Consider the following 57,671-nt stretch of genomic DNA (forward strand, 5'->3'; position numbering starts at 1 on the left):
CCTTTCGCAAACTTGACACCAGCGTCGGGGTGTCAGGACCACACGACTTCGCCGTCCGCCTCAGGCGCATTCGTCAAAGCGCCATCCGCGTCCACCGCATCCCGCCCCGCGTCCGTGACGATCGCGAGCGCCCCTCAGAGAGGCGGAACAACAATGGATATGAACTGATTTGGCTATTCGGAAAATCGGAATATTTTTGCGGACCGCACTTGACAGTTCACTGATTTGCGCTTCGGCGATCAGCCGGCTTTTTGCAGAAAGTCATCCGCGCCCTGGAACACGACCGCGTCAACCGCCATTATCCCGGGGAACGCCATCAAGCCAGGGGTCCGTCCCATGATCCGCAAACTGCCATCCGGCGAATACCGGCTCTATTCCCGCAAGGTGAATCCGAAAACCGGCAAGCGCCGCAACCTCGGCACCTTCAAGTCGCGGGCTGCTGCCGAAAAGCACGAGCGCGACGTGCAGTATTTCAAGCGGCACTAGACGCGTTCAGTGCGTTGCGTTGTCGGTGCTGCCGGTCGCGGGCTTGTACTGCGTTTGCGGCTTTGACCCCAGCTCCTGGCATGGAACGGGCCGCCATTCGCCATCGAGCGTCTGTTCGTACGAGGTGCACGCCGGCGAAGCTGATTGGTCCCCGGTTTTTGGGGCATTGGAATCCTTCGCCAGCGCCGGCGCCGTCAGGACGGCGAGGGCGGCAATCGAACCCGCGAAGATCGCGCTTGCTATCCGCATCGGAGGCTCTCCTTCTCGAACGCAATAGTTTCGAGAAAAAGATTGTGGTAATTTTTTGCCGCGGCGATTCCGCGCGGCGCTCTTGCTTAATATTTGGAAAATCCGGCGTGGGGCTCAGGCTTCACAAGCGGCGCGAACATTGCGATCGTTGGCGGTACCGCAGCGGTGCTCCCGCTCGCCGTGTGAGGGAGGCGGCGCCATGTACACGCTGATCGGCATAGGCTTGCTTGTTGCCGTTGCGTTGCTTTCGAACAAGCAACAGAGCAGGGGGGCCTGGCTGCTCGTCGCCGTGGTGGTCGTGCTTGTCGCCATTGCCTACCTCATCCGCTAGGCTCGCATCCCCGCAAGGAGACTTTGGTCCAGATGAGTCTGTTCAACCATCCCTTCGATCCCGCGCGCGAAGCGGCACTGGTCACGGGCGCGGGAAACGGCATCGGCCGTGCGATCGCGCAGGCTCTGACCGGCGAGGGCGTGCGGACCGTGTTTGCCGATGTGAACCGGGACACGGTGACCGCGGCGGTGGCCGCCTCGCCACGGCCCAAGCTCGCCGTGCCCTGGGTCGGCGATCTCGCGAAGTCCGCCGCCTGCGATGCGTTGCTGGCGGATGCACAAGCAGCGGTCGGGCAGGTGACCCATTTCGTTCACAGCGCCTCGCCGCCGCGCCGCGAGGCCGATCACGCCCTGGCGGTCGACACCGAGACCTGGGCCAGGATGCATGCGGTCAATGTCGACGCCGGCTTTCACCTCGCGCGAGAACTGGCGCGAAAACTCATCGCGGCGCATGAACCCGGTTCGTTCCTGTTCCTGACCTCGCTGCATGCGGACACGCCGCGCAACCTGCCGCATTACTCGACCGCGAAAGCAGCGCTCGCCATGCTGGTCCGGGAATTGGCCAAAACCCTCGGCCGCCATGGAATCCGCGTCAATGCGCTGGTGCCCGGCGCCATCGCCGCCGGCGGGTTTGTCGCCGATCCTGCGCTCGCCCGACACATCCCGCTCGGCCGCCTCGGCCAGGCCCAGGACCTCGCGCCGATGGCGCTGGCGGTGCTGTCGAACCGGGTGTCGGCCTACGTCACGGGAGCGGCGATCGTGGTTGACGGCGGCCTGTCGCTGACCAACTGGTTCGAGCCGCCGGATCTTGGGGAACTGTGAGCTGGCGTGGGCACTTGCTTACCTCGCCCCGCTTTTGTCCGCCGAAGCCCGCCTTCGGGCGAAGGCGGATGCGGGGAGAGGTCGGCGCTTTCTTGAGCGCCGGGTGAGGGGGACTCTCCGCGCGTCGGATCGTTGACAGAGCCCCTCACCCCAACCCTCTAAGAGCGAGCTTCGCTCGTCTCGACCCCGCAAGAGCGGGGCGAGGGAGAAGTGATCAGTGCAGCGGCATTGGCGGGCGCACCACGGGTTCGCCATCCGGCTGAACCATGGTTTGCGGTGGCGGCGGCGCAGGCGCGGGTGGCGCCGGATAGGCCGGATAATAGGGCGGCGGTACCGTCGAAGCGGTCGCGGCCGGCGGGGGCGGAGGTACCGGTCTCGGCTTGCGCGGCGCTGCGGCCGGCCGCGGCGGAAGGGCTGTTACCTTCTCGGAACTGATGGTCTCGAGGCTTTTGGCGATGTCGCGGGACAGTTGGGCCTGGCCGTCCCTGAGCTCGGCGATGCTGGCCTTGAGCTGCTCGATCTGTTGTCCCATCGCGGCAAGATCGCGCGCCATCGACGTCAGCAATTGCGAATCCGCAGGCGAAGCGGCGACCGCCGGTGCAGCACCTTCCGGCTGGACCGCGACCGCCTGTTGCGTGGGCGCCTGATCTTCTTCGGCCGGCGCGAATGAAGCCAGCACGAACGGCGGCATCCAGCGCGAGGCCATCTGTCTCGCCACATCGCCATGGTGAGTCCAGACCGCGGCCGCGATCGCGCTGCACAGCGCAAACAGGAACGCCACGGACGCGTTCTTTACCCGGCGGCCGATCGCCGACCGCTTGGCTGCGGCCGCGACGCCGTCGACGGCCGCGGCGCGAAACGTCACATCGACCGTGGGAGTCACTTCCATCCGTTGCGACGGCTCGCTCTGCGAGGGGTCCGCCGCCGTCTGCGCGCGCCGCCGCGACAGCAGGCTCAGGACCTCATGCACCGGGTCGGGCGAGTCTTGATTCACGCGCGTGTCGAACACGACCTCGGGCGCGATCGGATAGGTGGCGCCGGAATCGATTTCCTGAAGCTTCGGTGTGGATTGCATGGGCGTCCCCTGCCTGCTGCAACGTCGAATTTACCTCGTTCCAGACGCCAGCAAGGTTTGACCAAAGCAAGGCGACGGGATGGAGAGGTTGCGGCCACCCACAGCGCGGGAACCCTGAAACCGAGGCGCTGCGTGGAGGGAACGCGACCGGGGTTCGGCGGTTTTCAAACCAGCCGCATCCTGCCGCAAAACGGCTGCTGCGGCCGAAATCGCAAGACAGCAAGGAGAGCAAGATGACGTCGCAAACGCAGATCCACACCATCGCGCGGCAGATGCTCGAACGGCATGGCGCAGAGGCGATCGCCCACGCCGCCCGCAACGCGCTGGCGTGTGAACGCAAGGGCGAGGCGGATGAAGCCAGCGAGTGGCGTCATATCGAGGACGCCATGAAGATGATGCGGGGACCGCATCAGAGCTGAGGATTTGAGCGAAGCGGCCGCTTGCGGTTCGCCAGGCGCTCTCAGTTTTGGCTTTCCCGGGCCATTGAAGCGGCCCGGAAGCGCCCAATTATGCCCTCAAACGACATCCCCAATACGACCACCAGCGCCAGGATCAATCGTCGACAGCCATCGTGTTGTTAGTCAGTAGCGTAGTGTGGAGTTAGTGAAATGAAACCTGGCAATATCGAGTCAATGCCCGCGGCCGAGCTTTTCTCATTCGACGACCGGGCTCCGCTCAATCCCGCAGAGCGCGCCGCGCTCGATGACGAGTTTGCCGCCCAGCAGCAGAAGATCGAGCGGCTCAACCAGTATTACGACGAGGTGGTCGCGGAGCTTCGCGTCTTGCTCGACCAGAGCGAAGACGAAGGCGGTGAAGCGGCCTGATCGCTTATCGCGGCATCAGAAACGGCAGGTAGTGCCGCATCCAGGCCACGGGATCGCCGATCATGGATGGCCGGGACAAGCCCGGCCATGACGACAGCAACAGCAACGGGTCGCGCAAATGCGCGCCCGGTGATAAACTCCGCGTATTGCGCCGCAAGTCTGGTGGCGTATTTCCGGAGACGACGCCATGAACAAGCCTGTGCCGGTCAACCCGCCCGAACTTCGCTCGACCCTCGTCGCAGCATCCTCGATGCCCTGGCAGCGAACCGACTTCGACGGCATCGAGATGAAGATCCTGTACCAGGACGACGAAGGGCGCTCGACCATCCTGTTCAGGATGGCGCCCGGCGCAGTGGTGCCGCTGCACGAGCACACCGCGCTCGAACAGACCTTCATGCTGGAGGGATCGCTGGAAGACGCGGAGGGAGCGTGCCACGCCGGCGACTTCGTGTGGCGTCCGGGCGGCAACATCCATGTCGCGCATGCGCCCAAAGGGGCGATGTTCCTCTCAATCTTCAACCGGCCGAATCGTTTCTTTGACGGGACGAAGTTTTTTACGGCGGCGAAGGAATGACGCGCTTCGCGTCCGGAATGGAGCAATCAGGATGACGCAGGTGTTGTTCGTCGGCCAGGAGCCGGAAACCGTCGACTTCTCCGATCCCGCACTGCCGCCTGGCTTCAACGCGGAAAAGATTCATGCGGGCATCAGGATCGCCATGGATCAAATGAAGGCGCGCGGCTGGGATGCCGATCTCTGTCTGGTGAAGCCCGACAAATCGGCTGTTGCCGCGCTCGAAAACCGGCTTGCGGCCGGGCACTATGATTGCGTCGTCATCGGCGGCGGCATTCGCATGCCGCCGAAAAGCCTGCCGCTGTTCGAGATGCTGATCAATGCCGTCCACAAGGCAGCACCCGGCACGGCCATCGCGTTCAACACGCGGCCGGAAGACACAGCCGAGGCGGCGGGGCGATGGGTGAAGGGTTGAGCCAGTCGCTCTATCGGCAATCAACTCCCCATGGCTGGGGCGCACCGTGAAATTCCAAATGATGTTGAGATTTTTTGCGGCGTCGCTCTCAATCCTGGTTACGACACTTATCTCTTTAGGCGGAGTCGGCGCCGTCAATGCGACGGGCGAAGGCAATTCTCCCGATATCGACTTGCCCCCGCCGTCCGGGCAAGGCCGTGTGGTGCTAATCCTGTCGGGTATGGACGGGACCGGCCCCTACAAAGAGTACGCCGAAAAGATCGCCGGGCTCGGTTATTATGCCGTCGTCATCGACGGCCGGGATATTTTTTCGGCGGACCAAAAAGGCGGCGATCGATTGCAAAAGGCAATCACCAGGGCGTTCGCTTCTTCCAATGCGCTTGCCGGCAAGGTCGCGGTCATCGGCTTTTCGGCCGGAGGCGGCGGCGCACTCGCCTATGCGGAGCGGCAACCCGACGCTGTTTCGGCCGTCATCGCTTATTATCCTGCGACCAGCTTCATCGCGGAGATGTCGGACATGAAGAGCTTTGTCGGAAAATTCCAGGTACCGGCTCTGGTGTTCGCAGGCGGCAAGGATACCTTCGACAATTGCTGCTTGCTAGCGACCGCAACGGAAATGGAAACCACCGCAAAGCACCCTTCTCTGGGCTCGGCGGCGCGGGCGGCTTGCGCCGCTTCCCGTTCAGCAGTTTTGCCCAATCCAGCTTGCGCTGCGGATTAGCCATCACAGCGCTCCCCGATTCGGACGCAACTCATCACAATAATCACCATAAACAGCACTACAGAACGCACCTGAGGTGTACCCAAAAGTGCAGTGGGTCAAGCCGTCGAAAGGCGAGAGCGGGCCTATCCCGGCGAACCGGATCGATCCGAAATCGGACCGACGGGACGGCGGTCTCCTTTAGACGACGCCGGCGGCCCTTAGGGCCACCGGCTAGAAAATCCTTCTAATCGACATCCTAGTGTTGACTAAATGGACACGGAAACACACGGGATGGACGACCTAGTCAGAACTCCACATTAAAAAACGAGGCTTACGAACACCCCGTCGTTGACCCACACGTCTCGCACTTCATGCAGGTGCCGTTGCGCACCAGCGTGAAGTTGCCGCATTCGCTGCACATCTCGCCTTCGTAGCCCTTGGCTTTGGCTTCGGCGCGGCGCTCGGCCTTTGACGGGGCCGCCTGGGCCGCCGCACCGGCGTTGCTCCATTGCAGGGCTTCGAGCTTTTCGGTCGGCGACAAATCGTGCTGGGCTTCCTGCTTCAGCGCGACCGCGCCTTCGATTGCGTCGGCCGCGCGCGCGGTCGGGCCGTGCGAGGCCATCGCGGTGATGTTGCCGCCCCCGCGGGCTTCGGTCGCCGGGTCGCTGCCGCCGCGCATCACCACGAGGTTGTCGGTACGCGAGCGGGTCAGGCCCTTGGAGACGTACCTGGTCGAGTGCGAGGGGTCCGGCACCTTGCCTTCCTCGACGCCCTTGCCCATGGCGTCGAAGTTGGACTCGCTGGGGTCGACATGGGCGAGATCGAACCGGCCCATGTAGCTGACCGCAAGCTCCCGGAACACATAGTCGAGGATCGAGGTCGCATACTTGATCGAGTCGTTGCCCTGCACGGGCCCGGCGGGCTCGAAGCGGGTAAACGTAAAGGCGTCGACGTATTCCTCCAGCGGCACGCCGTATTGCAGGCCGAGCGAGACCGCGATCGCGAAGTTGTTGATGAAGGAGCGCAGTGCCGCGCCTTCCTTGTGCATGTCGATGAAGATCTCGCCGATCCGGCCGTCGTCATATTCGCCGGTGCGCAAGTACACCTTGTGGCCGCCGACCACGGCCTTTTGGGTGTAGCCCTTGCGGCGATCCGGCATCTTCTCGCGCTCGCGCATCACCACGATGCGCTCGACCAGACGCTCCACGACTTTCTCCGACAATTGCGCGGTGCGCGCGGCCATCGGCTTGTCGTAGAACGCCTCGATGCCGTCCTCTTCCTCGTCGTCGTCGCTGATCAGTTGCGAGTTCAGCGGCTGCGACAGCTTCGAGCCGTCGCGGTAGAGCGCGTTGGCCTTCAGCGCGAGCTTCCAGGACAAGAGGTACGCGGACTTGCAATCCTCCACCGTGGCGTCGTTGGGCATGTTGATGGTCTTGGAGATCGCGCCCGAAATGAACGGCTGCGACGCCGCCATCATGCGGATGTGGCTTTCCACCGAAAGGTACCGCTTGCCGACCTTGCCGCAGGGATTGGCGCAATCGAACACGCTGTAGTGCTCGGCCTTCAGATGCGGCGCGCCTTCCACCGTCATGGCGCCGCAGATGTGGACGTTGGCGGCCTCGATCTCGCGTTTGCTAAAGCCGACCGCGGCGAGCAGGTCGAAATTAGGCGTAGCGATGTCTTCGGGCGCGATCTTGAGGGTGTCGCGCAGGAAATCCTCGCCAAACGTCCACTTGTTGAAGGCGAACTTGATGTCGAAGGCGGTCGGGAGCGCTGCCTCGACCTTTTTCAGCGCTTCGTCGGTGAAGCCCTTGGCTTTCAAGGTGGAAACATTGATCGCGGGCGCGTTCGACAGCGAGCCGTGGCCGACCGCATAGGCCTCGATCTCGGCGATGTCGGCCTCGGAGTAGCCGAGCGCGCGCAGCGCCTCGGGCACGGCGCGGTTGATGATCTTCCAGTGGCCGCCGCCGGCGAGCTTCTTGAACTTCACCAGCGCGAAATCAGGCTCGATGCCGGTGGTGTCGCAATCCATGACGAGGCCAATGGTGCCGGTCGGCGCCACCACTGTCGTTTGCGCGTTGCGGTAGCCATGGAGTTCGCCGAGCTCGAGCGCCCGGTCCCAGGCGGCCTTGGCATGCTCGACGATGTCGGCCTGCAGCACGCTGGCGTAATCCAGCGGCACCGGATTGACCGCGAGCGCCTCATAGCCGCGGGATTCGCCGTGCGCGGCGCGGCGGTGGTTGCGGATCACCCGCAGCATGTGGCTCGCGTTCTTCTTGTAGCCGGGGAACGGGCCGAGCTCCTTCGCCATCTCGGCCGAGGTGGCGTAGCTGGTGCCGGTCATGATCGCGGTCAGGGCGCCGCATAGCGCGCGGCCTTCCTTTGAGTCGTAGGACAGCCCCATGGTCATCAGGAGGCCGCCGATATTGGCAAAGCCGAGGCCGAGGGTACGGAATTCGTAGGAAAGCTCCGCGATCGCCTTGGACGGGAACTGCGCCATCATCACCGAGATTTCGAGCACGACGGTCCACAGCCGGCAGAGATGCTCGTAGGCAGCGACGTCGAAAGCCTTGGTCGTGGTGTTGTAGAAAGTAATGAGGTTGGCGGACGCCAGGTTGCAGGCGGTGTCGTCCAGGAACATGTATTCCGAGCACGGGTTGGAGGCGCGGATTTCGCCCGAGGCCTTGCAGGTGTGCCAGTCGTTCATGGTGGTGTTGAAGTGCAGGCCGGGGTCGGCCGAGGCCCAGGCGGCGTGGCCGATCTTTTCCCAGAGGTCGCGCGCCTTCAGCGTCTTGGTCACCTTCCTGTTGGTGCGGCCGATCAGGTTCCAGTTGCCGTCGGTTTCCACCGCGCGCAGGAAATCGTCCTTCAGCGACACCGAATTGTTGGAGTTCTGGCCGGAGACCGTCAGATAAGCTTCCGAATCCCAGTCGGTGTCGAGGATCGGAAAGTCGATCTCCTTGTAGCCTTGGCGTGCGAACTGGATGACGCGCTTGATCATGGCGTCGGTGACCATGGCGCGGCGGGCGAGCTTGATTTCGCGGCGCAGCGCCGGGTTCTTTTCCGGATCGAAGCAGTCGTCGCCACTTCCCTCGCAATTGACGCAGGCCTTCAGCACCGCCTTCAGATGCTTCTGGTTGATCCTGGAGCCGGTCACCAATGCGGCGACCTTCTGCTCCTCCTTCACCTTCCAGTCGATATAGGTCTCGATGTCGGGGTGATCGGCGTCGACCACCACCATCTTGGCGGCGCGGCGCGTGGTGCCGCCCGACTTGATGGCGCCGGCGGCGCGGTCGCCGATCTTGAGGAAGCTCATCAGGCCCGACGAGCGTCCGCCGCCCGAAAGCTTTTCGCCTTCGCCGCGCAGCCGCGAGAAATTGGAGCCGGTGCCGGAGCCGTATTTGAACAGGCGGGCTTCACGCACCCACAGGTCCATGATGCCGCCCTCGTTGACGAGGTCGTCCTCGATGCCCTGGATGAAGCAGGCGTGCGGCTGCGGATGCTCGTAGGAGGATTTCGACTTGGTGAGTTTGCCGGTCTTCCAGTCGACGTAATAGTGGCCCTGGCCGGGACCGTCGATGCCGTAGGCCCAGTGCAGGCCGGTGTTGAACCATTGCGGGGAATTCGGCGCCACCATCTGCTTGGCCAGCATGAAGCGCAGTTCGTCGCAGAACGCGCGGGCGTCTTCCTCGGACGAGAAATAGCCGCCCTTCCAGCCCCAATAGGTCCAGCAGCCACTGAGGCGGTCGAACACCCGTTTGGCCGACAGTTCGCTGACGTAGCGTTCGGCCTCTGGCAGGTCGGCCAGCGCCTCGGCGTCCGGCACCGAGCGCCACAGCCAGGACGGCACGGTTTCTTCCTCGACCTTCTTCAGGCGGGCGGCGACGCCGGCTTTGCGGAAATACTTCTGGGCCAGCACGTCGGAGGCGACCTGCGACCAGAATTCGGGCACCTCGACGTTTTCCAGGCGGAACACTACCGAGCCATCGGGATTGCGGATCTCCGATGTCGTCAATCTGAAATCAATCCCTGCATAGGGTGACTGGCCGTCAGTGGTGTTGCGCCGTTCGATTCGCATGGTCGTGCCCCGTTCTTTTTGACCGGACCGCTTGTCGCGGCGCCGGGCGGTTTTCCTTGAGCGAACCCAGGAGCCACGATTGTGACCCCGTCCATTCGCAAAGCTCGGCCGGTGGACCCGGCCCTGTTCATCGTTCAACGCCCCAACACATCAGTTGAGCCGCTTCCGGCCCATTTTAGCGCCCCAAAATCCCCCTTGAGTTCCGGGCAAACGACCCCGGCACCCGCTGCCTCAAACGGCGGACGGAGTGGTCATTCTGGAACCCTTAGGGAGCGACCGGCGGGACCCAAACACACTCGCGCCGAACAGATCGAAGGCTAGGACGACTCCATTGCGCACGTCAAGCACTAGTACGAGTTCCTGAATCAAATACTAAATATGGTGGAAACAGGGGAAAACCAAGGGGTCCGGCCGCGCCTTGGTTGGACCCAAGTATCAGTGAGTCCTCAGAGATTCCCAAGCGAAAAAATTGTTGCGGGGGACCGGGATTTTGAACAGCACCCGCTGTTCACAGGACAACTATTTATTGCGCCCGAGGGCTTGCACAGGAAAGACTCAGGTGACGCCGACATGACGGCCGGGCTGACATGCCCGCCGGCCGATAGCGTGGAGCCGGGATAACCGGCAAGGTGCCGCCGATTCCCTTCCCGGTTTCACAAAGCTCATCCGAAACAATGACCGTCCCCAATCAGCGCAGCGCCAAAGCGCGCATGGCGCCCTCCGGCCTTCTGTTCCTCGCCGTGACCTCGGTCGGCTGGGGACTGAACTGGCCGATCATCAAATACCTGCTGTCGGAATGGCCGCCGCTGTCGGCGCGCGGATTAACCGGCATCGCCGGCGGCCTGACGCTGGCGCTTTACGCGCTGCTGCGCGGCCAGAGCTTGCGGCTGCCGAACGACCAGCGCTGGCGCGTGCTGGTGTCGGCGTTCCTCAACGTCACGCTGTGGATGGCGGTGATGGGGCAGGCGCTGGTGTGGCTTCCGGCCAGCGAAGCCGCCGTGATCGCCTACACCATGCCGGTATGGACGGCGCTGTTGGCCTGGCCGCTGCTCGGCGAGCGGCTGACGCCGCTGCGGTTGCTGGCGCTGGCGATGGCGTTCGGCGGGATCGCGGCCCTGATGGGCGGCAACGGTTTTGCCGCAAGCCTCACCAAGCTGCCGGGCATCCTGCTGGCGCTGCTCGGTGCCTTCGGTTTTGCCGCCGGCACCATCTTCCTGAAGCGGTTTCCGATCTCGCTGCCCGGCGCGACCTCGGCGGCGTGGCAGATCGGATTGGGCTGCTTGCCGGTTTCGATCGTCGGGCTGGCGATCGAGCATCCGTCGTTGTCTGCGCTGTCGCCGGCCGGATGGGCCTGCATCGCCTACATGATCTTCGTCCAGTTCTGCGTCGCCTATGTCTGCTGGTTTGCGGCGCTCGAGCGTTTGCCGGCGTCGGTGGCCACGATCGGCACCATGGCGGTGCCGGTGATCGGGGTGACCGTGGCGGCGATCTGGCTGCAAGAGCCGCTCGGGGTCGGCCAGATCGCAGCCCTGGTGTTGACGCTCGCCGGCGTTGCGCTGGCGACGCGGTCGTGAAACGGCAAAGGCGGCGCAGAGGAATGCGCCGCTTTTTACTTTAGGATCTCAGGCCTCGATTACGGGCAGGGATGCCGAAAGCCGTCGTTGCCCAGATAGGTTCCCGACCCAGGATCGTAGGAACGATAGGTCTGCATGCAGTAAGCCACCGCATCGTCGCCGTCGCCGGCATCGGGAACCACGGCGACGGGCGCGTCTTCGTAATACTGGTCATCGTAATAGCCCGGGGGATAATAGCCCGGGTAGCCTACGATCACGCCGGCGGCCACCGCACCGGCAACGGCTCCGGGGATATACCCTCCGCCGCGACGATAACCGCCGCCGCTGTAACGCGGCCCGGGAGCGCCACCGCCATTGAAGCGCGGCCCGGGAGCGCCGCTATAACGCGGCCCCGGTGCTGCGCCGACACGAACGCCGCCACTCACTCCCGGATGTTGCTGCTGGGCGAAGCTTGCGGCCGGTACCATCGGCAACACCAGCGCCATGGCGGCTGCCGTACTCAAAACCTTAAGACTGATCATCATTGGCTCCATCTGCGGGACACAGCCCAACCTCGCTGAAGGGTGGACGTTCCCGAGGCCCGCACCTGATTGTGCCTGGGTTCAAGCTGTCAGACCGGAACTGTATGCGAAATGAACGGATTGGGCCTGTTGCGTGACCATCGGTCACCTTGAGGAGGCGAGGCTTGCCGCTTTCAATCAACTCGGCTTGATCGCTGCACGCAACTGGACAATTCGGGCTGCCGATGGCATCAGGGTCGGGAGCTTTCTCTCAACCGGCGCGGCCATGAAACTGTTTTTCCTCAAACTATTCACGTGGTGGAACGGCCAGACTTTCGGGACCCAATTGTGGACCTGGCGGTTCGGCGAGTTGGTCGGCGAGGACGAGCAGGGCAACCGCTATTTCCGCACCAAGGGCCGCAAGATCGATCCGTCGCTCGGCTTCGAGCGGCGCTGGGTGGTCTACAACGGTTACGCCGAGGCCACCCGCGTGCCGCCGTCATGGCATGGCTGGCTGCATCACACCGTCGATGTCGCGCCAACCGAAGAGAGCTACACGCCCCACGAATGGGAAAAGCCGCATCTTGCCAACATGACGGGCACGCCTTCGGCCTATCGCCCTCCCGGCTCGACGATGGCCAGCGGCCGGCGTCCCGCCGCCACCGGCGACTACCAGCCGTGGACGCCGGGTAGCTGATTCAACCGTGGCCGGACGGCGTTCGATGCGACCATCGACGCTGCCGCCTCGATCCGAAATTCAGAGAGCCGATCGATAGTTATTCGCGGGGGATGGCGCGCAACGAGGCCGGCCTACGCTGGAGCGCGCGGTCTTGCAGAAACGGTTTTCCCCTGTTGCCAATCGGTCACAGCAAATAGTAGGGCGTCTGATATCTTGATTTCCGAAATCTCGGCGCTCGCGTCGGGGCAAAAGGCTGATTGCGACGGAGGCGGTTTTGTTTTTCCCATTGCGCACGATTTCGTTTTTCGCATCCACCTGCGTCATGGCGGCGCTAATGCTGTCGGGCGGCCCGGCGGCTGCCGGAGGGAACGTTCCGGCATTTGGCGCCAACGCCGCCAGCGCGAGCAGCTGGGTGGCCGGCGGTCATGCCGGCTACAACTGGCAACAGGGCTCGATGCTCTACGGTTTTGAAACCGATTTTCAGGGCACCAACCTCAACAGCAGGATGACCGGCGGGCTGACGCCGAGCTCAGGTCCCGCCAGCGATTTTGCCAAGACTTCGGCGATGATCGACTACTACGGCACGTTCCGCGGGCGGATCGGGTTCACGACGGGCCGGTGGCTGTTTTACGGCACCGGCGGTGCGGCTTATGGCAACGTCAATCTGGCCAGCCAGTTCTCCACCCTGGCGCCGACGACGGCCTTCGACGTATCCCAGCCCAAGTTCGGCTGGGTGGTCGGCGCTGGCCTCGAATACCTGTGGCGGCCAAATTGGATGCTCACCCTGAACTATCAATATGTCGACCTCGGCAACGTCGGTATTTCTTCGTTTGCGACCGGCGGTGGCATCGTGATCGGCCAGATGGCGAGTGTCCATGCGCAGTTCCAGACGGCGACGATAGGCTTCAGCTACCGGTTTGCGCCGGATGGATCACCATCGCCGTGGGCGGGCGGATACGCCGGCGGCCAGGTCGGCGGTGACTGGGGCGACCACGCCCACGCCATCTATTCTTCGTCGCGGATTGGATTTTAGGCGCCGGCACAGGCGGTTCCGTATTCCGACGCGGCCGTTGGGGACGGCTCACCGGCTGTTGAAGCCAAACTCAACGCGGGCTGCGGGCCGGGTCGCGCGACAACTCAGCTTCGCCCCGAACAATTCTGCCGCGGTCTCGCACCAAGGTGCTGGCCTCGTTACATGAAGCTGGCGGCCATCAGTTCTCGCGCTCGATGGGATCGAAGGCTACGGCACTGGCCGCACCACTCGATTTGAGGAAGCTCGGCGGCGGGTGTAGACGAGAGCCGGTGTTGCTCTCGGGCGCACATCAGGGAGACAGGCACATGAAGCGGCGTCACTTACTCGCGCTGCTCGGCACTTTCTCGTTCGGCGGAGCGGCGGCGCCATGGCGCCTCGTCGCGACACCGCTCCGTGCTCCGGGCACGCGCGAGCATGTCACCCGTTCGATGGCTGCTGTTGCCGAAACCATGTTCCCCGGCGACGGACTCCCCGGCGCTGCCGCGCTGGGAGTTCACCAGCAGGTACTCGCGGTGCCGGATCTGCAGGCCCGGATCGCGCAGGGCATGGCATGGCTCGACAGGCACGCAGCGTCGCTAGGCGCTGCGGATTTTTTGGCGCTTGACCAGGCCGGCAGGTTGGCCGCGCTGGACGCCGCGTTCGCCTCCCGTGACGACGGCATTCAACTGTTCGTCCTGACCATGCGCGATCATCTGGGCACGGCCTATTATTCGACGCCCGCGATCAAATCGGCCTTTGCCTATACCGGTCCGCCGCAGCCGGACGGCTTCGCCGATTTCCAGCAACGCCCTTCATGAGCGGCGACGAAGGCTGGGACACAATCGTGGTGGGCGCAGGCGCGGGCGGGGGCGCCGCGGCCTATGGCCTGACCCGGCGCGGACGATCGGTGCTGCTGCTCGATGCCGGGCCGCGCTTCGATCCGTCGACCGACTATCCGCTGAGCGGCGCCGACTGGGAGCTGCGCGAATTTCCGCAAAAGCCGGGCAGTACCGGCCAAGTCACGTTCGCGCCGGGCCAGAAGCTCGGTCGTGAACCGTTGCTCGCATCGGGAAGCCGGGGATGGGGACCGCTGGCCAACGGCGCGACACGGCTGATGGACGGCTATCGGCACGTCCGCGGTATCGGCGGCACGACTCTGCACTTCACCGGCGAGGCGCATCGCATCCATCCCGCGGCGATGAAAATGAAGACGCGCTTCGGCGTCGCCGCGGACTGGCCGTTCGATTATGGCGCGCTCGAGCCGTATTATGTCGAGGCGGAGGAATTGATCGGGGTGGCAGGCCCGGCGACGCAAGGCGCGCGCTGGCGCTCGCGCGGATTTCCGCTGCCGCCGCATCCTCTGTCCTACGCGTCGCAAACGCTCGGCAAGGGAGCCAAGGCGCTGGGGTTGGACTGGCAGGCCAATAGCCGCGCGGCCCTGTCGCTGCCCTGGAACGGGCGACCGCCGTGCAATTATTGCGGCGCCTGCAACAAGGGCTGTCCGATCGGCGACAAGGGCAGCGCCGATGTCACGTTCATCGCGGCGGCGCTGCAAACCGGCCGTTGCACCGTGCGGGCGGAATCTCCGGTGATCAGGATCGAAGCGGGGCCAAACGACGGGATCGCGGCCGTTCTCGTCGGGCGGCCCGACGGCAGCATCGAACGCATTGCCGCCAAACAAGTCGTGCTGGCCTGTGGCGCCGTCGAAACTCCGCGACTGCTGCTTGCGTCCGAGGGTCTCGCCAATGAGAGCGGCGAGGTCGGGCAGAACTTCATGGACACCCTCTTCGTCAACGTCGGCGCGTTGCATCCCGAACCGCAGCACAGCCGCCGCGGCTTGCCAAGCGATGCTATCGCGTGGGATTTCAACGCGCCCGACGCTATTCCCGGCGTGATCGGTGGATGCCGTTTCTACAATGCTTCCGGTGAGGCCGAACTCGGCGGGCTGGCGGCATTCGCGCTGAGGGCCGTTCCGGGCTGGGGCCGCGACCATGCCAAGTCGGTGCGGGATCTCTGGGGCCATGCGCTGCACGTCGGGGCGATCGGCGAACAACTGCCAAATCGCGAGAGCCGGGTCGATCTCGATCCCGATGCGCGCGATCGCTTCGGCGTGCCGCTGGCGCGCATCGCTTCCGCACTTGCCGAAGCCGATATCGCTCGCCTTCGTTTCATGGTCGAAAAGTCACGCGAGCTACTCGCGGCCAGCGGTGCGCGACGGATCTACGAGAGCTATTCGAGCTGGGACTGGTTTGCGGCAACCCACGTGTTCGGCACCTGCCGGATGGGCGATGATCCCGCAAGCTCGGTCGTCGATGCTTTCGGACAAAGCCACCGCTGGCGCAACCTCTGGATCGCGGATGCCAGCGTGTTTCCTTCTTCAGGGGGCGGCGAGGCCCCTTCGCTCACCATCGAGGCGCTTGCGCTGCGCACCGCCGCGCGAATGGCAAGCATCTGAGGCATTCCGCTCGGCGCACGATGACGCAAGGCCACCGGCGATTACCGGCCGTGGACGCCGGGAAGTCAGGCTGCACACCGACTCAACAGTCGCCGGATCGGCTTTTTGGCTGCGAGGGCTGCAGCGGGCAGGCCTCGATATCGACGCCGTCGGCGCCCGGAATGATCGCGCACGACCGCGACGTGTCGAACCGCCAGCCATATTCGTCAAGCAGGCACTGCCGCGGCGCGCTGCCGCGAAGATGCAGCGCCCACACCCCGCCCGGCCTCGGATGGGCGAGACCATCGCGAACGCGCCGGTCCAGCAGACCGCCCGGCACAATCGGCATCACGATGTCGGAGAGTTGATAGGCCCGCGATTCCGGCCCCAGCAGCGGCACGACATAGCCGAGCGGCTTCTCGATCAGAAGATAGGTCGAGGGGCTCGCAAGCGCCGCCGGCAATCGGGGGTCGTAAGGATCGGACCAGGGACGGCGCAGCCAGTCGGCGGGTTGCGACCACAGCGCGATGGCGACGGCGAGGCCGACGGTTGCGAAGTGGCTCCAGGGCGGCCGGCCCGGCGTCAGCGCTGTCAGCTGCAACGCGCGCAGCAAACGCGAAAACAACAGCACGACCAGCGGCGCGGTCAGCAGTTCCAGCACCACCGCGTAGCGATGAATTGAAAATGTCAGCAGCCACATGGCGTAAGCGACCAGGAAAAACAGCAGGAATAGTTTGTCCCGCCGCGTGAACACCCGCATCCGGGTCAGCAAGGCCAGGCCCGCATTGGCGGCGAACAGCACCAAAGCGATCGCGAAGCGCGGGTCCCGAAACGGATATTCGGAGGAGCGGTAGTTGCCGACCGCCCAGTAAAACGGATAGGCGACCGCTTCCCATAGACTGTGCGGCATGAACCGCACGTCGGTGATTGCATCGAGCGGCGCTTCCGGCGAGTGAAACACGGTATTGTAAAATGGAAATACCGGGTTGCCGAATTCCTGCCACAGCGACCAGCCCCAGGCGCCGCCGGTGCCGAGCGTTCCCGCGACCGCGCCGACCGCAAAATACGCCATCGCCGCCAGCGGCCGCGGTGCGAGCAAAAGCGATGCACCGGCGCCGACCAGGAAAACCATGTTGGTCAGTTTCAATCCGACGGCGCCGCCGATCAGCATTGCCGCGACCAGATAGCGCGTTCGATGCGCAGCCTCCGCCGACAGGATCAGGCCGAGGCCCGCGATCACCGGCAGCGCGGTGAGGATATCGGCGAAACTGGTTCCAACCTCGGACAACGTCATCGGACCGAACGCGCCGATGATGACCGCCGCCGCCAGCATCCATCCGCTGGAGGCGCTGGCCAGAAGGATGCGCGTGAACCAATAGATCAGCGCAAGGTTGAGGCCATGGATTGCGCCGAGCAGCATTCCCCAATACGGCGCGCCGGCATGGTGGCGCAGCAGATAAGCGGGAAGATAGGCCAGCGGGTTGAAGAAGTTTTGAACGCCGGCGGGTGCTACGTCCTCATTCAATCGCCCATGGAGCCATGCGAAGGCGCTGTACTCGTGATAGTTCCGCCAATCCCAATTGATGTCTTCGCCGGCATAGAAGGCATAGGCTGCGCCGGCCGCGAGCGATCCCAGCATCACCGCCCAGATCTCGAAATTCTTGCGCGCGATCATGGATCGAGCGATTCCCGCAACCATCGATTTGACCTGACTAAAGAAAAACCCGCCGGCATGGGTTGGCGGGTTGTTCGCGGCATTCCATCAGCGGTATAAACGATTCAGGCATAGGCCCGAAGCGTAGCGTGGGCCGGGTTAAAAAACATTCCTGCAAAAGCGCCATCATCCGGATATTGCCTCGCACCCGCGCCTGTGAACAACGGGAACAACGGGGATACTTCTCGCAGCGTTCTTGCGCATTCACCGCCGTCGCGGCTTAATCAGGTCATCTTATGGAGGTGGGAAACCACCGCGTCGGATCGGGCCACAGTTCGCGACTGCCCCGATTTGCAGCGGCACCCGATCAGGATACGGCCGGGAGATTGGCCCCCGGTGCAGAGGTTCTGAGATCGCCCGACAATGTGGGGCTGCCATGAGACAGGAAAGGCCGTCTGGGAAACCAGGCGGCCTTTTTCTCGTGCGCGGGTGGCGGGATTATGCGAGCCGCGCCGCGGCGCGCTTGATCGCCTCGCCGCGGCGCTGCTGGTTGGGTGCGATCCGTTCGCGCATCAGCGCGAGGATTTCCTTCGGTGCGGTGTCGGGCGAGCCGGCATTGAACGGCGGCGCCGGATTGTATTCGAGCCTGAGCTGGATCGCCTCGGCGGTCGGCCGGTCGACCATGAGCGACACCAGCGTCAGCGCAAAGTCGATGCCCGCGGTGACGCCGCCGCCGGTAATCCGGTTGCGGTCGACACAGACCCGCGTCTTCGCCGGTGTTGCTCCGAACGCACTTAGAAAATCCACCGCGGCCCAGTGCGTCGCCGCCCGGTATCCCCGCAGCAATCCGGCCGCCCCCAGCACCAGCGATCCCGTGCAGACCGAGGTGATGTATTTGGCGCCCGCCGCCTGCTTGCGCAGGAAAGCCAGCATCTCCTCGTCGTTGACCATGTCGTCGGTGCCGGCCCCGCCGGGCACGCAGATCACATCGAGCTGCGGGCAATCCGCAAAGGTCGTGGTCGGCGTCAGCATCATCACCGAATCGCTGGCGACCGGTTCGATCCGTTTCCAAATCAGGTGCACCTTCGCGCCGGGCACGCTCGAGAACACCTGCAAGGGCCCGGTGAAATCGAGCTGGGTCACCTTCGGAAAAATGAGGAGACCGATCTGAAGCGGCGCGGGCATGATAGGGGCCTTTCCGGGTTTAGCTGCATTTGCTTGACCGGCGCATCATGCCGTGATGTCCTGATGTCTGAAATGCCATATTTCCCTCATTTTAAGACATAGGCGAAATCATGATCGGCGTTCTCGTATTTCCCAATTTCCAGTTGCTGGACGCCGCCGGGCCGATTTCGGTGTTCGACATCGCCACGCGCTATGCCGGCCAGGCGTCGTCGATCAAGGTTCTGGCGGTCAGGCCCGGTCCGGTGCGCAGTACATCCGGCGTCGAGATGCTCGCGCGCGGCGTAAAACCCTCCGGTGCGATCACCACCCTGATCGTGGCGGGAGGCGAGGGGGTGCGCGAGGCGGCGAAATGCGCAACCACGCTGGCGCTGGTGCGCGCGATGGTGAAGCGCGGCATCCGCGTCGCCAGTGTCTGCTCCGGCGCCTTTATCCTGGCCGAAGCCGGCGTGCTCGACGGCCGCCGCGCCACCACGCACTGGCAACGCACCAGCCAGTTTCTCGGCAGCTATCCAAAAGTGAAACTGGAGCCCGACCGTATTTTCGTGCGCGACGGCAACATCTGGAGTTCGGCCGGGATCACCGCCGGCATCGATCTGGCGCTGGCGATGGCAGCGGAGGATTTCGGCGACGAGGTCGCGCAGAAGACCGCGCGACAGCTCGTGCTGTACAATCGCCGCAGCGGCGGCCAGTCGCAATTCTCGTCGCTCTTGGAATTGAAGGCGCCGGCCGGCCGCTTTGCGCCATTGCTGGCCTGGGCGCGCGAACATCTCGATGCGCCGCTGACGGTGGAAGACATGGCCGAGCAGGCCGGCATGAGTTCGCGGCATTTCACCCGCGCCTTCATCGCGGAGACCGGCACCACGCCGTCGAAGGCGGTGGAGCGGTTACGGATCGAGGTGGCGCGGCTGCGCGTGCAATCCTCCAGCGAGGCGATCGAGCGCGTTGCGCAAACCACCGGCTTTCGCGATCCGGAGCGGATGCGCCGCGCCTTCATCCGCGCCTTCGGCCAGCCGCCGCAATCGCTGCGCCGCGCGGCGCGGGCGAGTTACGGCTGAGGGCGCGGCCGGCCCTGCCACCGGCTCGGTCCGGTAACCATCCCGGACACGCCATACAAAACAAGAGGGCCTGGACGAAGCCAGGCCCTCTCGGACTATGGACGTTACGCCTAGGCGCCGGCGTCATACTCCGCCGAAATGTCCTTGCCGGTGTAGTCAGGCATGAACGACGCCGCCACAAGGCTTATGACCGAGCAGCCGGCGATGTAGATGGAAATCGCGTAGCCGGAGTGATAGGCGGCGAACAGGGCGGTCGCGATCAGCGGCGCCGGGCCGCCGGCGATTACCGACGCCAGTTGATAGCCCAGCGAAGCGCCGCTGTAGCGCAATCGCGGCGTAAAGGACTCGGCGATCAAAGCCGCCTGCGGCCCATACTGCATGTCATGCGGAATGAGCGACAGCACGATCGCGATGAACACCGCCAACGGAGCCGCGGTGTCCACCATGCCGAAATACAGGAAGCCGAACACGCCCGTGGTCGCCGCGCCGATCAGATACATCTTCCTGCGGCCGATACGGTCGGAGATATGGCCCGACAGCGGGATGGTGATGAACGAGACGCAAGAGGCGACCAGCACCGCGCTCAGAATCAGATCGCGCGACATGTGCAAGGTGCCGACGGCATAAGCGAAGATGAACGCAGTAAAGATATAGAACGGCGCCTGCTCGGACATCCGCAGCAATGCCGACAGCAGGATCTCCTTCGGATGCTTCTTGAAGACCTCGACGATGGGGGTCTTCTCGATTTTCTTGTTGTCCAGGAGTTGCTGGAACACTGGCGTCTCAAGGATGCCAAGGCGAATCCATAGTCCGACGCCCACGAGAATAATCGAGAGCGCGAAAGGAATGCGCCAGCCCCAGGTGGCGAACTGGTCGCCTGACAACTGGCTGAATGCCAGGATGGCAAGGTTTGCCAGAAACAGGCCGCACGGCACGCCGAATTGCGGCCAGGCCGCCACCAACCCGCGTTGACCGTGGGTGCGCGACCACTCCATCGCCAGCAGCACCGATCCGCCCCACTCGCCGCCAACGCCGATGCCCTGCAGCATCCGCAACACCGTCAGGATCACCGCACCCCAGATGCCGATCGACTCGTAGGTAGGCACGAAAGCGATCAGGAAGGTCGCAATGCCCATGCACAGCAGCGTGGCGATCAGTGTCGCCTTGCGGCCGATGCGATCGCCGTAATGACCGAATATCGCGGCGCCGATCGGACGCCCGACGAAGCCGATGAAATAGGTGCCAAACGCCGCAAGCGTGGCCGTCAACGCATCCTGGTTGGGAAAGAAGAGCTTGCCAAAGATCAGCCCGGCAGCGGTGCCATAAAGGAAAAAGTCGTACCACTCGATTGCGGTGCCGATGGTTGATGCGACGACCGCCTTGCGCAGCTGCGCGCTATGGTCGGAGTCGGACAACGTCTCATGTGTGACTGCCATGGCCATTTGAATTGCCCCTTGGTTGGTTGTTTCCTTGTTTGGCGGGAACCGGTTCGCGACGGTTTCTTTTAGGTAGATGCTACAATCAGCGCGCGGCGACCGAAAGGGTGCATCTCGTCGAAAGCAGCGATATTGCCGCTTGCTGCACCGCAGGAGATTCGCACGAAGGTCTGGTTATGGCCTCTCGCGTCGTTTCTTGGCGATGCAGGGTTTTGTCATAATTGGGGCTTAGCTGACATCGAGCAAGCGGGGAATGCCCCAAAACGGATGTGCCCCTTCGCCGGTCGCGATCGACGCACAAAAAAGCCCCGGACAATGCGGGGCTTTTGAACGGGTCGGTCCTGGAGTTCAGTACTTCGCGACGACCGGGCCGCTGAACGAGTAGTTGACGCCAACGCGGACGATGTTCGCGCGGAAGCTGACGGTCTCGGGAACGCCGGGCACGACGTCGAACAAATGGGATTTGCCGAGATCGACATAAAGATATTCGAGTTTTGCGGTCCAGTGCGGCGCGAAGCTTGTCTCCACGCCGGCACCCACCGTCCAGCCTGCCCGGAACGCGCTGCCGGACGCGGGAAACAGCGAATCCCAGCCGTGGACGTCGCCGACGGCAAGACCGCCAGTCCCGTATAGCAGCCAGCTGCCCATCGCACCGACGGTGTGACCGATACGGCCGCGGAACGTGCCAAGCGACTCAAGTTTCGTTCCACAGGGATGCGGCGGACCAAAACCGCATATATTGGACTGGCCCGAGATGTCCGACCACGAGTAGTCGCCCTCCAATCCGAACACCCACGGACCGGTTTGCCAGTTGTATCCGAGGGTGCCGCCGAATAGGCCGCCGCTAACCGAAAAGTGGCCATCGGCAACTGTTCTCCGAACATCGGTCTGATCGGAATGACCCCAGCCACCGCCGCCTTCAATACCGATGTAGCCGCCGGACCAGTCATAAACGGGCGCCACGATCGGCGGCGCTTTAGTGTATACTGGAAGATCGGCGGCAGATGCCGCGCCAACGCCGACAATCGCGCTGACGGCCACAGCGGGGGAAACAATCAGTTTTGAATTTCGCATGTCGCCCTCAAATAGACTTAGCCGGCACCGGGACTCCCAGCTTGCGCCGCCAATCTAAAGGCAGCCGTTCGGACCCCATACCCACCATCCGAGGGAGAAGGCCGATTCTGTCGGACTGTTGCTGAAATGCACCGAGCAACAAGGCTGCCTGGCGCCGTCGAGCGAGGCTAGAACAACCGCGGATACAGGCAACGGTAGCCGTGGCCCGCTAGCCACTCTCCAGAAGCCCCAGCCTGCGCCCGAGCCATTGCGTGGTCGGGGCCTGGATCAGGATCGTCATGAGAATGGCGATGAAGGTCACCGAGGCGATCATCTCCGCACCGGGTGCTTTGATGCCGAGCAGGAGTCCGGCGAGGGCTGCCGGAATGACGCCGGTCTCGCGGGTCCAGCACATGAACAGCATTTCGCCAAAACTCCATCGCGCGCGGCGGTCGGGCAGCGCGCACAGGAACACCGTCACCGGCCGCGCCACCAGCATCAGGACGGTGACGACGGCGACGCCGCCGAACCAGTATTTTCCCATCAGGGTGAAATCGACCTGGGCGCCGAGCAGGATGAAGATGAACAGCCGCATGATGAATGCCGTGGTCAGCACAAATTCGTCGAGCTTCTGCGCTTCGCCGGCTTCCATTTGAAAACCAAACGTCTCCTTGTTGCCAAGCACGATGCCGAACACGAACACCGCCATGAAACCGCTGGCCTGCAAATTGTCCGCGGCGAAATAAGCGCCGATCACCGCAACCAGCGTGACCACCGGCGCATACTCGACCAGAAACGCCCATCGTTCATGCGCGATCAAAAGTGCCGCCAGAGACCCCAATATCGCGCCGGCAAGGATGCCGATGACGGATTGCTTGAGGAGATCGAACAACGAATGCAGCAGCGAGAATTCGCCGCTGCCCGTCGCCACCGCCAGCACCGCGAAGGTGACGATCGCGCCCATGGCGTCGTTGAACGCGGACTCGCTCATCACGGTTTGCGCCACCCGGTCGCGAATGCGGATCTGCCGGAAGATCGGCACCAGTGTCGCCGGATCGGTGGACGCCAGCGTTGTACCCAACAGCAGCGCCACGCTTGGGGCAATGCCGATGATGTAATGGGCGGCGAGCCCGGTGATGGCGGCCGTGATCAGCACGCCGAAGGTGGCGAGCACCACGATGGTGATCCAGACCTGCTTCAGCACCTCGAAGCGCAGCGCCGCGCCGCCGTCGAAAAGGATGTAGCTCGCGCCGAACAGCAGGATGATCTGGTTCAGCGCCGAGCCCGCCTTGATATCAACGAGCCCGAGCGCATGCGGGCCGATCGCGATGCCGGCGATGAGAAACACCGCGACGTCGGGAATCCGGATCTTCTGGGCGGCGAGGGCGGCGACGGTGCCGACAGCCAGAATGAGACCGCACGACAGCAGCGTGTGCTGGGCGATCGCCAGCGAAGCGGACGTTTCCAATGGTTTTCTCCGCGCGATGCCGGTTAACTGAGCGCCTTCAGCCAGAGGCCGATTTCGGCGGCGGCGATGTTGGCCTGCTGCAGCAATTTTCCCATGGTGAAGAAGCCGTGGAACTGGCCGGGAAAATTCCTGAAGGTCACGGCGACGCCGGCATCCTTCAGCCGCTGCGCGTATTCGTTGCCCTCGTCGCGCAGGGGATCGGCGCCGGCGGTCAGCACATAGGCCGGCGGCAGCCCGGCCAGCGTGGCCGCGCGCGCCGGCGACGCCCGCCAATCCGCTCCGTCGGCGGCATCCTTCAGATAGTGATTGCTGAACCATGTGATGACGGTATGCGTCAGCAGGATGCTGGTTTCGGGCTCGCGGTGCGAAGGGTGCGTCTTGGCAAAATCCGTCGCGGGATAGATCAGCACTTGTCCCGCGATATCAGGACCGTTGCCGTCGCGCGCCGATATCGCAACCACCGCGGCCAGGTTGCCGCCGGCGCTGTCGCCGCCGACCATCAGCCGCGATGGGTCGATGCCGAGTTGTTTGGCGTTGCCGGCGATCCATTTGGTGGCGGTTATGGCGTCGTCGACCGCTGCGGGGAATTTGTGCTCGGGCGCCAGGCGATAATCGACCGAGATCACGATCACCTGGCCTTCGTCGGCGAGCTTGCGGCATGCCACGTCATGGGTGTCGAGATCGCCGATCACCCAGCCGCCGCCGTGAAAAAACACCAGACATGGCGCAAGGCCGTTCGAGCGCCGCAGCACTTTCGGCGTGTACACCCGCGCCGGGATCGGGCCCGCAGGCGAGGGGATCGCAAGCGGCTCGACCGATTTGAGTTCCGGCGGCTCCGGGTTGGTGACGAGGCGGCCCTGCAGATAGAACGCGCGCGCTTCCGCCGGCGAAAGCGTTTCGTAAGCCGGACGGCCGGCCTCCTGAAACGCCTTGAAGACGGCGGCGGCATCGGGATCGAGGGTGACGGGCATGGCGAGGCGACCTGTTGCGTGGGGTCCGGTGTCTTGGTTTAGCCCGCGGTGCGCCCGCCGTCGACGGTGTAGGCGGAGCCCGAGACATAACTGGCTTCGTCGGAGGCGAGGAACGCCACCACGGAAGCGACTTCGGCGGCGAGGCCGAGCCGGCGCGCCGGAATCCGCTCGACAATGCGCTCGCTGGGCACCGGCGCGTTGCCGGGGTTGCGTCCTTCGATGATCGCGCTCAGCATCCGGCTGTCGATCATGCCGGGACAGACGCAATTGACGCGCACGCCGGTGGTCGAGCATTCCAGCGCAGCGCTTTTGGTCAGCCCGATCACGGCATGCTTGCTGGCGCTGTAGACGGCGATATCCGGCGAGCCGATCAGGCCGGCGATCGAGGCGGTGTTGATGATGCTGCCCTTGTTCTGTTTGAGCATCACCGGCAGCACGTGCTTCAACCCGAGGAACACGCCGACCACGTTGACGTCGAGCACCCGGCGGAATGTCGCCAGCGAATATTTCGGGATCGGCGCGATGTCGCCCTCGATGCCGGCGTTGTTGTAGAACACGTCGATGGCGCCGAACTTGTCGACGGCGGCGCGGACATAGCCGGCGACCTCGTCCTCATCGGTGACATCGGCGGTCAGGCCGAGCGCCTGCGCCGAGGCCGGCAACTCTTTTATCGCGGCTTGCAGTTCCTGCGCCTTGCGGTCGACCGCGACAATGCGCGCGCCGCGCTCGGCCAAAAGCCGTGTGGTCGCGGCGCCGATGACCCCGGCCGCCCCCGTGACCACGGCGACCTTGCCGTCCAGTCGAATTCGATCGGGCATTGGGTGGCTTTCCCCCTTGCTGCTCCGGTGGTTTTTTGCCGGATTTTTCACGGCCCGGCATGCGCTGCGCGAACCCTGATCGGCAGACTATTTCATCTGCGGCAGGGGCTGGCTAGTGCGGCGGGGCAGCCGGCAACCCGCCCTTTCCCCGCCGTATTCGGCGTGTTAACCGGAAGCCCTGCGAGCGGCGGATAAGTCCGTACAATTCTGTACAATGTCGCGAGCCCGATTCGTCCCTTAAAGCCGCGCGAGATGTTCCGAACCATTGCCCTGACCGGTTTTGCGGCCCTCGTCGTCGCTTCGACCATCGCGCTTGCGCCGCCCGCGCGCGCGCAGATCGGCAATATCTTTTCCGATCAGGCGCCGCGCCCGCCGGGCAGCATCCCCCGCGGCAACCAGCCGTCGCCCGACGACGAGGAGGAAGTGCCGGCGCTGCCGCAGGGCCGCCTGTTGCCGAGCCGTCTGCCGCCGCAGGGCGTACCGCCGCCGGGCGCGGTGCAGTCGCAGCCGCTGGCGCCGCCGCCGGGCACCACGGTGATTCCGCAGAATACGCCGCCCGGCATCGCAATCGCTCCGCCGCAACCGCAGCCCGGCCCGGGCGTTGCGGTCGCCCCTCCGGGCGCCAATCCGCCGCCGGGACAACGCCAGCCGAAGGGCGTGCCGCAAACGCCGGCGACGCTGCAGCCTGGCGACGAGGTGGTCACCGAACCGCCGGCGCAGAAGATCGTCAACAAGAAGGCAAGTTTCTCCGGCCTCGACAAGATCACCGGGCGCATCATCAATTTCGACGAGGATATCGGCGAGACCGTCCAGTTCGGCGCGCTGCGCGTCAAGACCGACGCCTGCTATACGCGGCCCGCCACCGAGGCCGCCAACACCGACGCCTTTGTCGAGGTCGACGAGATCACGCTGCAGGGCGAGGTGAAGCGGATTTTCTCGGGCTGGATGTTTGCGGCGAGCCCCGGCCTGCACGGCGTCGAACATCCGATCTACGATATCTGGCTGACCGATTGCAAAGTCCCCGATACCACCATCGTCAGCGCGCAGCCCGATGCGCCAAAACCGGCACCGCCGCCGCCTCCGGCAAAGCGCGCGCCGCCGAAGCAGCAGGCTGCCCCGCGTCCCTCGCCGCCGCCGCAGCCGCAATTCCAGCAGCAACCGCAACCACCGCCGCCACCGCAGCAACAACCTGGGCTGTTCGGGGGGATTTTCAGGCAGTAAGCGGTTCGGGTTACGCCCGGCCCGCGATGATATCCAGCGCACGGGCGCCGCTGACGGGACGGTCGATCGGCAGCTTGGAAAAATCCGCGCTGCCCTTGATGGCGCGGTCGAGCAGCGTCGTGTAGCGCCGCCGCGGGATTTCGACGGCGCCGAAGCTGCGCAAATGCTCGGTGACATACTGGGTATCGAGCAGGGCGAAACCGCCTGCGATCAGCCGGGCCACCAGATGCACCAGCGCCACCTTGGAGGCGTCGCGGGCGCGATGGAACATGCTCTCGCCGAAGAACGCGCGGCCGAGGCTGACGCCGTAGAGGCCGCCGACCAGTTCATCGTTCTGCCAGACCTCGACGCTGTGGCAATGTCCGAGTTCGTGCAGGCCGAGATAGAGATCGCGGATGCGCTTGTTGATCCAGGTGTCGTCGCGGCCGGGCTGCGGCGCGGCGCAGCCGGCGATGACGGCCTTGAACGCGGTATCGACGGTCACGGTGAAGGCATCGGAGCGCACGGAGCGTGCCAGACGCGAGGCGACGCGGAAACCATCGAGCGGGATCACGCCGCGCAGTTCCGGTTCGACCCAGAACAGGGTCGGATCGTCGGCGCTTTCGGCCATCGGAAAGATGCCGCAGGCATAAGCGCGCAACAGCACCTGGGGCGTGATCTCGGACGATGCGGACTCGCGGGAGGTCATGGCGGCGAGAATAGCAGGATGACGGAAAAAGACGAACGGTAGTCGCTAGCTCGCCGCGGCGCTCGCCGGCCTGGTTGTCGCCGGTTCATCAATGCGGCGAAACCGCAGCACGATCCGGGTGCCGACATGGGCGGGATCGCGCTCCACGTCGGCCTCCAGCTTGGACGCCATGGCGGAGACGATTCTTTGTCCCATGCCGGTGGAACGCGGATCGGTCCTGGCGTTGAGGCCGACGCCGTCGTCGGTAATCGACAAAGTGAGATCGTCGCCCTGCGCACCGAGTTCGACGTGAATGGGACCGGCGCCGTCGGGATAGGCGTATTTCACGGCATTCATCACCAGTTCGTTGACGATGATGCCGATCGCCACCGCGCGGTCGGGGTCGATTTCGACCGGTTCGGCTCTCAACGTCAGCCGCGACATCCGGTTGCCTTCGGCCGACCTGCGCAGATCTTCCAGCAGCGCGTCGAGATACTGGTTCAGCAGCACGCTCTTGAGATCGTGCGAGGTGTAAAGACGGCGGTGCACCTGCGCCACGGCGGCGACCCGTCCCATCGCATTGGTCAGCGCCGCCTTGACGTCGTCCTGGGTGGCCGAATTGGCCTGCAGATGCAGCAGCGAGGCGATGATCTGCAGGCTGTTGCCGACGCGGTGGTTGACCTCGCGCAACAGTACCTCGCGCTCCGCCGCCAGTGCGGCATAGCGGTCGCGCGAGGCGTGGACCTCGGCCTCGGCGTCGTCGCGCGCCTTCTGGATGCGCGCCTGCCGCAGCGCGCCGTTGATGGCGACCTGCAGCAGGGGAATGAATTCGCCTTGCAGATCCTTGACCAGATAGTCGGCGGCGCCCGCCTTCAGGGCGGTGACCGCGATCCCTGAATCCTGCGACGCGGTGACGAATACCACCGGCGGCGCATTCGCGATCGCCAGTATCCGTTCAAGGGTATCGAGGCCGTCGAGCCCGGGCATGTATTGGTCGAGCGCCACGACGTCGATGCCGCCCTCGCGGAGCCGGTCGAGCCCGTCGCTTCCGCTCGCGGCATGGACGACGTTGAAGCCGAGCCGCGTCAGGCCGCGATCGACCAGCCGGGCTAGCGCCGCGTCGTCGTCGATAAACAGAACTGTCGGCATCGCTGCGGTCATGTGGCGGCTTGCGGAACCTGAATGACGGAGAAGAACAGCCCGAGCTGGCGAATGGCGTTGGCGAAGCTTTCGTAGTTCACCGGCTTGGTGATGTAGACGTTGCAGCCGAGTTCATAGCAACGCTTGATTTCCAGGGAATCGTCGGTGGTGGTGAGCACCACGACCGGCGCGCATTTGAGATATTTGCTCGCCTTGATCCGGCGCAGGATTTCGATGCCGGTCATGTCGGGTAAATTGAGGTCGAGCAGGATCAACAGCGCCCGTCCCTTGTGATCGATGCCGGTGCCGTCGCTGCCGAACAGATGGTCGACCGCCGCGGTTCCGTTGGTGAACGGCACGATGTCATTGTTGACGCCGGAGCGGCGGATATTGCGTTCGATCAGGCGGGCGTGTCCCTCGTCGTCCTCGATCATGATGATGGTGACTGGCTTGTTCATGTATCCCTGTTCCGGCTGCCGGCTTTCCAGTTGATGGGCAGTGTAACCGTAAATGTGCTGCCGCTGTGGAGTTCCGACGACACCGACATGGTGCCGCCGAGACGGCGTACCAGAGCCCTGACATGGGCCAGTCCTATTCCCTGGCCTGGCTTGTCCTGGGCTCCGGCGCGGCGAAACAGATCGAAAATCCGCTGGTGGTCTTTCGGATCGATGCCCCGGCCATTATCGGTGATCTCGAAAATCGCAAAGCCGAGCTTTGTCCGACCGCGGACCGAGATGTCGCCGGCAACACCGGGCTTGAGATATTTGAGGGCGTTGTCGATCAGGTTGGAAAAAATCTGCTCCAGCGCGAGGCGGTCGCTGACGATATCCGGCAACGGGGCGACGCGAATCTGCGCATTGGCCTCGGAGGCCTGATGCGCCACGGTGGTGACGATGGCTTCGATCAGTTCGCGGGTGTCGATCAGCACCGGCTCGAATTCGCGCCGCCCCTCGCGGGTGAGATTGAGGATCGCGGTGATCAGGCGGTCCATCTTGGCGATCGACGATTTGATGAACCCCAGCGCCTCGCTGTAATCCTGCGAAAGCTGCTTGTCCTGGTCGTCGAGAGCCGGCTCGACCTCTTCGCCTGCGGCGACCGGCACCAGCGGAGCCGAAGCCGCCGCGCGGACCAGCGCGGCGATCCGCTTGAAGATGTCGGCGCGCAATTCCTCGAGTTCGCTGGTGAAGCCCATGATGTTGACCAGCGGCGAGCGCAGGTCGTGGCTGACGATATAGGCAAAGCGCTGGATTTCGTTGTTGGCTTCGCGAAGGTCGGAGGTGCGCTCGTCGACCGTGGCTTCCAGGTTGAGGTTGTTGTCGCGCAATTGGGCTTCGGCTTCATCGCGCGCGCGCGCCGAGCGCCGCACCAGGAAAATCGAAATGCCGGCCAGGGCGACCACGAGGCCGGAACCTGTGACGGTAACGATGGAGGCAAGCCGCTGCGTGCGGTCCGCGGTCGCCGTGCGCAACGCAAACAGCCTGTCTTCTTCCGCCCGCATGGCGCCGGCGACGTCGTCCAGGCGTTGAACCGAATCGTTGCTGCCGGACTGGCGCAGCATCGCGATGCCGCCGGCAATGTCGTTGCGGGTCACGAAATCGATGGCCTGGGCAAATTCCGCCAGCCGCGCCTGAACCGGCGGGCGCAGCAGCTTGCTGTTTTCAGCCTGAACCGGATTGTCGCGGGTCAATCGGGCAAGCTTGTCGAGATCGGGAAGGACGGTCGCAACGGCGGTCTGGTGTTCGGCCAGAAACCGCGGGTCGGTGGTCAAAAGATAACCGCGGGCGGCACTCTCGGCGCGGCGGATTTGCAGCAAAAGCGCGTTGATCTGGTTTTCCACTTCAACGGTATGCACCACCCAGAGGCTGTCTTGCCGCGCCTGGTTGACCAGGATGACAGAGGATGTGCTGATTGCGACCAACACCAGAAATCCCGCCGCAAGCAGCAGGATCTGCCCAATCGCGCGCTGGCGCGTGGCATCGAGCGTCACAAGTGGCAGGCGTGGTAAAATCAACGATCCCCCGCGGGGAAGTTCCCGGCGACGCACAAACGTCCATCAAGGCAAATCGTTCCGCGGCATTTTAGCTTATTTCGGGGGCCCCTTAACCGGCCGCCTTGCCGGCCAGGTACTGCTCCAGCCAATGGATATGGTAGTCGCCGTCGATGATGGCGGGCTCCCGAACCAGGGCGCGAAACAGCGGGAGCGTAGTCTCGATGCCCTCGACCACCACTTCATCCAGCGCCCGCCGCAGCCGCATCAGGCACTCGGCGCGGGTTTTGCCGTGGACGATCAGCTTGCCGACCAGCGAGTCGTAATAGGGCGGGATCACATAGCCCTGGTAGACCGCGGAATCGATCCGCACACCGAGTCCGCCCGGCGGGTGGTATTGCAGGATCTTGCCCGGCGAGGGCCGGAAGGTCACGGGGTTTTCGGCATTGATGCGGCACTCGATCGAGTGGCCGTTGATGACGACTTCTTCCTGCTTCATCGGCAGATCGCCGCCGGCGGCGATGCGGATCTGCTCCAGCACGAGATCGATGTCGGTGATCATCTCGGTGACGGGATGCTCGACCTGGATGCGGGTGTTCATCTCGATGAAATAGAATTCGCCGTCCTCATAGAGGAACTCGATGGTGCCGACGCCGAGATACTTCATCTCGCGCATCGCCTTGGCGCAAGTGGCGCCGATCCTGGCGCGCGCCGCGGCGTCGAGCGCGGGCGAGGGGCCTTCTTCCCAGATCTTCTGATGACGCCGCTGCAGCGAGCAATCGCGCTCGCCAAGATGGATGGCGCCGCCGCGGCCGTCGCCGAGCACCTGAATCTCGATGTGGCGGGGTTTCTGCAGGTATTTCTCCAGATAGACCGAAGCGTCGCCGAAGGCCGATTTGGCTTCATTGGCCGCCGTCGACAGCGCCAGCATCAAATCGTCTGATGTCTGCGCCACCTTCATGCCGCGTCCGCCGCCACCGGCCGCCGCCTTGACCAGCACCGGAAAGCCGATTGCCTTCGCGATCGCCATCGCGTCGTCGTCGGGACCGACGCCAGCGTCAGAGCCGGGCACCACGGGGATGCCGAGCTTCTTTGCGGTCTTCTTGGCCGCGATCTTGTCGCCCATCAGGCGGATGTGTTCGGCCTTCGGCCCGATGAAATGCAGGTTGTGGTCGGCGAGGATTTCGGCAAAGCGGGCGTTTTCCGACAGAAAGCCGTAGCCGGGGTGCACCGCGTCCGCGCCGGTGATTTCACAGGCTGCGAGCAGCGCCGGCACGTTGAGATAGCTGTCCTTTGACGGCGGCGGGCCAATGCAGACGCTTTCATCGGCGAGGCGCACATGCATGGCGTCGGCGTCGGCGGTGGAATGCACCGCGACGGTGGCGATGCCGAGTTCCTTGCACGCGCGCAGCACCCGCAATGCGATTTCGCCGCGATTGGCTATCAGGATCTTGTCGAACATGTTGTCCTAAAAGGGCGAATAGCGAATGGCGAGTAGCGAATAGTCAGCCGAGAAACCATTCGCCACTCGCCACTCGCCGTTCGCCTCTTACTCTATAATCACCAGCGGTTCGCCGAATTCGACCGGCTGGCCGTCCTCGACAAGAATTTGCGTCACGGTGCCGGCGCGCGTCGACGGAATCTGGTTCATCGTCTTCATCGCTTCGATGATCAGCAAGGTTTGTCCGGCCGCCACCTTGGCGCCGACCTCGATGAACGGCCTCGCGCCGGGCTCGGAAGCCAGGTAGGCGGTGCCGACCATGGGCGAGGGCACCGCACCCGGATGCTGGGCGAAATCCGCAATATCGAACGGCGCGGCCGCCGCAGCGGCAGCAGCAGCCGGCGCAGCCGCAGCGGGTTGAAAGCTCCCCGGCATCGAGGCGGCGATGCTGATGTTGCGCGCGACCCGCAACCGCAAGCCCGCACGCTCGATCTCGATCTCGGTGAGGCTGGTCTCGTCGAGCAGCAGCGCGAGTTCGCGAATAATCGCACTGTCGTCGCTGGTGAACGTCGGGGCTGGCTTGGGTTCAGGCTGGCGCGCCATGATCTTGATCCGAAACTTCTGTTGGGTGGCGGGGCAGGCGCGTCAGGCTTTCGCCCCGACGCCGATCCTGGCGGCAAGGCCATTGATCGCGAGCCTGTAACCGTCGATGCCGAAGCCGGAAAGCGTGGCGAAAGCGGCTTTGGCGGTGAAGGAATGGTGACGGAAACTTTCACGGGCGTGAATATTGCTGATATGCACTTCGACGGCCGGAATTTTCACCGCGACCAGCGCGTCATGCAGGGCGATCGAGGTATGCGAATAGCCGCCGGCGTTGATGACGATGCCGGCCGCTTTCCTGGCGCGCGCCTCGTGGATGAAATCGATCAACTCGCCCTCGTGGTTGGACTGCCTGCAATCGGCTTTCAGGCCGAATCGCGCCGAGGTCTCCGCGCAAAGTTTCTCGACATCGGCGAGCGTGGCGTGGCCATAGGTCTCCGGCTCGCGGGTCCCCAGCAGATTGAGGTTGGGCCCGTTGAGTACGTAAATTGTCTCGGCAGGTGTCTTTGGGGTTGCCTTGGCCATCCAGATTCCGGCGATGTGGCGGTGGGTGGCGCGGTTATAGGTAACAACAGGCCCAAGGGGAAGCCTTTAGGCCTTCGCTGACTTGGTCCAAATACTTCATGCAGTTCGCAAAAAGCCGCGTGGAACTTGCGGAAACCACTCGTTAACCAAGGTTAAAGGATCAGCCTGTGCGCCGGCGCGGGTTGGCGGGGCCTTCGGGAACGAGAAAGGGCGGGCCTTTCGGCCCGCCCGCTCGGTTGTGCGTAGAGACGATTAGACGTCGAGGACTGCCACGATCTCGAAGGTGCGCGGGTCCACCACGACGATCTGGTCGTTAACGAGGATGTACTCATATCCGCGCCACTCGGGATAGATCGTCACGATTTCCGTCGGCAGCGTATGGAACGACACGTCGCGCGGAACGCGGGTACCGACCGAGATCGAGAAGTTGACGTGGTTCAACGGAGCCACATGCTGTTCCCGGATCACCGTACTGATCTTGGTCCGCTGTTCGCCCGACATCTTGGCGCCGGCGCCGGCCTGTCCGGTGGTCCTGCCCTCTTCAGGACGCTTGGACTCGGCGTTCACGTTGCCGCGATCCTCGCGGCCCTGGGCTTCCATGCCCTTGTTGTTCTTGGGCTCATTGGTTTCCGAACGCATGTTGTTCGGCTTCTGACCCATATTGTCTTCGGCGCGCTGGCCCTTCTTCTCTTCCGGGCGCTGGCCCTTGACGTTGTCCTCAGCGCGCTGGCCCTTCATGCCGCCCGAGGTGTTGGGTTCGGATTGCGTCGCCTTCATGCCCGACGGCGCCATTGGTTTGGTAGCCGGAGCATTTGATGGCGCGGCGTGCTCTGCAGGCGCGCCCGCCGACGGCCCTTCCTTGCCCATGGTTCCCTGTGCATTTGCGAAGCCGGCTCCGGCGATCAGCGCCGCCACGGCAACCGACATCATATAACGATTAATCATCGAATATCTCCTCGCAGTGTTCATTGCCCGCGCCGACAACGAAGAGGGGTGCGCGATGTTCCCCGATATTCGGAGTTCCATCGGTTTAGTTTTGACGGTGAAGAAATACCGTCGAACGGTGCGAGATTCATAAAAAAACCGGCTGCGCTGCAGCCGGTTTTCATGGAACGATTAAGGCAACGGTCAAACGTCGATTTCGTTCCTCAACACGTCGCCTTGCCGCAGCGGGCGATACCGATCTTTTGCTTGAGCTCATCCAGGCCGACCGCGCCGACCACGATCTGCTTGCCGATCACGTAGCTCGGCGTGCCGTTCATGCCCATGTCCTCGGCGAGCTTGAAGTTTTCCTCGATCGTGGCGCGCACTTCGGGGCTCGTCATGTCCTTTTCGAGTTTCGCCATGTCGAAGCCGGCGTCTTTCGCCGCCGCCATCGCCCGCGCCTTGTCGGCCTGGCCGCGGCCGCCGAGCAATTTCTGATGGAAGTCGAGATATTTCTTGCCGGTGGGGTCCTGCATCCGCGCGGCAACCGCGACCTGCGCGGCCTCGACCGAGCCGGGCCCGAGCACCGGAAATTCCTTCAGCACGACTTTCAGCTTCGGATCGGTTTTCATCAGCTCCAGCATGTCGGCCATGGCGCGTTTGCAGTAGCCGCAATTGTAGTCGAAGAACTCGACAAAGGTGACGTCGCCATCCTTGTTGGCGACGGTGACGCCGCGCGGCGAGTTGAAGATCGCGGTGGCGTTCTTGGCGATGGTGGCTTCATGTTTCGCGGTTTCGGCGGCGGCCTGGCGCTTGCTCAACTCGGTGATCGCATCTTCCACCACTTCGGGATGTGCGAGCAGGTAGTTCTTGACGATGGTCTCGATATCCCCGCGCTGGCTGTCGGAAAAGCTCTGCGCCGACGCAACCGGCGGCGCACCGCAAAGCGCGAGCGCGAACAGTGCGGGGGCGAGCGAACGAAACGAAGGCATTGGCAAATCCTCTGGAGCGGGTTCGGTGAATTTCTAAAGCAGGTTCCTGGTACCTTAGCTCTATTTATTTCTCGTTATTCTTTCTTCTGGCCCGGCATCGGCTTGGCGGTGACGATATCGTCGGCCTTGACCCAGCCCGGCGTGCCGATCGCAAAACGTGTTTTCGCGCGCGAGGCGAGGTCGCGCGCGGTCTTGTTGTCGCCGCGAAGATAGGCGGCCTGGGCGGAAGCCAGATCGGCATCCGCCAGGTCTCCCTTCCGGCTGTAGGCCATCGCGAGCTCGGTATAGCCCAGCGGAGCTTCGGTCTCGCGTCCGACCGCCGCCTTGAGAATCCCGATCGCTTCCTCGGTATAGGCCTTATTATCGGCTCCCACGAGCGCCTGCCCAAGTAACATCTCGATGAGTGGTGCGTTATTCGAGAGCTGCACCGCCTTGCGCAGCGGCGCAATCGCCTCAGTGGGCTTGCCGCCTTCCAATAGCGCCTGGCCGCGCAGTTCGTAAAAATACGGGTTGTTGGGCTGCACCTGGATCAGCCCGTCGATCTGGGTCAGCGCGTTGCGCAGATCGCCGTGCAGATAGGTCGTGATCGCGTGCGCATAGCGCGACGGCAGGCTGGTGTTGGACAATGGGTAGCGCCGATAGACGGTATCCTGCCGCTCCATGAAGGCCGAAATCTTGGCGCGCATCATATCGTGCCGCATTTGCAGGGCCGGATCATCCTTCTTGTCCCAGAACGGACTTGAATGGGCCAATTCCTCCAGCGCGGCGACGCGCTCGGCGGGCATCGGATGCGACTGGACATAGGGATCGGCGCCATGTGCGGAGAACAGGCTGTCGTCGGAAAACCGCTTGAACGTCTCGTACATGCCCCTGGCGGATTGGCCGGTCGCGGTCAGGAACTTGACCCCGGCGCGGTCGGCGTTTTCTTCCTGCGCGCGCACATAGGAAATCAGGGTGCGCTGAATCATCTCCTGCGGGCCGGCTATCGCGGCGGCGCCGGCATTGGCCAGACCACTGTTGGGATTGCTGCTTCTGGCGGCTGCGACCATCGCGCTGGCGCCGAGCAGCATGGCGATGATCATCTGGGTCTGGGCCCGCGCCACCTGCTCGCGCATCTTGGCGAGATGGCCGCCGGCCAGATGGCCGGTTTCATGCGCCAGCACCCCGATGATCTGGTTCGGGGTCTCCGACTGCATCAGCGCGCCATAGTTCACGAAGATGCGGCGGCCGTCCGCGACGAAGGCGTTGAAGGCCTTGTCGTTGATGATCACAATCTGGATGTTCTGCTTTTCCAGGCCTGCGACGCGCAGGATCGGCCGGGTGTAGTCGCGCAACAACTGCTCGGCCTCGGTATCGCGGAGCACCGGCGGACCCTTGCTTGCCTCCTCTGCCCGCGCGGCGACCGGCGCAACCGCCAGTGCTGCCGCCGTGGCGATGGCGGTCAGTTTCGACAAGTTTTTGCGAAGCGCGAGATGAAGCAGCATGGAGCGGTTTTTAATCATTGGCGGCGGATCGGATACGTTATATGCCCTACCAAACCGCGGAATGCGGCCAGTCTGGGGCGCCCGTGCCCCGTTTCGGAAGTTCGCCGGAACTTCAAATCGGCGGCGCCAGCCCAAATAGCAGATATCGATGCCTGATGCGACATTGAGAGAACGTGCCGGGAGCCTCCTGACGGCATCGGGGCGCAGCGACGTTCCGCCGTTCATGGTGATGGACGTGATGGCGGCGGCGGCGCGAATCGAAGCCGATGGCGGCCATGTCATTCATATGGAAGTGGGACAGCCGGCGGCGTCGGCCCCGCAGGCGGCGATATCGGCCGCCCGTGCCGCGCTCGAGGTCGGGCGGATCGACTACACTGCCGCGCTCGGCATTCCCTCGTTGCGCGAGCGCATCGCCAGGCATTATCGCGAGAGCTACGGCTGCGCCGTGAACCCGGAGCGGATCGTGGTCACCACGGGATCGTCGGGCGCGTTCATCCTGGCGTTTCTCGCCATGTTCGAGCCGGGTGACCGCGTCGCGGTCACCGTGCCCGGCTATCCGCCGTATCGCCATATCCTGACCGCGCTCGGCTGCGAGCCGGTGCTGATCGAGACCACCAGCGAGACCCGTCATGCGCTGACCGGCGAAGCGTTGCTTGCCGCCCATCGCCGCACCCCCCTGAAAGGCGTTCTGGTCGGAAGCCCGGCCAATCCGACCGGCACCATGATGTCGCGCGAGGCGCTCACCGGCCTGATCGGCGCGGCGGAAGGCGCCGGCATCCGCTTCATCTCCGACGAAATCTATCATGGCCTCGATTATGCGTTTGCCGCGGTGACGGCGGCGGAGTTGTCGCCGTATGCGCTGGTGATCAATTCGTTCTCGAAATATTTCTGCATGACCGGCTGGCGGGTCGGCTGGATGGTGGTGCCGGACCCGTTGGTGCGGCCGATCGAGCGGTTGCAGCAGAATCTGTCGATCTCGGTGCCGACGCTGTCGCAGATTGCCGCCGAAGCGGCATTCGACGGCCGCCAGGAGATGGAAGCGATCAAGCATGGCTACCAGGAGAACCGCCGCATCCTGATCGAGGGCCTGCCGCAAGCCGGCCTGACCGAATTCCTGCCCGCCGACGGCGCATTTTACCTCTATGCCGATGTTTCGCAGTTCACTTCCAACAGTTTCGAGTTTGCCGGCCGGATGCTGCAAAAGGCGCATGTCGCGGCCACGCCCGGCATCGATTTCGATCCGGTTCACGGTCATCGGTTCATTCGCTTTTGCTATGCGCGTTCGGCCGACGACATGCGCGAAGCCGTTGCGCGCATCGCGCGATGGCTGCGGTAGATCCGGCAATCCGTCGGATGTTCGATCGTCGCGGATAAATCGCAGGCGCGAGGTGCAACGCCATTGACTCCGCTGCTCCGATTGCTTTTGGCTGTATCCGGTGCGACGGTCGTCCGTGCGAACGGGGCGGATAGAACCGCGAAATTCCAAGGGGGGAGTGAGGGTCATGGCAGCGAGCGTAACCGGAGCGCCGGCGAAACCCTGGTACAAAATCCTCTATCTGCAGGTTCTGATCGCGATCCTGCTCGGCGTCGTCGTCGGCTGGCTATGGCCTAGTCTGGCAACCAATGACTGGATCAAGGCGCTCGGCGACGGCTTCATCAAGCTGATCAAGATGGTGATCGCGCCGATCATCTTCTGCACGGTGGTGTCGGGCATCTCGCATATCCAGGACGCGCGCAAGGTCGGCCGCGTCGGCGTCAAGGCGCTGGTCTATTTCGAAGTCGTGTCGTCATTCGCTCTGATTATCGGCCTGGTGATGGGTAACCTGATCCAGGCCGGACACGGGCTGGCCGCAAAACCCGATGCCGGTGCGGTCGCAGCCTACGTCAAGCAGGCGGAAACGCAAAAGTCGGTCGATTTCGTCCTCAACATCATTCCGGACAGCGTGGTTGGGGCGCTGGCGCGCGGCGACATCCTGCAGGTGCTGTTGTTTGCCATCCTGTTCGGCTTTGCGCTGATGGCGCTCGGCGAACGCGGCAGCAAACTGCGCGACATCATCGACGACACTTCGCATGCGGTGTTTGGCGTGATCGCCATCGTCATGAAGGCCGCCCCGTTCGGCGCCTTTGGCGCGATGGCCTACACCATCGGAAAATTCGGACCCGCCGCACTCGGCAACCTGGTCGGGTTGATCGCGCTGTTCTATGCGACGGCCGGGCTGTTCGTGGTGGTCGTGCTCGGCCTGATCGCGCGCGCCGTCGGCTTCAACATTTTCAAGTTCATCGTCTACATCAAGGACGAACTGCTGATCGTGCTCGGCACCAGCTCGTCCGAAAGCGCGCTGCCGCAATTGATGGAGAAGCTCGAGCGTCTCGGCTGTTCCAAGTCGGTGGTGGGGCTGGTAGTGCCGACCGGCTATTCGTTCAATCTCGACGGCACCAACATCTACATGACACTGGCGACGTTGTTTATCGCGCAGGCGCTCGGCGTCGACCTGTCGTTCAGCCAGCAGGTGACTATTCTGGTGGTGGCGATGCTGACGTCGAAGGGCGCCAGCGGGGTCACCGGCGCCGGCTTCATCACGCTGGCGGCAACGCTCACGGTGGTCAATCCGGCGCTGGTGCCGGGCATGGCGATCGTGTTTTCGGTGGACAAGTTCATGAGCGAGGTGCGCGCGCTCACCAACATCACCGGCAACGGCGTCGCCACCGTATTCGTGTCGTGGTGGGAGGGCGAACTCGATCACGATCGGCTGCACGCTAATCTCAATCAGACCATCGATCCATCGGACCTGCAGACCGCCGTTACGACGGGGTAGCACGGCGGACCGCTTTGGAATCAACTGCGGCTCATGAGCTGCAATTGCAGTAGCGGCACGAATTGCTGGCCGCTGTGCATGTCGCGCTCATGGACGCCGCCCTGCGGCGTGGCGCGCGGGTATGAGATCTTCACCATGTTGAGGGACGGGACCGGAAACCGCTTAACGAGGGCGGCGTCCACCCCGTAGATATCGGCAATGGCGGCAGCCGAGATCGCGGGGTCGTCGTGATACTTCGCATAGCTCTCGCCGCTGTCGAAGAACAGGTCCACTGTCACCCAGAACGGGCCGGCGTTCTTGGAGCGGATATAGCGGCAGACCTCGTTGAGCTTAGGCACTGGCAGACTTTTCCGGGGCGGCTGCCACATCGATCCAGCGGGTGCGCGCGAGTTCAAAGGGCGAGGCGGTGTGGACCACGTGGTTGAGGTGAAACTCGAACACCTGGCCGCGTTCGATTTCGGCGGGCGAAAACGGGAAAGCGTAGCTCGGTATCTCCGTTCCCTCCCGCACCGGGAAGTGGAAGAAAAAGGGATTGCACACCCTGGCGGCTTCGGTCGCCATCGCCTGCGTCGGGGCGGTGGCGATGAACATCAGCCCGATCTCGCGCGGCGGCGCGGCGTTGCCGCCGGCGGGACGTCCGGATACCGCGTTCCAGCCGTAGGGGCGAAGCGAAATGTCGATGCTTCCGGCCTCGGCGCCGAGGGTACGGTTGACGCGCTCGCGCAGGCCCCGCGCCATGCGCTCGACAAAGCCGTCGACATCTTCCAGCACCGCCGGGTCCTCGATGCCGATCAGCATGATGGTCTGGAACGGACCGCCGCCGGCGCCTTCCAGTTTCATCGTGTAGGGCTTGGTCTCCCACCGCGATCCAGTGACGCGGACGCGCCGGTCGTCAAGCGCACGGTACTGCGCCTCGGTGACATCGAGCACGCCGCCGGGCTCGACCAGGCGGAACGGATCGCTGTTCTCGTAGAGCATGTGCGCGGACACCGTTTCCGGCGTGCAGCGGTTTTGCGGCGACAGGGGTTCAATGGTGAAGCCATCGCGATCGATGCTCATCATGACGCCGGGACCGGTCGGATTGACGCTGCAGAGGCCGCCGCACTCGGCGATCTTGGCCGCATGCCAGGCGGCTGCGACATGGGCGCCGCGCATCAGGGGGATGGCGGCAAGTACCGCGGTGTCGGTGGTGCGCCCGCCAAGCACGATGTCGGCGCCGGCGGCGACCGCGGCCATGTAGGGCTCCGGTCCCAGCAGGGCGACAATGTGGTTGCAGGCCTCGAGGCTGGCGTCGCTGAGCGGTCCGGCCGGCGCCAGCGGCGTCACCATCCCGCCCGCGCTTCGGACCTTGAGATCCTCCTTGCCCTGTTCGGAATAGATCACCGCAATCCTGAGCGCCTCGCCGTGCTCGCGGGCCACTTCGATGGTCGTCTCAAGGGTTTGGTCCACCGCCATGTCGCAGCCGGAGGTGCCGCAGGAGCCGATCAGCAGGGGAACGCCGGCACGGCGGCGGATATCCATGAGCAGCGACAGATCGCGTTTGATCGACTGGCGGCCGTATTTGGTCCGGCCGGTGGCGAGATAGGCCGGACCGCTGTCGGTCGACCCGGCGTCGATTGCGATGGCGTGCGGCTTGAGGGCAAGCCCGGCCTCGAGTTCGTCGGCGCTGACGCCCCATCCCAGCACGCCCGCCGGCACCAGAACGCGAACGCATTGCTCTTCCTCAACGGTCATGCGGATTGCACTTTCGGCCGGTCCGTCCCGGCTAGAGCCGTTTCCGTTCCGATGGAATCGGAACGGAGCTCTAGATTCTTGTTTTGACGCGTTTTCTTTACGCGAACCGGTATCCACTTCGCTCGAAAACGCTCTAACGCGATATCTCCTCGAGTTCGAGGTCAAGCGTGCGTGGCCCCCAATAGCCGATCGAGACGACCACGATCAGCATCGCCACCGCGATCAGGCCGAACACGCCCTTGGTGCCCGCGTTCTCCAGGAAGAAGGCAATGATGAAGCTGGCGAACACCGCGCTGATCCGGCTCAGCGAGTAGGTGAACCCGACCGCACGGGCGCGAACCCGGGCGGGAAACAATTCACTCTGGTAATTGTGGAACGAGTAGGACAGCACGTTGTTCGACAGCGTGATCAGCACGCCGAACAGGACCAGTAGCGGCATCGTGGTCTGGAACGAGAACGCCATTCCGAAAACGCCGATGCAGCAGGCTGCGCCGACCAACTGCCATTTCCGTTCGCACTTGTCGGCGAAGCTCATGGCCAGCAGCGGACCGAACGGATTGGCGATCGCGATGATGAAGGAATAGAGCAGGCTGGCGCCTAGATTGATGCCGGTTTGCTTGGCGATCAGCGTCGGCACCCAGGCGGCGAAGCCGTAGAAGCCGAAGGTCTGGAAGAACTGGAACACCATCAGCATGAAAGTACGGCTGCGATAGCGCGGCTCGAAGATTTCGGCGAGACGGCCGACCGGCTCGGCCTTCTCGACCGAATGGGTGTCGGGCGCCGGCAGCGACGCACCACCGAGGTCCGCCATCACCTTGGCTTCGATCGAAGCAGTCACCGCCTCGGCCTCGTCCAGCCGTCCCTGGTTGATAAGCCAGCGCGGACTTTCCGGGATGTTGCGGCGGATAAACCAGACAAAGATTGCGCCGGTCGAGCCGATCAGGACCACCCATCGCCAGCCGTCGTAACCGAGCGGACTGATCGGCACCAGTTGGTAGGCGATGAAGGCGACGATGGGGACTACCGAGAACTGGACGGCCTGGTTGAAGGCGAAGGCGCGACCGCGCATCGATTTCGGCACGAGTTCGGCGATGTAAGTATCGATCGTGACCAACTCCACGCCGATGCCGATGCCGGCGATCAGCCGCCACAGGCAGACGCCAAAACCGGTGTCCTGAAACGCCATCACCATGGTCGCTGCGCTGTACCACAGCATGGAGTAGGTGAAGATCGCCCGCCGGCCGTATTTGTCGGCGAAGTAGGCGAAGACGAAAGTGCCGATGAACAGGCCGGTGAAGGTCGCGGCCACAAACAGCGCGGGGCCGGCGAATATGCTGACCTTCGCATTGGCGAGCAGGCCGGCCTTCATCAGGCCGGGAACGACATAGGCGGTCATGAACAGGTCGTAGAGCTCGAACATGCCGCCAAGCGAGAGCATGGTGATGAGCAGCCACACATGCCGCGTGCCCGGGAGCCGGTCCAGGCGTGCGAGAATGCTGGCTGCGCGGGTTTGGCCGGATGCGTCCGTCGTGGTCATCGTTCCCCCCTGTTGTTTTTTTGAATGGCGACCGCAAGGGCCGCTCGTCGGTTGGCGGCGAGCATGCTCGCTTTTTTTCCATTATTGTAGGGGGCTGTCCGGATATTGTCTTCACCTTATGGCTACAAGTGTGGTTCGGGACGAAAAAAACCGCCCGGTTTTGCCGGACGGTTTTTTCGCATCGCCAACCGGATTTTCTATTCGCCGTTACCGAAACGGCGCGACCACCATCCGGCGCGTCGGGGCTGGTTGTCGTCGGCCGCCGCGGGAGCGGGTTCGGCGACCGGGGCAGGGCCCGACGGCTCGGACTGGCTGCTGCTGACCGGTGCCGCGGTCTCGGTGGGCTGGGCATTGACCAGGAAGCTTACCTTTTCGCGCACCGTCGATCGCCGCCGCGCGGCTCGTTCGGCTTCCTGAGCGGTCTCTGCTTCGGTCGAGCTACGCGCCGGCTCGGGCGGAACGTGATCCGCATCATGATGGAAGCTGGGTGATGGCGCTACGAGTTCGGGCTGCATTGCCGGCCGATACGGCTCGGGTGGCACGCCGTCGAAATCGGCCACCGCGGTTGCGGCTTCCGGAGCCGAGGTTGGCCCGAGTTCGTCTTGAATCGATCCGGCCAGACCGTCTTCCGGTCCGCCGCGCCGGCGGCGTCCACCGCGGCGTCCGCGACGGCGAGGCCGCCGCTCGCCGCCTGGCGCCTGATCGGTGCGAACCGCACCGGGCTGGTCCTCGGCTTCGTCCTCGTCGGATTCGCTTTCTTCGGCAACGATGCCATCGGCTGCGGCGGGGTTGGCCGCAATGCGCCCAGCTTCGTTCTCGTCACGCACAAAGCCGCCTTCACGCGGCTCGCCGGAACGGCCGCGCCGCCGCCGTCGCCGCTTGCGCTTGTGGCCTTCGGCATCGGTTTCGCCGTGGCTTGCCTCGCCGGCAGGGGAATCGTCGGTCAACCCTTCGGTCTCGTCGGTCTCGACTTCCGCCTCGGTCTCGATGTCGAACGGCTCGTCCTCGTCGAAGGCCTCCTCGGTCTGCGGCGGGAAAGCCGCCACCTGCGCCGCCAGCAACGCCTTGGCCGCCTCCAGCGTGTGCACCTGTTCGCCGCGATCGATGACGAAGGACTGCTGGCCGCTCACGGTCGGATCGGCGATCACCGCCAGCGTCACCTTGAAGCTGTTTTCCAGATCGCGCAGATGACCGCGCTTGTGATTGAGGACATAAAGCGCGACATCGGTCCGGGTCCGCACCACGAGATTGTGGGTCGCGCCTTTCATCAAGATTTCTTCAAGCCCGCGCAACAACTGCAAGGCCACCGAAGATACCGAGCGGACGTGGCCGCTGCCGCCGCATTGCGGGCAGGGTTCGGTCGAACTCTCCAGCACGCTGGCGCGAATGCGCTGGCGCGACATTTCCAGCAGGCCGAAATGCGAGATGCGTCCGACCTGGATTCGCGCACGGTCCTGCCGCAGGCAATCGCTGAGCTTGCGTTCGACCGAGCGGTTGTTGCGCTTCTCGTCCATGTCGATGAAATCGATGACGATCAGTCCCGCGAGGTCGCGCAGGCGCAATTGCCGGGCGACTTCCTCTGACGCCTCGAGGTTGGTCTTGAGCGCGGTATCCTCGATGTGATGCTCGCGGGTCGAACGTCCCGAATTGACGTCGATCGACACCAGCGCCTCGGTCTGGTTGATGACGATGTAGCCGCCGGACCGCAATTGTACCGTCGGCGAGAACATCGCATCGAGCTGGCTCTCGACGCCCATCCGCGAGAACAGCGGCTGGCCGTCGCGATACTGCCTGACCGCGCGTACATTGGACGGCATCAGCATCTTCATGAAGTCGCGGGCTTCCTGATAGCCGGCTTCGCCGGCGACCTGGATTTCGTCGATTTCCTTGTTGTAGAGATCGCGCAGCGATCGCTTGATCAGCGAGCCTTCCTCGTAGACGAGGGTCGGCGCCTGCGACCTCAGCGTCATGTCGCGCACGGTTTCCCACATCCGGATCAGGTATTCGAAATCGCGCTTGATCTCGGGCTTGGTGCGCGAGGCGCCGGCGGTGCGCAGAATGATCCCCATGCCTTCGGGCACGTCGAGATCCTGCACCACTTCCTTCAACCGCGAGCGATCCTGCGCCGAGGTGATCTTGCGGCTGATGCCGCCGCCGCGCGCGGTGTTGGGCATCAAGACCGCATAGCGGCCGGCCAGCGAAAGGTAGGTCGTCAGCGCCGCGCCCTTGTTGCCGCGTTCTTCCTTGACCACCTGCACCAGCATCACCTGGCGGCGCTTGATCACCTCCTGGATCTTGTACTGGCGGCGCGGACGGAAGGCGCGCTCCGGCACCTCTTCCATGACGTCGTCGCCGCCGACGGATTCGACGACTTCCTCTTCGGTCTCCTCGCCGTCGTCTTCATCGTCCGGATGTTCGTCGCCATGCGGGGCGGCGGCCTGCCCGGCGTGGTCCGATCCGGCCTGCTCGCCGTCGCTGTGCTCGGCATGTTCGGTGGATGGCGCGTCGTCGGCATGGGCCGCGTTTTCGCGCGCGTGCTGATCATGGGCATGCTCGTCGTCATGCTCGCCATGTGCTTGTTCTGCGTGGGTTTCCGTGCCGGCCGGGGCATCCGGCGAGGCGGCAGCGGATGCCTCGATGGCTTCCGAGACAGGCGTGGCGTGCTGTTGGTCCGGTGCCGGCTCCTCGCTCGCGGCGTGAGCGTGGTCGTCATGCGCATGTTCGTGCGAATGGTCGTGACCGTCATGGTCATGATGCCCAGCATCCGCATGATGATGTTCGGTGTCGTGCAAATGGCCGTGATCGTGTTCGGCGTGTTCGCCTTCCGGGCGTCCGCTTTCGAAGTGTTCATGATCTTCATGCGGCCGGGCTGCCTGCGCCGGATCGATGCTGGCATGCTCGACGACGTCGCTCTGGACTCGCTCGCCATGGCCGCGGCGGCGCGAGTTGCGGTGGCGCGGACGGCGGCCGCGATGGTTGGAGCGGTTTTCGGACTCTTCCTCGGCTTCGCGATGGGCGCGTTCGTCGGCCTCGATCAGCGCCTGGCGATCGGCGACCGGGATTTGATAATAGTCGGGATGGATTTCGCTGAAGGCCAAAAATCCGTGACGGTTGCCGCCATATTCGATGAAGGCGGCCTGCAGCGACGGCTCTACGCGCGTGACCTTGGCGAGATAGATGTTGCCGCGAAGTTGCTTGCGCTGGGCGGTCTCGAAATCAAACTCTTCGACGCGATTGCCGCGGACCACTACGACCCGGGTCTCTTCCGGGTGGGTGGCGTCGATCAACATTTTGTTGGGCATTTTGGGACTCTTGACGGCGGGGGGCGCGTATCACGGCGAGCGCGTAGCGCGCGGCCGGGTGACGCGACGGTCCACCTGATTCGGGGGTGAGGGGAAGGCCAAAACGCAATCCGGAGCGCCCCGCCGCACGCGATCCCGGCGGAGCAACGCGACGCGCGGAACTTTCGCTCCGCGTCGACGCAGTTATTCCGTGGATCATGGTCGGCAACACAGTCTGGCGCATCAAGCGTCGGCCCGTCTGAACACGTTGGCGGCAAAAAGCGCCGCCTTGTCTGTCGCTGAAGGCCCGGCGCGGCGCCAAAGCGCTCGCCGGTCATCGCGTGCCGAGCTCTGCAGCCCGGATAATCGGTTATGTCGTGTCTGGGAGCCGTCCCGGGAACAAGGTGGTAACCTGGAACCGGACGCCGCCTGGGCTCGAAACCGCCGCTCCTAGTCAGCCGCGCGCTGCGCTGGCTGTGGAGGGATCGGAAAGACGCTGGAATCTTCTTAAAGGAAGGTTCCGGCGCTGCACCGGGAGGCTGAACACGACACAACCGGGAGTTTTGACCGTCAGCCCTACGTACATACGTGGATTGACGCCCCCATGCAAGGGAGGCGTCGCAACCCGGCAACACTTCGCCTTATTCGCCGGAACAGTGTTAAGCTGCGATTAACCCTGCAGTTCTAATGCGGTAAGAGGTCTGCCCGGAGGCACCGAATCGTTGGCGAACCGTGCAAATCACCTTGTTTTACTGGGATACTCGCTAGTGTGCGGCGCAGCATTGCCGTGTCTGGCGCCGGCCGCGCTCGGCGCGGCTGAGCGTCAATCCTCCATCCCGGTGGCGGCCTCGATGTTTCCCATCGCCTCCGGCGTCCGTCTGGCCGGCGACGCCAGGCAGACCCGCTTTGTGCTCGATCTCGACAAGACCGTGCCGTTTCGCGCCTTTCCACTGGCCGATCCTTATCGGGTGGTGGTCGACATCCCCCAGGTCAATTTTCAGCTTCCATCGGGCGCCGGTACGGAGGGACGGGGGCTGGTCAAGGCGTTCCGCTATGGCCTCGTGATGCCCGGCGGTTCGCGGATCGTGTTCGATCTGACGGGGCCCGCCAAAATCGCAAACTCCTACATGCTCGACGCGGCCAACGGCCAGCCGCCGCGCCTTGTGCTCGAACTGGAAGAAGTCGACCGCACCGCGTTCGTTCAATCGCTGGCGGCGGAGAGCCGGCCCGAATTGAAGCCTGCGATCGCCGACGCGCCGATCGCCGCGGAACCTGCGGCCGTATCCAAACCGGCCGCGGCGGTGGATTTGCGTCCTGTGATCGTGATCGATCCGGGCCATGGCGGCATCGACAACGGCACCCAGGCGGGCAGCGAAAACGAAAAGAAGCTGGTGCTGGATTTCGGGCTTGCGTTGCGCGACCGCATTGAAAAGAGCGGCAAATACCGCGTCGTCATGACCCGCACCGACGATACTTTCATCCCGCTTGCCGACCGGGTGAAGATCGCCCGCAACCAGTCCGCGGCGCTGTTTGTGTCGATTCATGCCGACGCGTTGCCGCGCCGCGAGGGCGATGCCCAGGGGGCGACGATCTACACGCTGTCCGACCGCGCCTCCGACGCGGAGGCCGAGCGGCTGGCGGAAGCGGAAAACAAGGCCGACGCCATCGGCGGGGTCAACCTCACCGAGGAGCCGACCGACGTCGCCGACATTCTGATCGACCTGGCGCAGCGTGAAACCCGTAACTTCTCCAACCGGTTCGCCCGTCTCTTGATGAGCGACATGAAGAACACCGTGCGGATGCACAAGAACCCGCTCAAATCGGCCGGATTCAAGGTGTTGAAGGCCCCCGACGTGCCATCGGTGCTGATCGAACTCGGCTATGTCTCCAACAAGGGCGACCTCGAAAATCTGGTGTCGGAGAGCTGGCGTTCCCGCACCGTCGGATCGATGGCGCATGCGATCGACGCTTTCTTCGCCAAACGCCTCGCAACCGCCGGGCCGGCGAATTGAAAAGGGGAACCGTCCGGTGATGGAAGCCCTAGTTTGGCCACAGCGGCTGCACTATAAAAAGCGGCCGCCGGATCTTCGGAATCGATCGAAATTCCCGGCCGGCCAGCATGTTAATCGCGGCTGCGGAATCGATCGTTCCGCGGCGGATGTCGCGCCCAGGAAAACGCCGGTCGTCGCGGCGGCAGTGATTGAAACGGAACTTCAATAATGCACAGGCTGGTGCGGTTCTTGGGTTTTCTGTTCACGATCGGAACCGTTGTGTTTCTGGTCGGGGTCGGCGCGGTTGCGGGGATGATCTGGCACTATTCCAGGGACTTGCCGGACTATTCGCAACTTCAGGATTATGAGCCGCCGGTGATGACGCGCGTCCATGCGTCGGACGGCTCGCTGCTCGGCGAATATTCCAAGGAACGCCGCTTGTACCTGCCGATCCAGGCGGTTCCAAAGCTCGTCATCAACGCCTTCCTCGCCGCCGAAGACAAGAACTTCTACGAGCACGGCGGCATCGACTTTTTCGGCATGGCGCGCGCCGGCCTGCTTTATGCGGAGAACTACGGCTCCAATCGCCGCCCGCAGGGCGCCTCCACGATCACGCAACAGGTCACCAAGAATTTCCTTCTGACCAATGAAGTGTCGTTCACGCGCAAGATCAAGGAAGCGCTGCTGGCGATGCGGCTCGAGCGCGCCTACTCGAAGGACAAGATCCTCGAACTCTATCTCAACGAAATCTATCTCGGCCTCGGCGCCTACGGGATCGCCGCGGCGTCGCTGGTCTATTTCGACAAATCGGTGAACGAACTCACGGTTGCGGAAGCCGCCTACCTGGCGGCACTGCCGAAAGCGCCGGCCGCGCTTCATCCGATCCGCAATCGCGACCGGGCGATCGAGCGGCGCAACTACGTGATCGACCGTCTTCTGGAGAACGGCTGGATCAAGCAGGCCGACGCCGACAAGGCCCGCAAGGATCCGCTTGTGGTCACCAACCGGACCAATGCCGCGCACATTTTCGCCGGAGAATATTTCGCCGAGGAAGTCCGCCGCGATGTGTTCGAGCGCTACGGCGAAAAGAAGCTGTATGAAGGCGGCCTGTCGGTGCGCACCACGCTGGATCCGAAGATGCAGGTGATGGCGCGCAAGACCATGGTCGCGGGCCTCGTCAACTTCGATGAAAACCAGGGCTGGCGCGGGGCGATCAGCAAGATCGATATCGCGGGCGATTGGGGCGTGAAGCTCGCCGATGTCAAATCCCTGTCGGACATCTCGCCGTGGCGGATGGCGGTGGTGCTGGAGACCAGCGAGCAGTCCGCGCGAATTGGCTTTCAGCCCGGCCGCGAACTCGGCGGCGCCGTGCTCAAGGATCGGCAGACCGGAAACATCCCGCTTGACGGCGTGAAATGGGCGAAAGCCGCCGCCGGCCCGGCCCGTGGCAGGACGCCGACGGCGATCTCACAGGTTCTAAGCCCGGGCGACGTGATCTATGCCGATCCGTTGATCGGCAAGGATGGCGCCATCGTCGAGGGCCAGTACCGGTTGCGCCAACTGCCGGAAGTATCCGGCGCGATGGTGGTGATGGATCCATGGACCGGACGCGTGCTGGCGATGGTCGGCGGATTCTCCTTCGACCAGAGCCAGTTCAACCGCGCGACGCAGGCCTACCGGCAGCCGGGTTCCTCGTTCAAGCCGATCGTGTACTCCTCCGCGCTCGACAACGGCTATACGCCGTCGACGGTGGTGGTCGACGCGCCGATCGAAATCGATCAGGGGCAGGGCGCCGGCGTCTGGCGCCCGGAGAACTATTCGGCCGGCCACTATCATGGACCGACGACGCTGCGTAACGCGCTGCGGTGGTCGCTCAATACCGTGACGGTGCGGCTGGCGCAGGACGTCGGCATGCCCCTGATCGGCGAATACGCCAAGCGCTTCGGGGTCTATGACGAATTGCCGAACTATCTGTCCTACGCGCTCGGCGCCGGCGAAACCACGGTGATGCGGATGGTCACCGCCTATTCGATGTTCGCCAATGGCGGCCGGCGCGTGAAGCCGACCTTGATCGACCGCATTCAGGACCGTTACGGCCATACCATCTTCAAGCACGATGCCCGCGAATGCCGCGGCTGCGACGCGGCGGGCGGCTGGAAGAACCAGCCCGAACCCCAGCTTGTCGATCGCCGCGAGCAGGTGCTGGATGCGATGACCGCCTACCAGATCACCTCGATGATGGAAGGCGTGGTTCAGGGCGGCACCGCGATCGCCTTGAAGGAGGTCGGCAAGCCGATCGCCGGCAAGACCGGCACCACCAACGATGAAAAGGACGCCTGGTTCGTCGGTTTCTCGCCCGACCTCGTGGTCGGGATTTACGTCGGCTACGACAAGCCGCGCAACCTGGGCCGCAAGGCGACCGGCGGTGTGCTGGCCGCGCCGATCGCCCGGGACTTCATGAAGCTCGCGCTGGCCGACAAGCCGGCGATTCCGTTCCGGGTGCCGGCCGGGATCAAGCTCATCCTGGTCGATCAGCTGACGGGAATGCGGGCCAGCCCGGGCAGCGGTGGAAAGACGATTCTCGAGGCGTTCAAGCCGGGCACAGCACCACCGGACAATTATTCGGTGATCGGCGTTGCCGACGCCGACGGCCGCCCGCTTGCGCCCTCGCCGGACGCCGACCGCACCATCCTGCGCTCCGGCACCGGCGGATTGTACTAGCGTTTTTGCGGGCAAGACCGGTTGGCGCGAAGAAAGCACGCCAGCCGATTGCGCTTTGCCTGCCCCGCCGCTACATCCCTCGCAGTATCGTAGCGTTTTCAAGCAAACGAAAATCGCGGCTCGCGCCGCAGATCAGAGAACCCATGCGCGCTGAAGTCGAACGCCTCGTTGAAGAGATCAAGCAGTCGGTCGGGCTGCTGAGGAGGCATCTTTGACGTCGATGCATCCACCGCGCGCCTGGCGGAGTTGAACAAGCTCGCCGAAGATTCCAACCTCTGGAACGATCCCCAGAAAGCGCAGAAGCTGATGCAGGAGCGGACCTCGCTGGAGGACGCGCTCGGCGGCATCGGCAAGGTCGAGCGCGAGCTTGAGGACAATGTCGGCATGATCGAACTCGGCGAGGCCGAGAACGATGCAGGCGTGGTGGCCGAGGCCGAGACCGCTCTCAAAGCCCTGAAGAAGGAAGTGGCGCGCCGCGAACTCGAAGCGTTGCTCGGCGGCGAGGCCGACCGGTTCGACTCCTATCTCGAAGTTCATGCCGGGGCCGGCGGCACCGAGAGCCAGGACTGGGCCGCGATGCTGCTGCGGATGTATACGCGCTGGGCCGAGAAGCATGGCTTCAAGATCGAATATCTGGAGGAGACCCAGGGCGAAGAGGCCGGCATCAAATCCGCCACCATCCAGATCAGCGGCCACAATGCCTATGGCTGGCTCAAGACCGAAGCCGGCGTGCATCGGCTGGTGCGGATATCGCCGTTCGATTCCAATGCGCGGCGGCACACTTCGTTTTCCAGCGTCGCGATCTTTCCCGTGGTCGATGACAGCATCAAGATCGATATCAAGGAATCCGACGTGCGCACCGACACCATGCGTTCGGGCGGCGCCGGCGGCCAGCACGTCAACAAGACCGAATCCGCCGTGCGGCTCACGCACATTCCAACCGGTGTCGCGGTGGTCTGCCAGGCCGGGCGTTCGCAGCACAAGAACAAGGCGCAGGCCTGGGACATGCTGCGGGCGCGGCTCTACGAAATCGAATTGAAGAAGCGCGAACAACAGGCCGCCGCCGACCAGGCCGCCAAGACCGACATCGGCTGGGGCCACCAGATCCGTTCCTATGTGCTGCAGCCCTATCAGATGGTGAAGGACCTGCGCACCGGCGTGCAGACGTCGGATACGTCGGGGGTGCTCGACGGCGACCTCGACGAATTCATGGCGGCAACGTTGGCGCAGCGCGCCTTCGGCACCGCGCCCGCCGCGGTCGAGGATGTGGATTAGCCCATGACAAAAGTTGCTTTCATCGGTCTCGGGCGCATGGGTCACGGCATGGCCGGCCGCTACCTCGACAACGGCTTTGAGGTCGCGGTCTGGAATCGCAGCAAGGCGAAGGCGGACGATCTGATCGCGCGTGGGGCGCGGTGGGCCGCTTCGCCGGCGGATGCCGCTGCCGGAGCCGATGCCATCGTGACCATGGTCGCCGATGATGAGGCCTCGCGAACCGTATGGATCGGCAAGGATGGCGCCGCCGCAACAGCCAAAGCCGGTGCGTTGGCGATCGAATGCTCCACGGTGTCCTATCGACATGCGCTCGATCTGGCGCGCGAACTGCGCCAGCGCGGGCTGGTCTACATCGATAGTCCGGTCACCGGTTTGCCGGACGCCGCGGCGAGCGGAAAATTGACGCTATTGGTCGGCGCCGAAGCCGTTGACCTCGAGCGGGCGCGGCCTTATCTCGCGCCGCTCTCGGCCACGATCAGGCATTTCGGCGCGGTCGGGTCCGGCACGGTCTACAAGCTGATCAACAACCTGATGGGCGCGATCCAGATCGCCGGGGTCGCCGAGGGTCTTGCGATCGCCGAGCAGGCCGGCCTCGACATGAAGCTGGTGCTGGAGGCGATCGAAACCGGCGTTGCCGCGAGCCCGCAGGTGATCCGGCATTCCAGGCGCATGGTGGCGCGCAATTTCGCCGGCGCGAGTTTTACTTCAGCGCTGCGGCACAAGGATGCCGCCTATGCCGTTGCATTGGCCGAAAGCCTGCTGGCCGAATCTCCCTTGGTCGGACGCGCCGCCGTTCAGGCCTACGCGCGAGCCAAAGCCTACGCGCCCGATGACGACGAAGGCAAAATGATCGAGATCGTGTCGCGGCCGAAGGGCACGAAGGCCTAGTTGACGGCTCGCAGATCGCGAGCGCTGCTCCATTCCGAAAACCAGCCGGTAAACCGTCCGCTGTCGCGCTGACCGCCGTGCCATGCCGCGGTGACCGCGCCGTCGCCTGTCACCAGCAGCACCACATCAAGACCCCTGGAGCGGCGCAGCGTATCGATCGCCTGACGCGGGGTCTGCGCGATCGGGCCTGCGACGTTGAACGAGGTGTTGACGGATACCTCGACGCCGATGTGGCGGCCGAGTGCTTTCAGGTAGGCGTAGGTGAGGGGATCGTCGTCGGCGCGCACGATCTGGATGCGGCCGGTGCCGTCGGCATGGATCACGGCTGGAATCTTCGCCCGTGCCTGCGGCTTCGATCGCGCCGTCAGCACCATGTAGTTATAGGCGTTGTAGTCGGCATCCGAGGCGCCCTCGAGCAGATCGAAATACTCGCGCGCCGCTTCCAGCGTCGCCATCGGCGCCAACGGGCGGATCGCTTCGCGGTATTTGACGCGTTCGTTGAGCCGCTCGCGTGCTTCGGGGTCGCAAGGATTGGCAAGGATCGAACGATGGCCCAGCGCCCGCGGGCCGGTCTCGGCGGCGCCCTGATAGATCGCAACGATGCCGTTGCGCGCGATGATGAACGCCATCAGGTCGGCAACGGCGTCGCGTCCGTCAGGCGTCGAGATATCTCCAACCGGTTTTGAGGCGATATCCTCGGCCTCAAGCGCCGCTGCGACGTCTTCACGCGATGGCGGCGTCCCGCAATAAAACGCGTGTGTGATGGGCGCGCCGCGCGGCGCGGCGGCCAGATGCGCGAACAGCCATGCCGCGCCAATGGTCACGCCGGCATCGCCCGGCGTCGGCGGCACCCACAGATGCAGGCGGGCCTCGCGTTGCTTGGCCTTTGCGAACCACGCCTCGTCGAAATGTTCGAGCAGCCGCATGTTGCCGACCGCATTCAGCGCCACGCCGCCGGTGAGCACCAGCCGGTTGGCGCCGGTCGCGCGCAGGAGATGATCGACCACATGGATCATGGCGTCCTCGAACACCAGTTGCGTCGCGGCCGCCTTGTCGAGACGATCTTGCGTGTCGGGCCGGTGATGGATGTCCTCGAGGCGCAACACCGCATCGGGATTCCAGAGCTGATCCGGTTTCAGCGGCTCGCCGAGGATATCGATCAATGCCGGCTTGTAGGGATGATCGAACGGGTCGCAATACCAGTTGGCGAGTGCGCGATTGAGCCGGACTTCGCCATCGCCGCCGAAGTTCAAAACCTGCTTCAGCCGCGCGTAATAGCGGTTGCTCGCGCGATTCATGTCGCCCCAGGCGGCGGCGCCCATGTAGCGGCCCTCGCTGGACAACCAGGTCCAGCCACCTTGCGTCGACGAGATCACGCTGTAGAAGGCGCCGAGCGAGTCGAAGACGCTGTCGTTGCAATAGAGTTTTCGCATCGCGCCATTCTCGGCGACATAGAGCGAGATCGATCCGCGGTCGCCGGTGCCGTCGAGCACGGCAATGGCGACGGGCTCGCTGTTGTCGTCGAACGGTGAGGCCGCAAAAGAAAACCAGGCATGATTGTCGTGGTGCGGCATGCAGATAAGAGGCCCGCTTTGCGGGAGGCCCAGCTGCTTGCCGAGGATTTTCGGCGTGCGCGTCATCTGATCGAGGCGGCGGCCGTCAAATCCGGTGGCCGTCGTGGTGCGCAGCAGTTTTAGGCTTTGCGGCAACTCTTCCAGCACCGACCGCGCCAGCGTTCCCGCCAGCGCCGGATAATCCCAGGTGGTAAGCCACGCCGCGATATCCGGAATGTCGCGTCCCATGCCGCGCAGCGTCGCCACGGCGGCGTCGATCGAGGCTTGCGGATATTCCGATGTGTGCTTGTTGCCGGAGAAGCGCTCTTCCTCGTTGTTGACGATCAGGCGCGGACCACGGGCTTGCGTGACCTCGACCAGCGCCACCCCCGAATTGTGCGTGCCGGGAGGCCCCAGCCCGGCAAGATAGACGGTCTCTCCGCGCGCCAGTTTTTCGCGCACAGCGGCAATTCGCGCATTGGCAAAGTCCGAGCCGAGCCGATGAAAACCGGCCCATTCCATCGATCGCGCGCCGAGCCACTGCGCGGCACGAAATCCGGCCGCGCCGAGCCTGGGGTATCGCGGACCCATTCGCCTGTTCGGTTCCAATCCGTCGGCCTTCGCGTGGCCATCCGGATCACGGCGATCCGGATGCTGCCATGCATCAATCATAATTGGCCGTCGGCAACAACGCCGTTTCGTGCGGCGGAATAACCGATGCTTGCATGCGCGCGCGGGGCTTGCGACACTTGATCCAAAATAAATTGCCAAAATAAATTGTCATTTGGGAGAAAACGATGCCGGCTCGCAGCAGAAGCCTTGTCGCCCTGACGGCGTTCGCCGCCGTCGCGCTGACCGCAACCTCCGCCATCGCGCAAAAGAAATATGATCCGGGCGCCAGCGATACCGAGATCAGGATCGGCAATATCATGCCCTATAGCGGTCCGGCCTCCTCCTATGGCGTGATCGGCAAGACCCAGGCGGCCTATTTCAACAAGATCAACGCCGAAGGCGGCATCAACGGCCGCAAGATCACCTTCGTCACCTATGACGACAGCTACAGCCCGCCCAAGGCGATCGAGCAGGCGCGCAAACTGGTGGAGGGCGACGAGGTCCTGCTGGTTTTCCAGCCGCTCGGCACGCCGTCCAATTCGGCCATTCAGAAATACATGAATGCCAAGAAAGTGCCGCAGCTGTTCGTCGCGTCCGGCGCCACCAAATGGGGCGACCCGAAGAACTTCCCCTGGACCATGGGCTGGCAGCCCAACTACCAGAGCGAGGGGCGGATCTACGCCAAATACATTCTGGATCATTTTCCGAACGGCAAGATCGCGGTGTTCTGGCAGAACGACGACGCCGGTAAGGATCAGTTCAAGGGCCTCAAGGACGGCCTTGGAGCCAAGGCCGGCATGATCATCGCCGACAAATCCTATGAGGTGAGCGACCCCACCATCGATTCCCAGATCGTCGCCTTGCACGATTCGGGCGCCGACATCTTTTTCTCCTGGGCGGCGCCGAAGGGATCGGCGCAGGCAATCCGCAAGGTCGGCGAACTCGGCTGGAAGCCCAAATTCTTCCTCGCCAACACCGCAACGTCGGTCGCCTCCGTGCTCAAGCCCGCCGGCCTCGAAAACGCCCAAGGCATCATTTCGACGTCCTACCTGAAGGACCCGACCGACCCGACCTGGAAGGACGATCCCGGCACCAAGACCTGGCTGGCGTTCATGGACAAATATTATCCGGACGGCGACAAGACCAATGCCAACAACGTCTACGGCTACGTCACGGCGCAGACGATGGTGCAGGTGCTCAAGCAGTGCGGCGACAACCTGACGCGCGAAAACGTCATGAAACAGGCCGCCTCGCTGAAGAATTTCTCGACCGACATGATGCTTCCGGGAATCATGGTCAACACCGGGCCCGACGACTTCTTTCCGATCGAGCAGATGCAGTTGATGAAATTCGAGGGCGAGAGCTGGCATTTATTCGGTGACGTCATCACCGGTGAAGTCGGCCACTAAGCGGTTTAGCTCGAACCCCCGCTTTAGCCCGCGCTGAGGCGAACCCCCGCGCGCAGGAATTTCTGCGGGTCGACCGCTTCGCCTTCGATCCGGGTCTCGTAGTGCAAATGCGGACCGGTGGAGCGGCCGGTTGAACCGACCGCGCCGATCACCTGTCCGATCTTGACGGGATCGCCGACCTTGACGCTGATCTCCGACAGATGGCCGTAGCGGGTCGACAGGCCGTTGCCGTGGTCGATTTCGACCATGCGGCCATAGCCGCCGGCCCACCCCGACGACGCCACTTTGCCGTTTGCGGTCGCCCGCACCGGATCGCCCATGGCGGCGCGGAAATCCAGGCCGGTGTGCATCGCCGGGCGGCCGAGGAACGGATCGCTGCGGACCCCAAATCCCGAAGTGAATTCGACTTCGCCGACCACGGGCTTGCGATATGGCACCAGCGCAAGGATCCGGTTCAGGCGGTCGACCTGGGCGCGGGTGACGTTGATCCGGTAAAGCTCGCGCTCGAACGTGCTGGCATTGGCAGAAACCTTGATGGGGACGAAGGGGCCGCCCATGCCTGCGCGCGGGGTCGCGGCTTCCAGTTGCGCCATGTCGAGGCCGAGATCGGTAAACACGCCGCGCATCCGGCGCACCCGCGATTCCATGCCGTCCTCGACCGAGTTGAGCGCCGCCATTTGGCGGCTCTCGACCTGATCGAGCGAATTCTGCAGACGGACGATCACATTGTCGACGCCCTGGATTTTAGCGAACTGGTTCGGCGGCGGGTTGGCGATCAGGGGCGCCCGCGATTCCAGCCGCGCTTCGCGGTCCGGGGGCGCCACGAAGATCACGGTATCGTTGATCGGCGAAGGCTTCGGCGTCCCCGAAGTCGCCTCGGTTGCCGGAGCGCCACGCGATGGCGGTTTGATCGATCCCGTTACCGACGCATCCGGAATGGCGCCAAGCGCGGTGGCGCGAGATTCCAGCACGGTCTGGCGGCGCATGACCTGGTCGAGTTTCTGGTCGAATTGCTCCTGGTCGAGCAGTTGGCGGCTGGTGGTGCGATCGACCTTGGCGCGCAGTTCGGCGATGCGGTCCTCATAGGCGTATTGCATCTCCGCCTCGCGTGCGATCAGCCGGGTCAGGACGTCGTCGCGAAATGCAAAATAGGTCGCAGTCGCAGCCGACCACATGCCAAGCACCGTTACCGTGCCGACCACGATCCAGAACACCACCGGACCAAAGCGGACCTGCTTGCCGGCATGCACGATGGTGTAGCCGTTTTGCGCATGCCTGCCCGAAGCGGCATGGTTCGCCGCCGGGCGGCGGGGGGAAGCCCTTCCGTGGTCGTTTGAATGTTGTTGGGAATAGTCGGAATATTGACCCGAACGGTACGACATCGGCACTCCCGCGCCGGTCGGAGTTTTGAGTCCGTACGGCTAAATTTACGGGCGTGATTTGACCCACTTATAGTTAATTTTTAGCGAATGGGGGCATGT

General features: G+C 63.9%; 49 protein-coding genes. 22 read left to right on the forward strand and 27 right to left on the reverse strand.

Annotated elements, in window-relative coordinates:
• Positions 1–336 precede the first annotated feature (336 nt).
• Positions 337–486, forward strand: a complete 150-nt coding sequence (locus E7813_RS20035; protein WP_291576885.1) for a hypothetical protein — start codon at positions 337–339, stop codon at positions 484–486.
• 6 nt (positions 487–492) lie between these two features.
• Here E7813_RS20035 and E7813_RS20040 read toward each other — a convergent pair whose 3' ends face one another.
• On the reverse strand, positions 493–735 hold the full coding sequence (locus E7813_RS20040) for a hypothetical protein (protein ID WP_291576886.1): 243 nt from the start codon (positions 733–735) through the stop codon (positions 493–495).
• 199 nt (positions 736–934) lie between these two features.
• On the opposite strand from E7813_RS20040, the gene E7813_RS20045 reads away from it, so the two are divergent.
• Entirely contained in the window at positions 935–1,066 is a 132-nt protein-coding gene (locus E7813_RS20045) for a hypothetical protein (protein WP_291576889.1), read from the forward strand.
• Between the two features lie 32 nt (positions 1,067–1,098).
• Positions 1,099–1,887, forward strand: coding sequence for an SDR family oxidoreductase (locus E7813_RS20050; RefSeq protein ID WP_291576890.1), 789 nt, complete (start codon positions 1,099–1,101; stop codon positions 1,885–1,887).
• A gap of 214 nt (positions 1,888–2,101) precedes the next feature.
• On the opposite strand, the gene E7813_RS20055 is transcribed toward E7813_RS20050, so the two are convergent.
• Positions 2,102–2,962, reverse strand: coding sequence for a hypothetical protein (locus tag E7813_RS20055; protein ID WP_291576892.1), 861 nt, complete (start codon positions 2,960–2,962; stop codon positions 2,102–2,104).
• Between the two features lie 233 nt (positions 2,963–3,195).
• Between E7813_RS20055 and E7813_RS20060 the strand changes: the two genes are divergently transcribed.
• The 5 genes from E7813_RS20060 (at position 3,196) to E7813_RS20080 (ending at position 5,493) form a co-directional block, all read left to right on the forward strand.
• A complete protein-coding gene (locus E7813_RS20060) occupies positions 3,196–3,381 on the forward strand; it encodes a hypothetical protein (RefSeq protein WP_291576894.1) in 186 nt (61 codons plus the stop codon).
• A gap of 189 nt (positions 3,382–3,570) precedes the next feature.
• Positions 3,571–3,786 (forward strand): hypothetical protein, encoded by a 216-nt coding sequence (locus tag E7813_RS20065; protein ID WP_291576896.1) that lies wholly within the window; start codon positions 3,571–3,573, stop codon positions 3,784–3,786.
• Between the two features lie 187 nt (positions 3,787–3,973).
• On the forward strand, positions 3,974–4,360 hold the full coding sequence (locus E7813_RS20070; RefSeq protein WP_291576898.1) for a cupin domain-containing protein: 387 nt from the start codon (positions 3,974–3,976) through the stop codon (positions 4,358–4,360).
• 31 nt (positions 4,361–4,391) lie between these two features.
• The gene (locus tag E7813_RS20075) at positions 4,392–4,772 is read left to right on the forward strand and encodes a hypothetical protein (RefSeq protein WP_291576900.1); all 381 of its coding nucleotides are present in this window, start codon (positions 4,392–4,394) and stop codon (positions 4,770–4,772) included.
• Between the two features lie 58 nt (positions 4,773–4,830).
• Positions 4,831–5,493 (forward strand): dienelactone hydrolase family protein, encoded by a 663-nt coding sequence (locus E7813_RS20080; protein WP_291576902.1) that lies wholly within the window; start codon positions 4,831–4,833, stop codon positions 5,491–5,493.
• A 313-nt stretch (positions 5,494–5,806) separates the two neighbouring features.
• Here the strand turns inward: E7813_RS20080 and E7813_RS20085 are convergent, their stop codons facing one another.
• Positions 5,807–9,553: a vitamin B12-dependent ribonucleotide reductase gene (locus E7813_RS20085; protein WP_291576904.1), complete on the reverse strand. Its 3,747-nt coding sequence runs from the start codon at positions 9,551–9,553 to the stop codon at positions 5,807–5,809.
• Between the two features lie 674 nt (positions 9,554–10,227).
• Here E7813_RS20085 and E7813_RS20090 point away from each other — a divergent pair.
• On the forward strand, positions 10,228–11,127 hold the full coding sequence (locus tag E7813_RS20090; RefSeq protein ID WP_291576906.1) for a DMT family transporter: 900 nt from the start codon (positions 10,228–10,230) through the stop codon (positions 11,125–11,127).
• A 59-nt stretch (positions 11,128–11,186) separates the two neighbouring features.
• Here the strand turns inward: E7813_RS20090 and E7813_RS20095 are convergent, their stop codons facing one another.
• Entirely contained in the window at positions 11,187–11,651 is a 465-nt protein-coding gene (locus E7813_RS20095) for a BA14K family protein (protein WP_363331195.1), read from the reverse strand.
• A 262-nt stretch (positions 11,652–11,913) separates the two neighbouring features.
• Between E7813_RS20095 and E7813_RS20100 the strand changes: the two genes are divergently transcribed.
• The 4 genes from E7813_RS20100 (at position 11,914) to E7813_RS20115 (ending at position 15,773) form a co-directional block, all read left to right on the forward strand.
• Positions 11,914–12,324 (forward strand): NADH:ubiquinone oxidoreductase subunit NDUFA12, encoded by a 411-nt coding sequence (locus E7813_RS20100; RefSeq protein ID WP_291577061.1) that lies wholly within the window; start codon positions 11,914–11,916, stop codon positions 12,322–12,324.
• A 304-nt stretch (positions 12,325–12,628) separates the two neighbouring features.
• Entirely contained in the window at positions 12,629–13,339 is a 711-nt protein-coding gene (locus E7813_RS20105; protein WP_291576908.1) for an outer membrane beta-barrel protein, read from the forward strand.
• Positions 13,340–13,644: 305 nt separating this feature from the next.
• Positions 13,645–14,136 (forward strand): gluconate 2-dehydrogenase subunit 3 family protein, encoded by a 492-nt coding sequence (locus E7813_RS20110; RefSeq protein ID WP_291576910.1) that lies wholly within the window; start codon positions 13,645–13,647, stop codon positions 14,134–14,136.
• Complete coding sequence (locus E7813_RS20115) at positions 14,133–15,773, forward strand: GMC family oxidoreductase (protein WP_291576912.1); 1,641 nt, start codon at positions 14,133–14,135, stop codon at positions 15,771–15,773. Before E7813_RS20110 ends, E7813_RS20115 begins: the two co-directional genes overlap by 4 nt.
• Before the next feature lie 82 nt (positions 15,774–15,855).
• On the opposite strand, the gene E7813_RS20120 is transcribed toward E7813_RS20115, so the two are convergent.
• Together E7813_RS20120 and E7813_RS20125 are read right to left on the reverse strand one after the other, a co-directional pair.
• Entirely contained in the window at positions 15,856–17,427 is a 1,572-nt protein-coding gene (locus E7813_RS20120; protein ID WP_291576914.1) for a glycosyltransferase family 87 protein, read from the reverse strand.
• 477 nt (positions 17,428–17,904) lie between these two features.
• A complete protein-coding gene (locus E7813_RS20125; protein WP_291576916.1) occupies positions 17,905–18,591 on the reverse strand; it encodes a DJ-1/PfpI family protein in 687 nt (228 codons plus the stop codon).
• A 110-nt stretch (positions 18,592–18,701) separates the two neighbouring features.
• Between E7813_RS20125 and E7813_RS20130 the strand changes: the two genes are divergently transcribed.
• The gene (locus tag E7813_RS20130; protein ID WP_291576918.1) at positions 18,702–19,646 is read left to right on the forward strand and encodes a GlxA family transcriptional regulator; all 945 of its coding nucleotides are present in this window, start codon (positions 18,702–18,704) and stop codon (positions 19,644–19,646) included.
• 110 nt (positions 19,647–19,756) lie between these two features.
• Here the strand turns inward: E7813_RS20130 and E7813_RS20135 are convergent, their stop codons facing one another.
• From E7813_RS20135 to E7813_RS20155, 5 genes are all read right to left on the reverse strand, one after another.
• A complete protein-coding gene (locus E7813_RS20135) occupies positions 19,757–21,088 on the reverse strand; it encodes an MFS transporter (RefSeq protein WP_291576919.1) in 1,332 nt (443 codons plus the stop codon).
• Positions 21,089–21,430: 342 nt separating this feature from the next.
• Positions 21,431–22,123 (reverse strand): outer membrane beta-barrel protein, encoded by a 693-nt coding sequence (locus E7813_RS20140; protein WP_291576922.1) that lies wholly within the window; start codon positions 22,121–22,123, stop codon positions 21,431–21,433.
• Positions 22,124–22,364: 241 nt separating this feature from the next.
• A complete protein-coding gene (locus E7813_RS20145) occupies positions 22,365–23,603 on the reverse strand; it encodes a sodium:proton antiporter (RefSeq protein WP_291576925.1) in 1,239 nt (412 codons plus the stop codon).
• Between the two features lie 23 nt (positions 23,604–23,626).
• Positions 23,627–24,574: an alpha/beta hydrolase gene (locus E7813_RS20150; RefSeq protein WP_291576927.1), complete on the reverse strand. Its 948-nt coding sequence runs from the start codon at positions 24,572–24,574 to the stop codon at positions 23,627–23,629.
• A 38-nt stretch (positions 24,575–24,612) separates the two neighbouring features.
• Entirely contained in the window at positions 24,613–25,392 is a 780-nt protein-coding gene (locus E7813_RS20155) for an SDR family oxidoreductase (RefSeq protein ID WP_291576930.1), read from the reverse strand.
• A 252-nt stretch (positions 25,393–25,644) separates the two neighbouring features.
• Here E7813_RS20155 and E7813_RS20160 point away from each other — a divergent pair, with 252 nt between their 5' ends.
• A complete protein-coding gene (locus tag E7813_RS20160) occupies positions 25,645–26,613 on the forward strand; it encodes a DUF2155 domain-containing protein (protein ID WP_291576931.1) in 969 nt (322 codons plus the stop codon).
• Between the two features lie 10 nt (positions 26,614–26,623).
• Here the strand turns inward: E7813_RS20160 and aat are convergent, their stop codons facing one another.
• From aat to E7813_RS20210, 10 genes are all read right to left on the reverse strand, one after another.
• Positions 26,624–27,301 carry a leucyl/phenylalanyl-tRNA--protein transferase gene (aat, locus tag E7813_RS20165; protein ID WP_291576933.1) on the reverse strand — a complete coding sequence of 226 codons (678 nt, stop codon included), beginning with the start codon at positions 27,299–27,301 and terminating at the stop codon, positions 26,624–26,626.
• 45 nt (positions 27,302–27,346) lie between these two features.
• Positions 27,347–28,441: a response regulator gene (locus E7813_RS20170; RefSeq protein WP_291576934.1), complete on the reverse strand. Its 1,095-nt coding sequence runs from the start codon at positions 28,439–28,441 to the stop codon at positions 27,347–27,349.
• The gene (locus tag E7813_RS20175; protein ID WP_291576935.1) at positions 28,438–28,878 is read right to left on the reverse strand and encodes a response regulator; all 441 of its coding nucleotides are present in this window, start codon (positions 28,876–28,878) and stop codon (positions 28,438–28,440) included. Before E7813_RS20175 ends, E7813_RS20170 begins: the two co-directional genes overlap by 4 nt.
• Positions 28,875–30,407, reverse strand: a complete 1,533-nt coding sequence (locus E7813_RS20180; RefSeq protein ID WP_291577062.1) for a CHASE3 domain-containing protein — start codon at positions 30,405–30,407, stop codon at positions 28,875–28,877. Before E7813_RS20180 ends, E7813_RS20175 begins: the two co-directional genes overlap by 4 nt.
• A 112-nt stretch (positions 30,408–30,519) precedes the next feature.
• Positions 30,520–31,869, reverse strand: a complete 1,350-nt coding sequence (gene accC / locus E7813_RS20185) for an acetyl-CoA carboxylase biotin carboxylase subunit (RefSeq protein ID WP_291576936.1) — start codon at positions 31,867–31,869, stop codon at positions 30,520–30,522.
• Between the two features lie 87 nt (positions 31,870–31,956).
• The gene (gene accB / locus E7813_RS20190) at positions 31,957–32,451 is read right to left on the reverse strand and encodes an acetyl-CoA carboxylase biotin carboxyl carrier protein (RefSeq protein WP_291576940.1); all 495 of its coding nucleotides are present in this window, start codon (positions 32,449–32,451) and stop codon (positions 31,957–31,959) included.
• 42 nt (positions 32,452–32,493) lie between these two features.
• Positions 32,494–32,973 (reverse strand): type II 3-dehydroquinate dehydratase, encoded by a 480-nt coding sequence (gene aroQ, locus E7813_RS20195; RefSeq protein ID WP_291576941.1) that lies wholly within the window; start codon positions 32,971–32,973, stop codon positions 32,494–32,496.
• Positions 32,974–33,225: 252 nt separating this feature from the next.
• Positions 33,226–33,918 carry a DUF1236 domain-containing protein gene (locus E7813_RS20200; RefSeq protein ID WP_291576942.1) on the reverse strand — a complete coding sequence of 231 codons (693 nt, stop codon included), beginning with the start codon at positions 33,916–33,918 and terminating at the stop codon, positions 33,226–33,228.
• Positions 33,919–34,121: 203 nt separating this feature from the next.
• On the reverse strand, positions 34,122–34,889 hold the full coding sequence (locus E7813_RS20205) for a DsbA family protein (RefSeq protein ID WP_291576943.1): 768 nt from the start codon (positions 34,887–34,889) through the stop codon (positions 34,122–34,124).
• A gap of 74 nt (positions 34,890–34,963) precedes the next feature.
• Positions 34,964–36,373, reverse strand: coding sequence for a M48 family metalloprotease (locus E7813_RS20210; RefSeq protein WP_291576944.1), 1,410 nt, complete (start codon positions 36,371–36,373; stop codon positions 34,964–34,966).
• 148 nt (positions 36,374–36,521) lie between these two features.
• Between E7813_RS20210 and E7813_RS20215 the strand changes: the two genes are divergently transcribed.
• Positions 36,522–37,709 (forward strand): aminotransferase class I/II-fold pyridoxal phosphate-dependent enzyme, encoded by a 1,188-nt coding sequence (locus E7813_RS20215; RefSeq protein ID WP_291576945.1) that lies wholly within the window; start codon positions 36,522–36,524, stop codon positions 37,707–37,709.
• A gap of 166 nt (positions 37,710–37,875) precedes the next feature.
• The gene (locus E7813_RS20220; protein ID WP_291576946.1) at positions 37,876–39,189 is read left to right on the forward strand and encodes a dicarboxylate/amino acid:cation symporter; all 1,314 of its coding nucleotides are present in this window, start codon (positions 37,876–37,878) and stop codon (positions 39,187–39,189) included.
• Positions 39,190–39,209: 20 nt separating this feature from the next.
• On the opposite strand, the gene E7813_RS20225 is transcribed toward E7813_RS20220, so the two are convergent.
• From E7813_RS20225 to E7813_RS20240, 4 genes are all read right to left on the reverse strand, one after another.
• Entirely contained in the window at positions 39,210–39,527 is a 318-nt protein-coding gene (locus E7813_RS20225) for a DUF4387 domain-containing protein (RefSeq protein ID WP_291576947.1), read from the reverse strand.
• Positions 39,520–40,923, reverse strand: coding sequence for an acyclic terpene utilization AtuA family protein (locus E7813_RS20230; RefSeq protein WP_291576948.1), 1,404 nt, complete (start codon positions 40,921–40,923; stop codon positions 39,520–39,522). The genes E7813_RS20225 and E7813_RS20230 overlap by 8 nt, the downstream gene beginning before the upstream one ends.
• Before the next feature lie 133 nt (positions 40,924–41,056).
• Entirely contained in the window at positions 41,057–42,460 is a 1,404-nt protein-coding gene (locus E7813_RS20235) for an MFS transporter (protein ID WP_291576950.1), read from the reverse strand.
• Positions 42,461–42,657: 197 nt separating this feature from the next.
• A complete protein-coding gene (locus tag E7813_RS20240; protein ID WP_291576951.1) occupies positions 42,658–45,762 on the reverse strand; it encodes a ribonuclease E/G in 3,105 nt (1,034 codons plus the stop codon).
• 701 nt (positions 45,763–46,463) lie between these two features.
• On the opposite strand from E7813_RS20240, the gene E7813_RS20245 reads away from it, so the two are divergent.
• The 4 genes from E7813_RS20245 (at position 46,464) to E7813_RS20260 (ending at position 52,616) form a co-directional block, all read left to right on the forward strand.
• Positions 46,464–47,753: an N-acetylmuramoyl-L-alanine amidase gene (locus E7813_RS20245; RefSeq protein WP_291576953.1), complete on the forward strand. Its 1,290-nt coding sequence runs from the start codon at positions 46,464–46,466 to the stop codon at positions 47,751–47,753.
• Between the two features lie 207 nt (positions 47,754–47,960).
• Complete coding sequence (locus E7813_RS20250; RefSeq protein WP_291576954.1) at positions 47,961–50,453, forward strand: penicillin-binding protein 1A; 2,493 nt, start codon at positions 47,961–47,963, stop codon at positions 50,451–50,453.
• A 143-nt stretch (positions 50,454–50,596) separates the two neighbouring features.
• A protein-coding gene (gene prfB, locus E7813_RS20255; protein WP_291576955.1) for a peptide chain release factor 2 occupies positions 50,597–51,728 on the forward strand; the annotation gives its coding sequence in 2 pieces (ribosomal slippage) (positions 50,597–50,665 and positions 50,667–51,728; 1,131 coding nt in all).
• A 3-nt stretch (positions 51,729–51,731) separates the two neighbouring features.
• Positions 51,732–52,616 carry an NAD(P)-dependent oxidoreductase gene (locus tag E7813_RS20260; RefSeq protein WP_291576956.1) on the forward strand — a complete coding sequence of 295 codons (885 nt, stop codon included), beginning with the start codon at positions 51,732–51,734 and terminating at the stop codon, positions 52,614–52,616.
• Here E7813_RS20260 and E7813_RS20265 read toward each other — a convergent pair.
• Positions 52,613–54,760, reverse strand: a complete 2,148-nt coding sequence (locus tag E7813_RS20265) for a carbamoyltransferase C-terminal domain-containing protein (RefSeq protein ID WP_291576957.1) — start codon at positions 54,758–54,760, stop codon at positions 52,613–52,615. The two genes, E7813_RS20260 and E7813_RS20265, sit on opposite strands and share 4 nt — an antisense overlap.
• A 206-nt stretch (positions 54,761–54,966) precedes the next feature.
• Here E7813_RS20265 and E7813_RS20270 point away from each other — a divergent pair, with 206 nt between their 5' ends.
• Positions 54,967–56,190 carry an ABC transporter substrate-binding protein gene (locus E7813_RS20270; protein WP_291576958.1) on the forward strand — a complete coding sequence of 408 codons (1,224 nt, stop codon included), beginning with the start codon at positions 54,967–54,969 and terminating at the stop codon, positions 56,188–56,190.
• A 23-nt stretch (positions 56,191–56,213) separates the two neighbouring features.
• Here the strand turns inward: E7813_RS20270 and E7813_RS20275 are convergent, their stop codons facing one another.
• Positions 56,214–57,572 (reverse strand): M23 family metallopeptidase, encoded by a 1,359-nt coding sequence (locus E7813_RS20275; RefSeq protein WP_291576959.1) that lies wholly within the window; start codon positions 57,570–57,572, stop codon positions 56,214–56,216.
• Positions 57,573–57,671 lie beyond the last annotated feature (99 nt).

The sequence above is a fragment of the Bradyrhizobium sp. genome (assembly GCF_004799405.1).
Taxonomy (GTDB): Bacteria; Pseudomonadota; Alphaproteobacteria; order Rhizobiales; family Xanthobacteraceae; genus Bradyrhizobium.

What these genes read in the sequence shown, in the direction of transcription:
- E7813_RS20035 (WP_291576885.1), top strand. Translation starts at nt 337, where the DNA reads ATGATCCGCAAACTGCCATCCGGCGAATACCGGCTCTATTCCCGCAAG.
- E7813_RS20040 (WP_291576886.1), bottom strand. Translation starts at nt 735, where the DNA reads ATGCGGATAGCAAGCGCGATCTTCGCGGGTTCGATTGCCGCCCTCGCC.
- E7813_RS20045 (WP_291576889.1), top strand. Translation starts at nt 935, where the DNA reads ATGTACACGCTGATCGGCATAGGCTTGCTTGTTGCCGTTGCGTTGCTT.
- E7813_RS20050 (WP_291576890.1), top strand. Translation starts at nt 1,099, where the DNA reads ATGAGTCTGTTCAACCATCCCTTCGATCCCGCGCGCGAAGCGGCACTG.
- E7813_RS20055 (WP_291576892.1), bottom strand. Translation starts at nt 2,962, where the DNA reads ATGCAATCCACACCGAAGCTTCAGGAAATCGATTCCGGCGCCACCTAT.
- E7813_RS20060 (WP_291576894.1), top strand. Translation starts at nt 3,196, where the DNA reads ATGACGTCGCAAACGCAGATCCACACCATCGCGCGGCAGATGCTCGAA.
- E7813_RS20065 (WP_291576896.1), top strand. Translation starts at nt 3,571, where the DNA reads ATGAAACCTGGCAATATCGAGTCAATGCCCGCGGCCGAGCTTTTCTCA.
- E7813_RS20070 (WP_291576898.1), top strand. Translation starts at nt 3,974, where the DNA reads ATGAACAAGCCTGTGCCGGTCAACCCGCCCGAACTTCGCTCGACCCTC.
- E7813_RS20075 (WP_291576900.1), top strand. Translation starts at nt 4,392, where the DNA reads ATGACGCAGGTGTTGTTCGTCGGCCAGGAGCCGGAAACCGTCGACTTC.
- E7813_RS20080 (WP_291576902.1), top strand. Translation starts at nt 4,831, where the DNA reads ATGATGTTGAGATTTTTTGCGGCGTCGCTCTCAATCCTGGTTACGACA.
- E7813_RS20085 (WP_291576904.1), bottom strand. Translation starts at nt 9,553, where the DNA reads ATGCGAATCGAACGGCGCAACACCACTGACGGCCAGTCACCCTATGCA.
- E7813_RS20090 (WP_291576906.1), top strand. Translation starts at nt 10,228, where the DNA reads ATGACCGTCCCCAATCAGCGCAGCGCCAAAGCGCGCATGGCGCCCTCC.
- E7813_RS20095 (WP_363331195.1), bottom strand. Translation starts at nt 11,651, where the DNA reads ATGATGATCAGTCTTAAGGTTTTGAGTACGGCAGCCGCCATGGCGCTG.
- E7813_RS20100 (WP_291577061.1), top strand. Translation starts at nt 11,914, where the DNA reads ATGAAACTGTTTTTCCTCAAACTATTCACGTGGTGGAACGGCCAGACT.
- E7813_RS20105 (WP_291576908.1), top strand. Translation starts at nt 12,629, where the DNA reads ATGGCGGCGCTAATGCTGTCGGGCGGCCCGGCGGCTGCCGGAGGGAAC.
- E7813_RS20110 (WP_291576910.1), top strand. Translation starts at nt 13,645, where the DNA reads ATGAAGCGGCGTCACTTACTCGCGCTGCTCGGCACTTTCTCGTTCGGC.
- E7813_RS20115 (WP_291576912.1), top strand. Translation starts at nt 14,133, where the DNA reads ATGAGCGGCGACGAAGGCTGGGACACAATCGTGGTGGGCGCAGGCGCG.
- E7813_RS20120 (WP_291576914.1), bottom strand. Translation starts at nt 17,427, where the DNA reads ATGATCGCGCGCAAGAATTTCGAGATCTGGGCGGTGATGCTGGGATCG.
- E7813_RS20125 (WP_291576916.1), bottom strand. Translation starts at nt 18,591, where the DNA reads ATGCCCGCGCCGCTTCAGATCGGTCTCCTCATTTTTCCGAAGGTGACC.
- E7813_RS20130 (WP_291576918.1), top strand. Translation starts at nt 18,702, where the DNA reads ATGATCGGCGTTCTCGTATTTCCCAATTTCCAGTTGCTGGACGCCGCC.
- E7813_RS20135 (WP_291576919.1), bottom strand. Translation starts at nt 21,088, where the DNA reads ATGGCCATGGCAGTCACACATGAGACGTTGTCCGACTCCGACCATAGC.
- E7813_RS20150 (WP_291576927.1), bottom strand. Translation starts at nt 24,574, where the DNA reads ATGCCCGTCACCCTCGATCCCGATGCCGCCGCCGTCTTCAAGGCGTTT.
- E7813_RS20155 (WP_291576930.1), bottom strand. Translation starts at nt 25,392, where the DNA reads ATGCCCGATCGAATTCGACTGGACGGCAAGGTCGCCGTGGTCACGGGG.
- E7813_RS20160 (WP_291576931.1), top strand. Translation starts at nt 25,645, where the DNA reads ATGTTCCGAACCATTGCCCTGACCGGTTTTGCGGCCCTCGTCGTCGCT.
- aat (WP_291576933.1), bottom strand. Translation starts at nt 27,301, where the DNA reads ATGACCTCCCGCGAGTCCGCATCGTCCGAGATCACGCCCCAGGTGCTG.
- E7813_RS20170 (WP_291576934.1), bottom strand. Translation starts at nt 28,441, where the DNA reads ATGACCGCAGCGATGCCGACAGTTCTGTTTATCGACGACGACGCGGCG.
- E7813_RS20175 (WP_291576935.1), bottom strand. Translation starts at nt 28,878, where the DNA reads ATGAACAAGCCAGTCACCATCATCATGATCGAGGACGACGAGGGACAC.
- accC (WP_291576936.1), bottom strand. Translation starts at nt 31,869, where the DNA reads ATGTTCGACAAGATCCTGATAGCCAATCGCGGCGAAATCGCATTGCGG.
- accB (WP_291576940.1), bottom strand. Translation starts at nt 32,451, where the DNA reads ATGGCGCGCCAGCCTGAACCCAAGCCAGCCCCGACGTTCACCAGCGAC.
- aroQ (WP_291576941.1), bottom strand. Translation starts at nt 32,973, where the DNA reads ATGGCCAAGGCAACCCCAAAGACACCTGCCGAGACAATTTACGTACTC.
- E7813_RS20200 (WP_291576942.1), bottom strand. Translation starts at nt 33,918, where the DNA reads ATGATTAATCGTTATATGATGTCGGTTGCCGTGGCGGCGCTGATCGCC.
- E7813_RS20205 (WP_291576943.1), bottom strand. Translation starts at nt 34,889, where the DNA reads ATGCCTTCGTTTCGTTCGCTCGCCCCCGCACTGTTCGCGCTCGCGCTT.
- E7813_RS20210 (WP_291576944.1), bottom strand. Translation starts at nt 36,373, where the DNA reads ATGCTGCTTCATCTCGCGCTTCGCAAAAACTTGTCGAAACTGACCGCC.
- E7813_RS20215 (WP_291576945.1), top strand. Translation starts at nt 36,522, where the DNA reads ATGCCTGATGCGACATTGAGAGAACGTGCCGGGAGCCTCCTGACGGCA.
- E7813_RS20220 (WP_291576946.1), top strand. Translation starts at nt 37,876, where the DNA reads ATGGCAGCGAGCGTAACCGGAGCGCCGGCGAAACCCTGGTACAAAATC.
- E7813_RS20230 (WP_291576948.1), bottom strand. Translation starts at nt 40,923, where the DNA reads ATGACCGTTGAGGAAGAGCAATGCGTTCGCGTTCTGGTGCCGGCGGGC.
- E7813_RS20235 (WP_291576950.1), bottom strand. Translation starts at nt 42,460, where the DNA reads ATGACCACGACGGACGCATCCGGCCAAACCCGCGCAGCCAGCATTCTC.
- E7813_RS20240 (WP_291576951.1), bottom strand. Translation starts at nt 45,762, where the DNA reads ATGCCCAACAAAATGTTGATCGACGCCACCCACCCGGAAGAGACCCGG.
- E7813_RS20250 (WP_291576954.1), top strand. Translation starts at nt 47,961, where the DNA reads ATGCACAGGCTGGTGCGGTTCTTGGGTTTTCTGTTCACGATCGGAACC.
- E7813_RS20260 (WP_291576956.1), top strand. Translation starts at nt 51,732, where the DNA reads ATGACAAAAGTTGCTTTCATCGGTCTCGGGCGCATGGGTCACGGCATG.
- E7813_RS20265 (WP_291576957.1), bottom strand. Translation starts at nt 54,760, where the DNA reads ATGGGTCCGCGATACCCCAGGCTCGGCGCGGCCGGATTTCGTGCCGCG.
- E7813_RS20270 (WP_291576958.1), top strand. Translation starts at nt 54,967, where the DNA reads ATGCCGGCTCGCAGCAGAAGCCTTGTCGCCCTGACGGCGTTCGCCGCC.
- E7813_RS20275 (WP_291576959.1), bottom strand. Translation starts at nt 57,572, where the DNA reads ATGTCGTACCGTTCGGGTCAATATTCCGACTATTCCCAACAACATTCA.